The sequence below is a fragment of the Streptomyces sp. NPDC008313 genome, assembly GCF_042956125.1.
Lineage (GTDB): Bacteria > Actinomycetota > Actinomycetes > Streptomycetales > Streptomycetaceae > Streptomyces.
In genome coordinates this window covers 260,600-318,270 of sequence record NZ_JBIBFR010000006.1, presented here as the reverse complement: position 1 = coordinate 318,270, position 57,671 = coordinate 260,600, and the positions used below count along the sequence as shown (strand labels likewise).

45 protein-coding genes and 1 tRNA gene (2 of these 46 running past the window's edge) are annotated in these 57,671 nt (G+C 71.7%); 26 read left to right on the top strand and 20 right to left on the bottom strand.

Annotated elements, in window-relative coordinates; all coding sequences use genetic code 11:
• From ACFY93_RS11215 to ACFY93_RS11195, 5 genes are all read right to left on the bottom strand, one after another.
• Positions 1 to 39: the beginning of a GNAT family N-acetyltransferase gene (locus ACFY93_RS11215; RefSeq protein ID WP_391356184.1), read on the bottom strand. 2,658 nt of this gene lie to the left of the window's left edge; the window shows 39 of its 2,697 coding nt (coding positions 1-39); the start codon lies at positions 37 to 39; the stop codon falls past the left edge of the window.
• A 227-nt stretch (positions 40 to 266) separates the two neighbouring features.
• A complete protein-coding gene (locus ACFY93_RS11210; protein WP_391356181.1) occupies positions 267 to 1,172 on the bottom strand; it encodes a universal stress protein in 906 nt (301 codons plus the stop codon).
• 292 nt (positions 1,173 to 1,464) lie between these two features.
• A complete protein-coding gene (pflA, locus tag ACFY93_RS11205; protein ID WP_391356178.1) occupies positions 1,465 to 2,214 on the bottom strand; it encodes a pyruvate formate-lyase-activating protein in 750 nt (249 codons plus the stop codon).
• The gene (gene pflB, locus ACFY93_RS11200; protein WP_391356175.1) at positions 2,211 to 4,469 is read right to left on the bottom strand and encodes a formate C-acetyltransferase; all 2,259 of its coding nucleotides are present in this window, start codon (positions 4,467 to 4,469) and stop codon (positions 2,211 to 2,213) included. Before pflB ends, pflA begins: the two co-directional genes overlap by 4 nt.
• Before the next feature lie 158 nt (positions 4,470 to 4,627).
• A complete protein-coding gene (locus ACFY93_RS11195; RefSeq protein WP_391356172.1) occupies positions 4,628 to 5,572 on the bottom strand; it encodes a universal stress protein in 945 nt (314 codons plus the stop codon).
• 229 nt (positions 5,573 to 5,801) lie between these two features.
• Here ACFY93_RS11195 and ppdK point away from each other — a divergent pair, with 229 nt between their 5' ends.
• From ppdK to ACFY93_RS11170, 5 genes are all read left to right on the top strand, one after another.
• The gene (gene ppdK / locus ACFY93_RS11190) at positions 5,802 to 8,498 is read left to right on the top strand and encodes a pyruvate, phosphate dikinase (RefSeq protein WP_391356170.1); all 2,697 of its coding nucleotides are present in this window, start codon (positions 5,802 to 5,804) and stop codon (positions 8,496 to 8,498) included.
• A gap of 103 nt (positions 8,499 to 8,601) precedes the next feature.
• A complete protein-coding gene (locus ACFY93_RS11185; RefSeq protein ID WP_391356167.1) occupies positions 8,602 to 8,985 on the top strand; it encodes a hypothetical protein in 384 nt (127 codons plus the stop codon).
• Positions 8,986 to 9,133: 148 nt separating this feature from the next.
• Positions 9,134 to 9,781, top strand: coding sequence for a CBS domain-containing protein (locus tag ACFY93_RS11180; RefSeq protein ID WP_391356165.1), 648 nt, complete (start codon positions 9,134 to 9,136; stop codon positions 9,779 to 9,781).
• Between the two features lie 213 nt (positions 9,782 to 9,994).
• A complete protein-coding gene (adhE, locus tag ACFY93_RS11175; RefSeq protein ID WP_391356162.1) occupies positions 9,995 to 12,649 on the top strand; it encodes a bifunctional acetaldehyde-CoA/alcohol dehydrogenase in 2,655 nt (884 codons plus the stop codon).
• Between the two features lie 139 nt (positions 12,650 to 12,788).
• Complete coding sequence (locus ACFY93_RS11170) at positions 12,789 to 13,166, top strand: hypothetical protein (RefSeq protein ID WP_391356159.1); 378 nt, start codon at positions 12,789 to 12,791, stop codon at positions 13,164 to 13,166.
• 177 nt (positions 13,167 to 13,343) lie between these two features.
• Here the strand turns inward: ACFY93_RS11170 and ACFY93_RS11165 are convergent.
• From ACFY93_RS11165 to ACFY93_RS11155, 3 genes are all read right to left on the bottom strand, one after another.
• A tRNA-Met gene (locus ACFY93_RS11165) sits at positions 13,344 to 13,417 on the bottom strand.
• A gap of 107 nt (positions 13,418 to 13,524) precedes the next feature.
• Positions 13,525 to 14,703 carry a N(5)-(carboxyethyl)ornithine synthase gene (locus ACFY93_RS11160; protein ID WP_391356158.1) on the bottom strand — a complete coding sequence of 393 codons (1,179 nt, stop codon included), beginning with the start codon at positions 14,701 to 14,703 and terminating at the stop codon, positions 13,525 to 13,527.
• 105 nt (positions 14,704 to 14,808) lie between these two features.
• On the bottom strand, positions 14,809 to 15,273 hold the full coding sequence (locus ACFY93_RS11155; RefSeq protein ID WP_391356155.1) for a MarR family transcriptional regulator: 465 nt from the start codon (positions 15,271 to 15,273) through the stop codon (positions 14,809 to 14,811).
• A gap of 539 nt (positions 15,274 to 15,812) precedes the next feature.
• Here ACFY93_RS11155 and ACFY93_RS11150 point away from each other — a divergent pair.
• The 6 genes from ACFY93_RS11150 to ACFY93_RS11125 all read left to right on the top strand — a co-directional run bounded on the left by ACFY93_RS11150 (position 15,813) and on the right by ACFY93_RS11125 (position 27,916).
• The gene (locus ACFY93_RS11150; RefSeq protein WP_391356152.1) at positions 15,813 to 17,660 is read left to right on the top strand and encodes an amino acid adenylation domain-containing protein; all 1,848 of its coding nucleotides are present in this window, start codon (positions 15,813 to 15,815) and stop codon (positions 17,658 to 17,660) included.
• Positions 17,661 to 17,740: 80 nt separating this feature from the next.
• Positions 17,741 to 22,369, top strand: coding sequence for an amino acid adenylation domain-containing protein (locus ACFY93_RS11145; RefSeq protein WP_391356149.1), 4,629 nt, complete (start codon positions 17,741 to 17,743; stop codon positions 22,367 to 22,369).
• Between the two features lie 82 nt (positions 22,370 to 22,451).
• Positions 22,452 to 23,669: a 3-deoxy-7-phosphoheptulonate synthase gene (locus ACFY93_RS11140; RefSeq protein WP_391356146.1), complete on the top strand. Its 1,218-nt coding sequence runs from the start codon at positions 22,452 to 22,454 to the stop codon at positions 23,667 to 23,669.
• A complete protein-coding gene (locus ACFY93_RS11135; RefSeq protein ID WP_391356144.1) occupies positions 23,666 to 25,711 on the top strand; it encodes a chorismate-binding protein in 2,046 nt (681 codons plus the stop codon). Before ACFY93_RS11140 ends, ACFY93_RS11135 begins: the two co-directional genes overlap by 4 nt.
• On the top strand, positions 25,704 to 26,297 hold the full coding sequence (locus tag ACFY93_RS11130) for a flavin reductase (protein WP_391356141.1): 594 nt from the start codon (positions 25,704 to 25,706) through the stop codon (positions 26,295 to 26,297). Before ACFY93_RS11135 ends, ACFY93_RS11130 begins: the two co-directional genes overlap by 8 nt.
• 125 nt (positions 26,298 to 26,422) lie before the next feature.
• The gene (locus tag ACFY93_RS11125) at positions 26,423 to 27,916 is read left to right on the top strand and encodes a 4-hydroxyphenylacetate 3-hydroxylase N-terminal domain-containing protein (RefSeq protein ID WP_391356248.1); all 1,494 of its coding nucleotides are present in this window, start codon (positions 26,423 to 26,425) and stop codon (positions 27,914 to 27,916) included.
• Positions 27,917 to 28,002: 86 nt separating this feature from the next.
• On the opposite strand, the gene ACFY93_RS11120 is transcribed toward ACFY93_RS11125, so the two are convergent.
• Complete coding sequence (locus tag ACFY93_RS11120) at positions 28,003 to 28,707, bottom strand: class I SAM-dependent methyltransferase (protein WP_391356138.1); 705 nt, start codon at positions 28,705 to 28,707, stop codon at positions 28,003 to 28,005.
• Between the two features lie 208 nt (positions 28,708 to 28,915).
• Between ACFY93_RS11120 and ACFY93_RS11115 the strand changes: the two genes are divergently transcribed.
• From ACFY93_RS11115 to ACFY93_RS11085, 7 genes are all read left to right on the top strand, one after another.
• Positions 28,916 to 29,425 (top strand): VOC family protein, encoded by a 510-nt coding sequence (locus ACFY93_RS11115; protein WP_391356135.1) that lies wholly within the window; start codon positions 28,916 to 28,918, stop codon positions 29,423 to 29,425.
• On the top strand, positions 29,422 to 30,375 hold the full coding sequence (locus tag ACFY93_RS11110; protein WP_391356133.1) for a hypothetical protein: 954 nt from the start codon (positions 29,422 to 29,424) through the stop codon (positions 30,373 to 30,375). Before ACFY93_RS11115 ends, ACFY93_RS11110 begins: the two co-directional genes overlap by 4 nt.
• A 36-nt stretch (positions 30,376 to 30,411) precedes the next feature.
• Positions 30,412 to 31,359 (top strand): LLM class flavin-dependent oxidoreductase, encoded by a 948-nt coding sequence (locus ACFY93_RS11105; RefSeq protein WP_391356131.1) that lies wholly within the window; start codon positions 30,412 to 30,414, stop codon positions 31,357 to 31,359.
• Positions 31,356 to 32,219, top strand: a complete 864-nt coding sequence (locus tag ACFY93_RS11100; RefSeq protein WP_391356128.1) for a PhzF family phenazine biosynthesis isomerase — start codon at positions 31,356 to 31,358, stop codon at positions 32,217 to 32,219. The genes ACFY93_RS11105 and ACFY93_RS11100 overlap by 4 nt, the downstream gene beginning before the upstream one ends.
• Before the next feature lie 51 nt (positions 32,220 to 32,270).
• Positions 32,271 to 34,064 carry a gamma-glutamyltransferase gene (locus tag ACFY93_RS11095; protein WP_391356125.1) on the top strand — a complete coding sequence of 598 codons (1,794 nt, stop codon included), beginning with the start codon at positions 32,271 to 32,273 and terminating at the stop codon, positions 34,062 to 34,064.
• A gap of 64 nt (positions 34,065 to 34,128) precedes the next feature.
• Positions 34,129 to 36,432 carry an ATP-binding cassette domain-containing protein gene (locus tag ACFY93_RS11090; RefSeq protein ID WP_391356123.1) on the top strand — a complete coding sequence of 768 codons (2,304 nt, stop codon included), beginning with the start codon at positions 34,129 to 34,131 and terminating at the stop codon, positions 36,430 to 36,432.
• 48 nt (positions 36,433 to 36,480) lie between these two features.
• Positions 36,481 to 36,678 carry a tautomerase family protein gene (locus ACFY93_RS11085; protein WP_391356121.1) on the top strand — a complete coding sequence of 66 codons (198 nt, stop codon included), beginning with the start codon at positions 36,481 to 36,483 and terminating at the stop codon, positions 36,676 to 36,678.
• A gap of 38 nt (positions 36,679 to 36,716) precedes the next feature.
• Here ACFY93_RS11085 and ACFY93_RS11080 read toward each other — a convergent pair whose 3' ends face one another.
• Positions 36,717 to 37,901, bottom strand: coding sequence for an FAD-dependent monooxygenase (locus ACFY93_RS11080; RefSeq protein WP_391356118.1), 1,185 nt, complete (start codon positions 37,899 to 37,901; stop codon positions 36,717 to 36,719).
• Positions 37,902 to 38,068: 167 nt separating this feature from the next.
• Between ACFY93_RS11080 and ACFY93_RS11075 the strand changes: the two genes are divergently transcribed.
• On the top strand, positions 38,069 to 39,937 hold the full coding sequence (locus ACFY93_RS11075) for a chorismate-binding protein (protein ID WP_391356115.1): 1,869 nt from the start codon (positions 38,069 to 38,071) through the stop codon (positions 39,935 to 39,937).
• 27 nt (positions 39,938 to 39,964) lie between these two features.
• On the opposite strand, the gene ACFY93_RS11070 is transcribed toward ACFY93_RS11075, so the two are convergent.
• The 9 genes from ACFY93_RS11070 to ACFY93_RS11030 form a co-directional block, all read right to left on the bottom strand.
• Positions 39,965 to 41,413, bottom strand: coding sequence for an FAD-dependent oxidoreductase (locus ACFY93_RS11070; RefSeq protein ID WP_391356113.1), 1,449 nt, complete (start codon positions 41,411 to 41,413; stop codon positions 39,965 to 39,967).
• Between the two features lie 223 nt (positions 41,414 to 41,636).
• Positions 41,637 to 43,190: an MFS transporter gene (locus tag ACFY93_RS11065; protein WP_391356110.1), complete on the bottom strand. Its 1,554-nt coding sequence runs from the start codon at positions 43,188 to 43,190 to the stop codon at positions 41,637 to 41,639.
• The gene (locus ACFY93_RS11060) at positions 43,187 to 44,506 is read right to left on the bottom strand and encodes an FAD-dependent oxidoreductase (protein WP_391356107.1); all 1,320 of its coding nucleotides are present in this window, start codon (positions 44,504 to 44,506) and stop codon (positions 43,187 to 43,189) included. Before ACFY93_RS11060 ends, ACFY93_RS11065 begins: the two co-directional genes overlap by 4 nt.
• The gene (locus ACFY93_RS11055; protein ID WP_391356105.1) at positions 44,503 to 45,996 is read right to left on the bottom strand and encodes an FAD-dependent oxidoreductase; all 1,494 of its coding nucleotides are present in this window, start codon (positions 45,994 to 45,996) and stop codon (positions 44,503 to 44,505) included. Before ACFY93_RS11055 ends, ACFY93_RS11060 begins: the two co-directional genes overlap by 4 nt.
• The gene (locus tag ACFY93_RS11050; protein ID WP_391356103.1) at positions 45,993 to 47,690 is read right to left on the bottom strand and encodes an ABC transporter transmembrane domain-containing protein; all 1,698 of its coding nucleotides are present in this window, start codon (positions 47,688 to 47,690) and stop codon (positions 45,993 to 45,995) included. The genes ACFY93_RS11055 and ACFY93_RS11050 overlap by 4 nt, the downstream gene beginning before the upstream one ends.
• A 147-nt stretch (positions 47,691 to 47,837) precedes the next feature.
• The gene (locus ACFY93_RS11045) at positions 47,838 to 48,410 is read right to left on the bottom strand and encodes a hypothetical protein (RefSeq protein ID WP_391356100.1); all 573 of its coding nucleotides are present in this window, start codon (positions 48,408 to 48,410) and stop codon (positions 47,838 to 47,840) included.
• Positions 48,407 to 50,239 carry an alpha/beta fold hydrolase gene (locus ACFY93_RS11040; protein ID WP_391356098.1) on the bottom strand — a complete coding sequence of 611 codons (1,833 nt, stop codon included), beginning with the start codon at positions 50,237 to 50,239 and terminating at the stop codon, positions 48,407 to 48,409. Before ACFY93_RS11040 ends, ACFY93_RS11045 begins: the two co-directional genes overlap by 4 nt.
• A 195-nt stretch (positions 50,240 to 50,434) precedes the next feature.
• Positions 50,435 to 50,617 carry a hypothetical protein gene (locus ACFY93_RS11035; RefSeq protein ID WP_391356095.1) on the bottom strand — a complete coding sequence of 61 codons (183 nt, stop codon included), beginning with the start codon at positions 50,615 to 50,617 and terminating at the stop codon, positions 50,435 to 50,437.
• Between the two features lie 71 nt (positions 50,618 to 50,688).
• A complete protein-coding gene (locus ACFY93_RS11030) occupies positions 50,689 to 50,865 on the bottom strand; it encodes a hypothetical protein (RefSeq protein ID WP_391356093.1) in 177 nt (58 codons plus the stop codon).
• 401 nt (positions 50,866 to 51,266) lie between these two features.
• Between ACFY93_RS11030 and ACFY93_RS11025 the strand changes: the two genes are divergently transcribed.
• The 4 genes from ACFY93_RS11025 to ACFY93_RS11010 are packed head-to-tail and all read left to right on the top strand — an operon-like array spanning position 51,267 to position 54,745.
• The gene (locus tag ACFY93_RS11025; protein ID WP_391356090.1) at positions 51,267 to 52,217 is read left to right on the top strand and encodes an ATP-binding cassette domain-containing protein; all 951 of its coding nucleotides are present in this window, start codon (positions 51,267 to 51,269) and stop codon (positions 52,215 to 52,217) included.
• A complete protein-coding gene (locus ACFY93_RS11020) occupies positions 52,214 to 52,978 on the top strand; it encodes an ABC transporter permease (RefSeq protein WP_391356087.1) in 765 nt (254 codons plus the stop codon). The genes ACFY93_RS11025 and ACFY93_RS11020 overlap by 4 nt, the downstream gene beginning before the upstream one ends.
• Positions 52,975 to 54,135 carry a histidine kinase gene (locus tag ACFY93_RS11015; RefSeq protein WP_391356084.1) on the top strand — a complete coding sequence of 387 codons (1,161 nt, stop codon included), beginning with the start codon at positions 52,975 to 52,977 and terminating at the stop codon, positions 54,133 to 54,135. Before ACFY93_RS11020 ends, ACFY93_RS11015 begins: the two co-directional genes overlap by 4 nt.
• Before the next feature lie 7 nt (positions 54,136 to 54,142).
• Positions 54,143 to 54,745 (top strand): response regulator, encoded by a 603-nt coding sequence (locus ACFY93_RS11010; protein ID WP_391356246.1) that lies wholly within the window; start codon positions 54,143 to 54,145, stop codon positions 54,743 to 54,745.
• An 89-nt stretch (positions 54,746 to 54,834) separates the two neighbouring features.
• On the opposite strand, the gene ACFY93_RS11005 is transcribed toward ACFY93_RS11010, so the two are convergent.
• Positions 54,835 to 55,695, bottom strand: coding sequence for a UbiA family prenyltransferase (locus ACFY93_RS11005; protein WP_391356081.1), 861 nt, complete (start codon positions 55,693 to 55,695; stop codon positions 54,835 to 54,837).
• A 46-nt stretch (positions 55,696 to 55,741) separates the two neighbouring features.
• Here ACFY93_RS11005 and ACFY93_RS11000 point away from each other — a divergent pair, with 46 nt between their 5' ends.
• The 3 genes in view from ACFY93_RS11000 to ACFY93_RS10990 are tightly spaced (at most 8 nt apart) and all read left to right on the top strand, a layout consistent with a single transcriptional unit that may run on beyond the window.
• Positions 55,742 to 56,875, top strand: coding sequence for a 3-oxoacyl-[acyl-carrier-protein] synthase III C-terminal domain-containing protein (locus ACFY93_RS11000; RefSeq protein WP_391356078.1), 1,134 nt, complete (start codon positions 55,742 to 55,744; stop codon positions 56,873 to 56,875).
• Between the two features lie 8 nt (positions 56,876 to 56,883).
• Positions 56,884 to 57,399 carry an isoprenylcysteine carboxylmethyltransferase family protein gene (locus ACFY93_RS10995; protein ID WP_391356075.1) on the top strand — a complete coding sequence of 172 codons (516 nt, stop codon included), beginning with the start codon at positions 56,884 to 56,886 and terminating at the stop codon, positions 57,397 to 57,399.
• Positions 57,396 to 57,671, top strand: partial view of an FAD-dependent monooxygenase gene (locus tag ACFY93_RS10990; protein ID WP_391356073.1) — the 5' portion only. 756 nt of this gene lie beyond the right edge of the window; 276 of the gene's 1,032 nt are visible here — the first part of the coding sequence; its start codon is at positions 57,396 to 57,398; its stop codon lies beyond the right edge, outside the window. The genes ACFY93_RS10995 and ACFY93_RS10990 overlap by 4 nt, the downstream gene beginning before the upstream one ends.

Genomic DNA, 57,671 nt, shown 5'->3' with positions numbered 1-57,671 from the left:
CGCGTGAACCGGGGAGCGGTGCGACATGTCGTCCTTCATCACGGTTCTCCTCCGAGCCGTTCGGTCCGTTCCCGTATCTCGAGCATCCACCCCGGTGGCGGCGGCACCCAGGGGCTGACCGGGGGCGGCCGGAGGGCCGGTCGGCCCCCGAATTCCGCCGACCGGCGCGCCTCACCTGACGCGCCGACGCGATGACACGCTTGCGCACCGCGTCGGACATGACGGCGACCGGGCAGTCGGAGGGTGCGGATCGTGTGAGCGACCCGTCAGTCGTGCGCGACGACGGCGACGGGAGCGGTGGAGTGGTGCAGCACCGCGTGTGCGACGGAGCCGGTGTGCACGCCGACAGGGCTGCGGCGCACGCGCCTGCCGACGACGACGAGGGAGGCGTCGCGGGAGGCGTCGATCAGGAGGCTGGCCGGGCTGCCGAGGCGGGACACCTCGACGACCTCGACGTCCGGGTACTTCTGCCGCCAGGGCCGCAGGGCTTCGGTGAGTTGGGCGGCCCGCTCCCGGGTCACATCGTCCTGGAGGTCGACGCCGGCCCCGAGGGTGTACGCGTAGTACGGCGGCAGGTTCCAGCCCTGGACGGCGTACAGAGCGGTCCTGCGGCGCTGCGCCTCCGCGAAGGCGAAGGCGACGACGGTGTCGTCGAGGCTGCCGGCGTACAGACCGAGGACGACGGGCCGGAACGCGGTGGCCGTGGACGGGATGCCGGTGGGGTCCATGACGTGTTCGTCGGCGGCCTGTTCCCCGGCGCGCACGAGGACCACGGGCACCTCGCTCCGGGCGACCACCGCCTGCCCGACGGATCCGACCAGGAAACCGCCGAGCCCGCTCAGCGCGCGGGAGCCGAGGACCAGCAGCTCCGCGTCGCGAGCCGCGTCCACGAGGGCCTCGGCCGGTGTGCCGCTCCTCTGCTCGGTGGCTGCCTCGATGCCGGGGTGCCGCAGCCGCAGCCCCTCGGCGGCCTCCCGGGGGACCCGTTCGGTCCAGTGCTGGTGCGTCTCGGGGCCCAGGAGCGGGGCCTGTGCCATCGGCTCGGGCACCGGCTCCCACACGTGCACCAGCTTGACCGGCAGGTCGCGCAGCGCCGCCTCACGGGCCGCCCATTCGGCGGCGGAGCGGCTCTCGGGCGATCCGTCGAGTCCCACCACGATCATGCCGGGCATGACATCCACCTCCTGTGTCGGATGATCCGGTTCCAGCGTCCCGCCCGGCGGGTTCCGGCGGCAGGGGCCGCTGGTCCTCTCCCCGGGCCGACCGGCCCCGTCGGCCGGCCGCCGCGGTGGGCACGTCGGCGGGTCCACCGCGGCGGCGGGTGTTCGGCGGAGCCGTGCGGTGCCGCGCACGAGGGCCGGGAACGCGGCAGGCGCCGGGCTCACCGGTCCGTGGATCGACCGTCCGTTCGGCCCTGCGGTTTCGGTTTCGGGCGACGGCGAACCGGCCGGCGGGTTCTCCCGGTCAGTGGACGGTCAGACCATGCTCGTGGAACTGGCCGCGCACCCGGTTCACCAGCGCCGCGTCGGGGACCGGTGTGTCCCTCAGCGGGAAGGGCAGGCCCAGGGCGTCGTACTTGGCGGCGCCGAGCTTGTGGAACGGCAGGATGTCGACCCGTTCCACGCTCCCGAGGCCCCCCAGGAACGAGGCGAGGCCGTCCACGGATTCCGGATCGTCGGTCCAGCCGGGGACCAGGACGTACCTGATCCAGATGCGGGTGCGCAGGCGGTCGAGGCGGGTGGCGAAGTTGAGGGTGGGGGTCAGGCTCCCACCGGTCAGTTTCCGGTACGTGGTGACGTCGAAGGACTTGATGTCCAGCAGTACCAGGTCCGTGTCGGCGAGCAGGTCGTCGGTGGCGCGGGCGCCGAGCAGGCCGGAGGTGTCGATCGCGGTGTGCAGGCCGGCTCCCTTGCACCGGCGCAGGACGGCACCGGTGAACGCGGGCTGGAGCAGGGGTTCCCCACCGGTGATGGTGACCCCGCCCCCGGCCGCGCTGATGAACGGCCGGTACTTGTCGATCTCGGCCATCACCTCGTCGACGGTGACCTGTCGGCCGTCTCGCATGTGCCAGGTGTCGGGGTTGGCGCAGTAGAGGCAACGCAGGGGGCAGCCGTTGACGAAGAGGACGAACCGGGTCCCGGGACCGTCCACGCCGGTGGACAGGTCCCAGGAGTGGATCCTGCCGGTGACAGGTCCCGCGGTCACGGTGCTCACAGTGATCCGTGGAAGGTGCGGCTGATCACGTCGAGTTGCTGCTCACGGGTCAGCCGGACGAAGTTGACGGCGTAGCCGGAGACTCTGATCGTCAGTTCCGGGTACTTCTCCGGGTGCTCCATGGCGTCCTCCAGCACGTCCCGGTTCAGGACGTTGACGTTCATGTGGAAGCCACCCACGGATGTATAGGCGTCGAGTATGCCGACCAGGTGACCGGCGCGTTCCTCGGGGACGTGGCCCAGCCCCTCCGGGGTGATGGTGGTGGTCAGGGAGATGCCGTCGCGTGCCGCCTCGTACGGCAGCTTCGCCACCGAGAGGGCGGAGGCGGCGACCCCGTGGCGGTCCCGGCCGTTCATCGGGTTGGCGCCGGGGGCGAAGGGCTGTCCGGCACGGCGGCCGTCGGGGGTGTTGCCGGTGTGCTTGCCGTACACGACGTTGGAGGTGATGGTCAGCACCGACTGGGTGTGTTCGGCATCGCGGTAGGTGGGATGCCTGCGCACCTTCGCCATGAAGGACTTCACCAGATCGACGGCGAGGGCGTCGGCGCGGTCGTCGTTGTTGCCGTATGTCGGGAACCCGCCCTCGGTCGCGAAGTCCACGGCCAGGCCCGTCGCGTCGCGGAACACCCTCACGCGTGCGTGCTTGACGGCCGACAGGCTGTCCACGGCGACGGAGAGTCCGGCGATGCCGCAGGCCATGAAGCGATGCACCGGATAGTCGTGGAGAGCCATCTCGATGCGCTCGTAGGCGTACTTGTCGTGCATGTAGTGGATCACGTTGAGCGCGTCGACGTAGGTCTGCGCCAGCCAGTCCAGGACACGGTCGTAGGCGGCCGACAGCTCGTCGTGATCCAGGTACTCGCCCGTCAGCGGCGGCATCGCGGGAGTGACCTGTTCGCCGGTCATCTCGTCGCGGCCGCCGTTGATGGCGTACAGCAGTGCCTTGGCGAGGTTGACCCGGGCGCCGAAGAACTGCATCTGCCGGCCCACGGCCATGGCCGAGACGCAGCAGGCGATGGCGGTGTCGTCACCGGTGCGCGGGCGCATCAGCTCGTCCGACTCGTACTGCACGGCGCTGGTGTCGATCGACACCTGCGCACAGAACTCCTTGAAGGCCTGCGGCAGTTGCGGCGACCACAGCACCGTCAGGTTGGGTTCGGGGGCGGGACCCAGGTTGTACAGGGTCTGCAGGAAGCGGAAGGAGGTGCGGGTGACCAGCGGCCGGCCGTCGGCGCCGATGCCGCCGATGGACTCCGTCACCCAGGTCGGGTCTCCGGAGAACAGGGCGTCGTACTCGGGGGTACGCAGGAACCGCACGATACGCAGCTTGATGACGAAGTCGTCGATCAGTTCCTGGGCACGAACCTCGTCCAGGAGCCCCGCGTCGAGGTCACGCTGGAGGAAGACGTCCAGGAAGGTGGACGTGCGGCCCAGCGACATCGCCGCGCCGTTCTGCTCCTTCACCGCCGCGAGGTAACCGAGGTACAGCCACTGCACCGCCTCGTGCCCGGTCGCCGCGGGCCGGGAGACGTCACAGCCGTACGTCGCCGCCATGCGGGTCAGCTCGTCCAGCGCGCGGATCTGCTCGGCCAGCTCCTCGCGGTCGCGGATGACGTCCGCGGTGGACGGCCGGGTGTCCAGCAGCGCGCGTTCGGCGCGCTTGGCCTCGACGAGGCGGTCGGTTCCGTACAGCGCGACGCGCCGGTAGTCACCGATGATGCGGCCACGTCCGTAGGCGTCCGGCAGTCCGGTGATGATGCCGACCTTGCGGGCGGTACGCATCGCGGGCGTGTAGGCGTCGAAGACTCCGTCGTTGTGGGTCTTGCGATAGGTGCCGAAGACCTTCGTCACGAACGGGTCGGCCTCGTAGCCGTACGCCTTCAGACTGTTCTCCACCATACGGATGCCGCCGTTGGGCATGATCGCGCGCTTGAGCGGGGCGTCGGTCTGCAGGCCGACGACCAGTTCACGATCGCGGTCGATGTAGCCGGGCGCGTGTGAGGTGATCGTGGACGGGGTGGCGGTGTCCACGTCGAGGACGCCCCGGCTGCGCTCCTCCGGGAACAGCGCGCTGACCTGCTCCCAGACCGCGCGCGTACGGTCCGTGGGCCCGGCGAGGAAGGACGCGTCGCCTTCGTAGGGCGTGTAGTTGGCCTGGATGAAGTCACGCACGTCGATGTGTTCGCGCCACTCGCTTCCTGCGAACCGCCGCCAGGCGTCGGCGGTCCGAGCACCGGCTGTCACCGTCGCGGTCATCACGGGTCCTTTCGTCGGACGGTCTCTCACCGTCGATGTTCGTCGCCCGGGTCGCCGGCGGGCAGTGTCCGACCGGCACGGGGCGGGCCCCGTGGGGCCCGGATCTCCGGGACCTTCGGCCCTGCGGCCGTACCCGCGCGGGCACGACCGCCGGGGGATCAGTCGTGCGGAACGACGGCGACGGGGCATCCGGCGTGGTGCAGGACCGCGTGTGCGACCGGTCCGGTGTGGGCACCGGGCCGACGTCCGTTCGTGCGGCGGCCCACGACGAGGAGCGCGGCATCCCGCGCCTCGTGCACCAGCACGGCCGGGGCCCGGCCCTCGACGACCGTCTCGGTCACGGGGACGGCCGGATACCTCGCCCGCCAGGGACGCAGCACCGCGGTCACGGTGCGCTCCTGGTCGGCCAGTTCCTGCGCCGGAGCCCGCGGATGTGGTGTCGGACCCTCGAAGGCGGCGGACGGGACGGGCGCCGACGGACCTGGCTCGGTCCGGAACGGGATCCGGAAGGCACACACCACCCGCAGACCGGTGCCACGCCGCCGGGCGGCGTCGAAGGCGAACTCGATCAGTTCGTCACAGGGATGTCCGACGTCCAGCCCCACGACGACCTCGCGACAGGGCGTTTTGGGGATCTCCTCCGGGGCGACGCCGTCCGCGGCCGGCAGGTGGTCGTCGGCGGTGGTCCGCCCCGCCCGCACCAGCACCACGGGCCGTGCGGACCGGGCGACGACGCGCTGGGAGACCGACCCCGCCACGAAGCCGCCCAGGGGGCCCAGGCCGAGGGATCCGAGAGCGAGCAGCTCGGCGTCCACCGCGGCGGCGACCAGGGCGGTGACCGTGGCGTCGCACACGAGACGCTCGCTGATCCGCAGACCGGGATGGGCCGCGCGAACGCTGCTCACGGCCTCCCGGAGAATCCGCTCGGCCCATCCGTGCTCGCTGCTGTCCAGTGGCACGTACGGCGCGGGACGGGCGTGGCGGTACCAGGCGTGCACCACACGGAGCCCGGTTCCTCGCCGCTGGGCTTCCGCGGCCGCCCAGTGCGCGGCGGCGAGGCTCGCGGATGAGCCGTCCACCCCGACAGCGATGTCGTGAAGCATGATGCCGTCCCTCCTCGTCCATGAACGTGCGGACGTCGCCGAGCCTCCTCCCGGCGAAGGTGAAGCCCCAGAGGCCGGACAGCCCTGTCCGGACCCGTTCGGCCCTGTGGTGCGACAGGGCGCGCCGGGGCCGGCCGGCCCGCGGGGCGGGACTGCCGGCACCTCGCCGGATGCGCGTCGCACTCCGATGCTGGAACCACCACACCCCACGGTTGAGGAGTGCAGCGTCATGACTCGTTACGTGTACGACTTCACGGAGGGCGACCGTGGCATGGCCGGTCTGCTCGGTGGCAAAGGCGCGAACCTGGCCGAGATGACCCGGCTCGGACTTCCGGTGCCGCCGGGATTCACCATCACCACCGAGGCGTGCCGTGCCTTCCTGGCCTCCGGCGGAGAGCCTGCGGGCATGTCGGAGGAGATCTCCGAGCACCTGTCGGCCGTCGAGGCCGCCGCCGGCCGGCTGCTGGGCCGGCCGGACGACCCGCTGCTGCTGTCCGTCCGGTCCGGAGCGCGGTTCTCCATGCCCGGCATGATGGAGACGATCCTCGACATCGGCCTGAACGACGAGTCCGTATGCGGCCTGGCCGAGGTCTCCGGCAGCCGGCGCTTCGCCTGGGACTCCTACCGCCGCCTCCTCCAGATGTTCGGCAGCACGGTCATGGGCGTCGACCCCTCCCACTTCGAGCGGGCCCTCGCCCGGCTCAAGGACCTGCGCGGTGTCCCTGACGACGTGCACCTGGGGGCGTCCGACCTCGCCGAGCTCGTTCAGACCTACAAGAACGTGATCCGTGTGGAGACCGGGGAGGACTTCCCGCAGTCCCCGGCCGAGCAGCTGCACCGGGCCGTGCTGGCCGTCTTCGAGTCCTGGAACGGTGAACGTGCCCGCCTGTACCGGCGGCGCGAGCACATCCCCGACGATCTCGGCACCGCCGTCAACGTGCAGCGCATGGTCTTCGGCAATCTCGGCGCCGACTCGGGCAGCGGTGTCGCCTTCACCAGGGACCCGGCCACGGGACGTCCCGGCCTGTACGGCGACTACCTCCCCGACGCCCAGGGCGAGGACGTGGTCGCCGGCATCCGCAACACCGTGCCCCTGACCGAGCTGGAGCGCCTCGACCCCGGGTCCTACGCCCGTCTGCTCACGCACATGGAGACCCTGGAGCGGCACTACCGGGACCTGTGCGACATCGAGTTCACCATCGAGCGCGGCACTCTGTGGATGCTGCAGACCCGGGTCGGCAAACGCACCGCCGAGGCGGCCTTCACCATCGCGGCCGAACTGGCCGACGAAGGTCTCATCACCCCCGACGAGAGCCTCGCCCGAGTGAGCGGCGAGGGCCTCGCCCGGCTGATGTTCCCCCGGTTCGACGTCTCGAAGACCCTCGACCCGCTCGCCCACGGCATCCCGGCCTCACCCGGCGCCGCGGTCGGCGCCGCGGTGTTCGACTCCGCCGAGGCGATCCGGCGCGTCGCGGCCGGCCAGAGGGTGGTCCTGGTCCGCCAGGAGACCACGCCCGACGACCTGCCCGGCATGATCGCCGCTCAGGCGGTGCTCACCAGCCGCGGTGGCAAGACGAGTCACGCCGCCGTCGTGGCGCGCGGAATGGGCAAGGTCTGTGTGTGCGGCGCCGAGGAACTCTCCGTCGACATCGAGGCCCGGCGGTTCGCCACACCGGACGGCACCGTCGTCGAGGAGGGCACGGTCCTGTCCGTGGACGGCTCCGCGGGGACCGTGTATGCGGGTTCCGTTGCGCTGATGGACTCGGCGGTCATGCGCTTTCTGGAGGCCGGTGCGGCGGACCAGGGTGCGACCGGTGTGGTCGACGCGGTGGCCCGTGCTCTGGCCAGGGCCGACGACGTGCGCCGGCTGGAGGTGCGGGCCAACGCCGACACCCCTGAGGACGCCGCCCGCGCACGCCGGTTCGGGGCGCAGGGCATCGGCCTGTGCCGCACCGAGCACATGTTCCTCGGCGAGCGCCGCAAGCTGGTGGAGGATATGATCCTGGCCCGCACGGACGCCGGGCGCGATCGGGCGCTCGCGGCCCTTCTCCCCCTCCAGCGGGAGGACTTCACGGGCATTCTGGAGGCGATGGACGGTCTGCCGGTCACCATCCGGCTGCTGGACCCGCCGCTGCACGAGTTCCTGCCCGACCGCACCGAGCTGGCGGTGCGGATGGCCACCGCCGAGGCCCGGGGGGACCTGCCGGACGCACACGAGGCCGAACTGCTGACCGCTGTGAGCCGCATGCACGAGGAGAACCCGATGCTCGGGCTGCGGGGCGTGCGTCTCGGCCTGGTGGTCCCCGGTCTGGTCGCCATGCAGGTCCGGGCGATCGGCGAGGCCGTGGCGGGGCGCCTTCTCGCCGGCGGCGCCCCCCGGGCGGAGATCATGGTCCCGCTCGTCGGCGACGTCCGCGAACTGCGGATCGTCCGGGAAGAGGTACGACGGGTTCTGGCCGAGGTCTCCGAGGAGACGGGCGTGACCGTCTCCTGCCCCGTCGGGACGATGATCGAGCTGCCCAGGGCGGCGCTCACGGCCGGCCGGATCGCCGGGGAGGCTGAGTTCTTCTCCTTCGGCACCAACGACCTGACCCAGACCACCTGGGGTTTCTCCCGCGACGACGTCGAGGCCGAGTTCTTCTCCGCCTACCTCGACAAGGGCGTCTTCCCCGCCTCACCGTTCGAGACGCTCGACCGGGACGGCGTGGGCCGGCTGATCGCGATCGCCGTCGCCGAGGGCCGTGCCACCCGGCCGGAGTTGACGATCGGCGTGTGCGGCGAGCACGGCGGTGACCCCGACTCCGTGCACTTCTTCCACGCGGCCGGCCTCGACTACGTCTCCTGCTCCCCGTTCCGGGTCCCGGTGGCACGGCTGGAGGCCGGGCGGGCCGCGCTGGAGGGGACCGACGTGAGCGACAGCCGATGAGCGGGCCTCTCGGCCCCCGTCCCGGGGCCGAGTGCCCCTGGGACCGGGGCACGGCACGCGGCAGCCTGGAGGCGTACCGGAACAACCACGAGGAGTGGAACACATGACTGCCAAGGACATCGGTTCCCACGATGTCACCGCCACCGTGCGGGTACACACGCAGGGCGCGGAGGACGCGGAGGCTCTCGCGTACATCCGGGAGAAGGTCGGCGCCGTTCTGGACCGCCCCGGGCTCCCGCCCGTCGGCGGCGAGGTACGCGTCGTCAGGGCCGCGGACCACCACGACGGGCTGCCCTGGTCCGCCGGCGCCGAGATCCGGGTCGGACGTCACGCCGTGGTCGTCCACGCCCGCGAGGCCGATGCCCACGCGCTCGCCGAACGGCTGCAGGACCGGCTGCGCAGCAGCACCGAACGCGTCGCACACCGCGCCGACGCCGCCCGCAGAACGGCCACGCCGCCCCCGTGGCGCGGTGGCCCGCGGCAGTAGGGCCTCTCGTTCGGATCAGGCCGGGCTCGCGGGGTCTGGCCCGAATCGGATGGAAGACCCTGGGCGCACCGGCGCCCGCCCGATCCGGCGGGGAGCCCCGGCCGATCCGGCAGCCGCTCCCCGCCATGCCCGTGAAGGAGAAACGGCCATGCCCCCTCGCACCGTCGGTGAAGTAATGACCATGGACGTCGTGCGGACTCGCCGGACGACACCGTTCAAGGAGATCGTCCGGCTGCTCGACCGCCACCGGATCAGCGGGGTACCGGTGACCGACGAGGACGACAAGGTGCTCGGCGTGGTGTCCGGAACCGACCTCGTGCGCACGCAGGCGAACCAGGCCGGCCATCCCCGGGTCCGAGCCGTGACAGCGGCGGATGTGATGTCGAGTCCCGCGATCACCGTGCACCCGGAGCAGTCCGTGCCGGACGCGGCCCGGCTGATGGAGCGCCGCGGCGTCGAGCGACTGCCCGTGGTCGACGAGGAGGACCGCCTCATCGGCATCGCCACCCGCAGGGACCTGCTGCGGGTCTTCCTGCGCACGGACGACGACATCCGCCTCCAGGTGGTCGAGGAGGTCCTGACCGACGCCTTGGAACTGCCGGCCGGTGCCGTCCGCGTCTCCGTCCGCGACGGTGTCGTCACCCTCGACGGCCGTACGGAGCTGCGGAGCCAGATCCCGGAAGCCGTCCACGCGGCGTGGCGGCTGGAGGGTGTCGTCGGGGTGATGAACGGTCTGACGTTCCGTGTCGACGACTGCGCGCCGCTCGTCCCGGCCGAGCACGCCCCGCCCCGGTGATCCGCCCGCGGGCACGCTCGCACTCTCCGACACGCCGGGCCGAAGGTCCCGCCCCCGCGGGACTGACGGGCCCGGAAGGGGACTTTCGGAGTCTGCGACGGTGCCAGGGCGCACAGCACAGTGGAAGACGGAGCGGCGCGGTACCCCACAGCGCGGCTCCTCCCCCCGTGCCGCCGTACGTCCACGGCGGTCCCTGACAGGAGGCACACCACCATGATCCGACAGGACTCGCGGACCGCGGCCACCACGGGCGACGAGACTCCGTCCGACACCGCGCTCGCCGTGGACGGTCTGGTCACGGCCGGGCTCAAGGCGCTCGCCGACTACGAGAGCATCACCCAGGAGGAGATCGACCACATCGTCAAGAAGGCGTCGGTCGCCGCCCTGGACCAGCACACCGCACTCGCCCTCCTGGCCGTGCAGGAGACGGGGCGGGGGGTCTTCGAGGACAAGGCGGCCAAGAACATGTTCGCGTGCGAGCACGTCACGCACAGCATGGGCCGGACGAAGACCGTCGGGGTCATAGCCCGTGACGACATCGAGGACATGGTGGAGATCGCGGAGCCCGTGGGCGTGGTGTGCGCGATCACCCCCGTCACCAACCCGACCTCCACCACGATCTTCAAGGCGCTGCTGGCCCTGAAGACGCGCAATCCGGTCGTCTTCGCCTTTCACCCCGCCGCTCAGCACTGCAGCGCCGAGGCGGCCCGGATCGTACGGGACGCGGCCGTCGCCGCCGGCGCTCCCGAGCACTGCGTCCAGTGGATCGAGCAGCCGTCGGTCGAGGCGACGAATACGCTGATGCGGCACCCGGGCGTCTCACTGATCCTGGCCACCGGCGGCAACGCGATGGTCAAGGCCGCCTACTCGGCCGGCAAGCCCGCCCTGGGGGTCGGCGCCGGCAACGTCCCCGCCTACGTGCACCGCGGTGCGAAGCTGCGCAGAGCCGTCAACGACCTCGTGCTGTCGAAGTCGTTCGACAACGGCATGATCTGTGCCTCCGAGCAGGCGGTCATCCTCGACAACGAGATCTACGACGCGGCGCTCGCCGAGTTCCGTACCCTGCACGCCCATCTCGCCACCCCGCAGGAGAAGGAGCTGCTGGAGTCCTTCCTGTTCCCGGCCTCCGGTGGCTCGGGCGCCGGTTGCGAACCGAAGGTCAACGCGGCGGCCGTCGGTCAGAGCCCGGCGTGGATCGCCGAGCAGGCCGGGTTCCGCGTACCGGAGGGCACCTCGGTCATTCTCGTCGAGGCCGGGCGAGTCGGTCCGGACGAGCCCCTGACCCGGGAGAAGTTGTGCCCCGTTCTGGCCGTGCTCCGGGCCGAGGACGAGCAGCGGGGCTTCGACCTGGCCGCCGACATGGTCGCGTTTCACGGCCAGGGCCACAGCGCCGTCATCCACACCGAGGACCGCGCGCTGGCGGAGGCGTACGGCATGCGCATGAAGACGGTCCGGATCATCGTCAACGCCCCGTCCTCCCAGGGCGCGATCGGCGGCATCTACAACGGCCTTCTGCCGTCGCTGACCCTCGGCTGCGGTTCCTGGGGAAGCACCTCGGTGTCGAACAACGTCTCCGCCGCGCAACTGCTCAACGTCAAGCGGGTCTCCGCCCGCCGCAACAACCTGCAGTGGTTCAAGGTTCCGCCCAAGATCTACTTCGAGCCGCAGGCCATCCGCTACCTCTCCTCCATGCCGGACGTCCACCGCGTCACCGTCGTCACCGACGCGACCATGACCCGCCTCGGCTTCGTCGACCGGATCACCCGCGTCCTCCAGCAGCGCCACGAACCGGTCACCCTGCAGATCATCGACAACGTCGAACCGGAGCCCAGCATCGACTCCGTACGGCGCGGCGCCCGTCTCATGGGCGACTTCCGGCCCGACACGATCATCGCGCTCGGTGGCGGCTCGCCGATGGACGCGGCGAAGGTCATGTGGCTGCTGTACGAACAGCAGGCCGTGGGCGGGGACATCGACTTCGCGGACATGCGGCAGAAGTTCTCCGACATCCGCAAGCGCGCCTTCCGCTTCCCGACCCTGGGCCGGCTCGCCCGCCTGGTGTGCGTGCCCACCACGTCGGGAACCGGTGCGGAGGTCACCCCCTTCGCCGTCATCTCCGACCCGGCCACCGGCAAGAAGTATCCGCTGGCCGACTACGCGCTCACGCCCAGCGTGGCCATCGTCGATCCCCTCCTCACCACGGCGCTGCCCCCGGCGCTGGCCGCCGACAGCGGCTTCGACGCCCTCACGCACGCCATCGAGGCGTACGTCTCCGTCTACGCCAACGACTTCACCGACGGCCTCGCCCTGCACGCCATCCGCCTGGTCTTCGACCACATCGAAGCAGCGGTGAACGACCGCGCCGGCTCACCCGAAGCACGGGAGAGGATGCACAACGCCGGCACCATTGCCGGCATGGCCTTCGGCAACGCCTTCCTCGGCATCGTCCACGCCATGTCCCACACCCTCGGCGCGACCTTCCACATCGCGCACGGCCGCACCAACGCGGTCCTGCTCCCCCACGTCATCCGCTACAACGGCACCGTTCCGACCAAGCTCACCGGATGGCCCAAGTACGAGAACTACCGGGCCCCCGAGCGCTTCCAGGACATCGCCCGCACCCTGGGCCTGCCCGCCGCCACCCCGGCCGAGGGAGTGGAGTCACTCGCCAGGGCGGTCGAGCGTCTGCGCGACGCCGTGGGCATCGAGCCGAGGTTCCAAGCACTCGGGGTCGACGAGCAGACCTTCCTGGACGCCCTGCCCCAGCAGGCTCTCAACGCCTACGAGGACCAGTGCGCACCCGCCAACCCCCGTATGCCGATGCTGAACGACATGCAGGAGATCATGCGCACCGCCTACTACGGCTGAGCGCCGTCGGCCGTAGAACGCGGAATGCGGCCGGGCACGTGCGCTCGCGTCTCCGCGAGAGCTGTCCTCGACCGGGGGCCCAGCGCGGATCCGGAGGCCGGGGGCCCAGCCCGGTGATCGAAAAGGAGGAACCGACGCCATGATCACGCTGTTCTTCTCGGCCGTCCTGTTTCTGCACGGCCTCGTCCACCTGCCCGTCTGGCTGGCACCCGTCGGTGGCAGCGAGCCGTTCGACCCCCGGCACTCCTGGGCATCGGCCGCGGCCGGAGTGCCCGGCCCCCGACTCACGGGCGCGGCCGCCATCGTGCTGGCCTCCGTCACGACCCTGCTCTACGTCATCGCGGGCGCGGCCACCGCGACGCGCAGTGGCGGGTGGCCCACGGCAGCTCTCGTCGCGGCCTGTGCCGGTCTGCTGCTCAAGGCCGTCTGGTTCGATCCGTGGCTGATTCCTGGTGTGCTGCTCGACGCAGGCGTCGTCGCAGCGGCGCTGAGCGGCTGGCCGGCCTCCTCGCACTGAGCACCTCGGCGGCGCCCCCAGCGCCCGGTGGCGTCGACGTCATCGGAGTCGGGGGCCGCCGAGTCACGGCACACGTATCAGTGATCGTGCTCAGGGCCGGCTTCGTCCGGAGGACGTGGGGCACCGGATGGGAACGCGAAAGAGCCCGGATCGAATGGATCCGGGCTTCTTCGGCAGTAGCGGGGACAGGATTTGAACCTGCGACCTCTGGGTTATGAGCCCAGCGAGCTACCGAGCTGCTCCACCCCGCGTCGGTAACCCCACCGTACCCCATCCCCGCCGGCACCGAAGACCACCTTGCGGCGCAGGTGTTCGTTCCGGGTCCGCGCCGGCGGTGTCGGGCCGCTACCCCGCCGCGCTACCGCCGCGACGCCGCCCGGGGCTCCTCGCGGGTGTGCGGGTATTGCGGGGTGCGGTGCTGGAAGGCGAGCACCTTGGGGTTCTGGACGACGCCGCGACGGATCTCGATGGCGCGCCGGATCGTGTCGTCGGCGTCCCAGCCGTCGGGGCCCTGGAGCACGACATCCAGGTAGGGCAGAAGAGCCTCGCTGTTCTCCCAGGTCGCGGAGTTCCACAGATAGGAGGGGCTGTGGTCCACCCCGTAGTACCTGACGTGGTCGCCCACGGTGAACATCGGGTCGTCGAAGGTGGTGGGCCGGGCCCAGTCGAAGCCCATGCCCTCGTCGCAGGAGACGTCGATGACCAGGGTGCCGGGGGCCAGCTTGGGCAGGTCCTCGTCTATCAGGAACATCAAAGGCGCGTCGGTGTCCTGCAGCACGCAATTGACGATGATGTTGTGCCCGGCGAGGAACTCGGCCAGCGGCAGCGGGCCGTCCTCGGTGAGGGCGACACTGCGTCGCGGGTCGAGGGTGTCGTCGGCCTCGTCGTGGTCGAAGTGGACGATCCGCGCGGAGTGGATGGGGGCGCTGACGGCGGTGACGCCACGCGCGGTGAGCACGTCGACGTCATGCACACCCAGGGCGCTGAGCGCGGTCACCGCGCCGCGGGCGGTCGCGCCGAAGCCGATGACGACGGCGCGCTGGCGCCGCCCGTAGTCGCCTGTCACGCCGGTCAGCTGCATGGCGTGCAGGACCGAGGAGTACCCGGCCAGCTCGTTGTTCTTGTGGAAGACGTGCAGGTTGAAGGCGCCACTGCGGGTCCAGTGGTTCATCGCTTCGAAGGCGATCAACGTCAGCCGCCGGTCGATGGCGGTCTGGGTGAGCCTCTCGTCCTGGGCACAGTGCGGCCAGCCCCACAGGACCTGGCCCTCGCGCAGTTCCGCCAGGTCTTCGTGGAGTGGTTTGGCCAGCAGGATGACATCGCAGTCGGCGATGAGTTCCTCACGCGTGCGGAAGCCCGCGACGAGCGGGGCGAGCTGACTGTCGGGGACGCCGAAATGCTCCCCGTAGTTCTCCTGGAGATAGATGCGCTTGCGGAGACCGGAGTCGATGCGGTCGAAATGAGCGGGGTGAACGGGCAGACGGTGCTCGTTCTCCTTGCGGGTCTGCGACATGATTCCGAGCGTGAGCTGCTGCAAAATGCCCCTTTGGTTGGTCCCTGTTTAGCACACCGGGGCAGTCCGGCAGCCGGTCGCGACCGGCTGGACCCCGAGCGGGCACACCGGCGTGGGCCGGGGAGGCCGTCACCGTGCCTGGTCGGACTCCATGGCCGTGGCGACCTTCTCGCAGAGTTCCGCGAACAGGGCGCTCTCGCCCTCGGTCAGGACCGAGGCGGCGAGCCGTCCGATGTCATGGTGCCCCCGGGCGATCCGGGCGAGGAACAGGTGGCCTTCGGGGGTGAGGGAGGTACTCAGTTCGCGCCGGTCCTCCCCTGCGGCCACCTGCGTCACCAGGTTCAGGTCCTTGAGCACGCGCAGGGCCTTCGACGTGGTCTGCCGGGAGACCTCCAGCACATCGCTCAGTTCGGAGGGCCGCATGGAGCCGCGCGCCCGCAGGAGTTCGAGAACGTCGTACTGGTGCCAGTTGACGCCCTCGGGATTGACGCGGGACCTGCGCGCGACCAGGAGGCACTGAAGGTGGGTCAGGGCGGCCTGCAGAAAGGCCGGTTCCGCCTGGCGGGTGGGGGTCGAGTCGTCTCGTGGAGTCATGAGTGCTTCCGGTACGAGGGGGGACCGGTGGGAGAGTTCCCAAGATATCAAGGGGTCACGCCTGGCCGCCCGTGGTCCACGAAAGATGATTTCCCTGAGGACACCATCTGGAGGCGTGACGACGTGACGCGGGGGTACCGGAGTGCGAGGGCCGGTGACGGGCACGTACCGGTCGACCGCGGCGAACGGGTGCAGAGAACGGATCGGACCGACACAGGAGCGAGGAGACGCATGTTGCCCCGTTCCGGCCGTCGGTGCGCGCGTACGACGCACGAGATATCCGCTCAACTGGTGTTCCGGCACCGGCGTTTGACATCGATGCAGAAACGTGATTAGCATCGATTTCCAAAAGGAAACCATATTTTCGCCCTTTGTCTGCTGACAGACCATCAGCCCGACTCAGGCCCTCCATAGAACGCGCGGTGCACGTCAGTGGAACCGTGGAAGTCCTTCCTCTGGACACACACCCGAGGAGATCAGCGATCATGGAAAAGAATACTCCGTCCTTATCGACGCAAGAGTTACGGACCGCATTACGGATGGGAAGTCCACCGGCCTCGCCCCTCCCTCTCGTACTGACCACCCTCTTCGAGCAGACGGTCCGTGAACACCCCGGGGCCATCGCCCTGGCGGACGGCCCGGAACGCGTCACGTACGACCGGCTCAACCGGCGGGCCAACCGCATGGCCCGGCACCTCCTGGATCGCGGAGTCGCGAGAGGCGACCGCGTCGGAGTGCACATGCGCCGGTCCCCCGACCTCTACGCCGTCCTCCTGGCAGTGCTGAAGGCCGGCGGCTGCGTGGTCCCGCTGGACCCCGCCTATCCCATGGACTATCTCGCCCGCATCCTCCGCGAGGCCCGCCCGTCGCCGGTGGTCTGCGACGACCCGGACGACCTGCCCCCCGGCGCCCGCGAGAGCGCGCTCACACGGGACGACCTGGTCCGCGGCTGCGCGGACCTGGCCGACGGCGACCCCGACCCCGGCACCGGTCCGGAGGACACCGCGTTCCTCATGTACACCTCCGGGTCCACCGGCCGCCCCAAGGGCGTACGGATCGCTCACCGCGGGCTGGCGCGGCTCGGACCGCACAGTGGCCCCCTCGACATCACCCCGCGGGACGGCCTGACCCAGTCGGCCGCTTTCTCGTTCGCCGCCTCCACCATCGAGATCTGGCTCGCGTTCCTGCACGGCGCCACCCTGCTGCCGATGCCCCCCGGACTGCCCTCGCTGCCGGTGCTGCGCGCGGCCGTCGAGGAACGCGGCGCGACCGTGCTCAGCCTCCCCTGCGGCCTGTTCAACGCGCTGGTAGACCAGGAACCGCAGTGCCTGCGCTCCGTCCGCATCGTGCTGCTCAGCGGCGACTTCCCCTCCCCCGACCACCTGCGCCGGGCCATGGCGCACACCGACGCGGTCCTCTACAACGGCTACGGCTGCACGGAGAACTCGTCGATCACCGCCCTGCACCCGCTGGCCTCGCCCGACGACGTGGACGGCGCGGGCGTCGTGCCGATCGGCCGGCCGCTGCCGACGGTCACGCTGGAGGTCTACGACCCGGAGATGCGCCCCTGCGACGCCGACGAGGTGGGCGAACTGTGCGTGGGCGGCACCGGGGTGGCCCTCGGATACGCCGACCGGCCGGAGCTGACCGCCGAGAAGTTCACCCCGGCCCCCGACGGCAGCGGCCCGCTCTACCACACGGGCGACCTCGCGCGACGGACCGAGGACGGCGACATCGTGCTGGTCGGGCGGTCCGACAGCATGGTGAAGATCCGCGGGTTCCGGGTGGAGACCAGCGCCGTGACACTGGCGGTGCGCGCCCTCGACGGGATCGCGGACGCCGCGGTGCAGGCGTTCGAGGACGACGACAGCCGCGAGAAGCACCTCGTCGCCTTCTACACCACCCGGGACGGCCGGCCGGCCGACCCCGCGGACCTGGTCCGGCGGCTCTCCGCGCAACTGCCCTCCCACATGGTCCCCTCCTCGTTCCGGCACCTGGAGAAGATGCCGACGAACGTGAACGGGAAAATCGACCGCACCGCGCTCACCGTGAAATCCCGGAAGAACCCGACGAGCACGAGAAATCCGAAGCACTCGAACAACCCGCACGGGAAAGGCGAGAAGACCATGCAGAATCCCCTCGAAGCCGTTGTCCTGCAGTCCTGGATCGAGATCTCCGGAATGGAAGAATTCTCGACGACGGACTCCTTCCTGGGCCACGGCGGCAATTCCCTCCACTTCGTGCAGTTGGCCTCCCGGCTCCAGAAGATATTCGGGATCGAGATCACCACCGAGTCGGTCTTCCGGCACGGCACGGTCGAGCAGCTGGCGCGCTTCATCGAGGAGTCGCGCGACCAGGCGGCCACCACCTCGTCGTCGCACGGCTGACCGAGACCCGACAGCGCCCGGCACGCGCGCCGCGCCGGTCGCCCGACGTCTCCGGAGGGGGCGGAACCGTGAACAACCCCTTGACTTCGGCAATTCTGGACCTGGCTAGAAGAACGCTCGGTTCCCCCGGTCTCGGACCCGACCATGCCTTCTCCGACCACTGCGACGACCCCGCCCTGATCGACGAACTCGGCGCGGTGCTGCGGGCCGTGTTCGCCGTCGGCCCGCCGGCCGGCGAGCGGCTGGGCGAGGCGAGCGCGGCGGCGGTGGCCGAGCACCTCGCGCGGGGCCGGTCCGGCTTCGGCGGACAGGAGTTGACGGCAGGGTCCGCCCCGCGCACCGACGGCACGGCGGAGGCCTCGTTCGGCCAGAGCGGCATCTGGCTCATCGACCAGTACCTCCCGACCCCGCAGGCGTACAACGGGCCGTTCCTGGTCCGGCTCCCGTTCCGGCTCGACGGCGAGCGGCTGCGCCGGGCCGCCGCCGGAGTGGTGCGCCGGCAGGAAGTGCTGCGCACCACCTACGTGTTGCGCGACGCCCGGCTGCTCCAGGTCGTCTCCGACGACGACACGGCGTTCCACTACGGCGTCGAGCACTACGGCGACGACAAGGAACTCGACGCCCTCGCCAAGCGGGTGGCGAACACCCGCCTCGACCTGGCGCACGGGCCGGTGGCCTCGGTGACCTGCGCGCTCGGGCCGGGCGAGGAGAGCGCGATCGTCTGCAACATCCACCACATCGCCTCCGACGCCGCCTCGGCCGGGATCTTCCTGCGCGAACTCCTCGACGCCTACGACCGCACCGGGCGGGGCCTGCCGGTGGAGGCCGTGCCGGGGCGCCCGCACTACGCCGACTTCGCGCACTGGCACCGCGCCCACCTCACGCCCGAGCGGACCACGCGCCTGCTCCACGAGTGGGCCGACCGGCTCGCCGGGGACCTGCCCGTCCTCGCCCTGCCCTCGGACCGCCCCCGGCCCGCCGCGCAGGAACACCGGGGCGGCACCGTCCCGTTACGGATCCCGTCCGGGGTGACCGAGAAGCTGGAGCGGCTGGCGGAGCGCGAGGGCGTGACGCTGTTCATGGCGCTGCTGGCGGTGTACGGCACATTCCTGTCCAAGCTGACCCGTCAGGAACGGGTCCTCGTCGGCTCCCCCGTCTCGCTGCGGGACGACCCGCAGACCGAGGACCTCATCGGCTACTTCGTGAACATGGTCGTCCTGCGCCAGGAGGTGACGGGCGCGATGAGCGTGCGCGAGGTGCTGGGGCGGGCACGCGAGGAGGTGACCGACGCGCTGCGGCTGAAGTGGGCCCCCTTCGACAAGGTCGTCGAGCGGCTGCGGCCCGACCGTACCGGCGGTCATACGCCGGTCGTCCAGACGATGCTCGTGCTGACCGACCCCGGCTCCGCTCAAGTGACCTACCGGGGGACACCGTTGTCCATCCGGCGGGACGTCGGGCACGGCGCGAAGTACGACCTGTCGGTGGTGTTCGCCCGGGAGGCGGACGGGCTGCACGGCATCCTCGAGTACGACGCGCACCTCTTCGAGGAGGCGACGGCGCGGAGCATGGGCGAGCGGCTGGGCCGGCTGCTGGCCCGGTTCGCCGAGGCCGCGCCGGACACCCCGGTCCGCGAGCTCGGTCTGCTCGCCGCCGACGAGGAGCGGGAGGTGCTGGCCCACGACGACCGGGTGGACCGTTCCGCGCGCCCGGTGCCGGTGTCCGAGCTGTTCGAGCGGCAGGCGGCGGCCACCCCCGGCGCGGTGGCCGTGACGGACGCCGGGCGGGCCTGGACGTACCGGGACCTGGACGAGCGGGCCGGACGGCTCGCCCGCGTCCTGCGCGAGGAGGGGGCGGAGGCCGGCCGCCGGGTTGCCATCGGCCTGCCCCGCTCGGTCGACATGGTCGCCGCGCTGCTCGCCGTCGTGAAGTCCGGGGCCTCCTACGTCCCGCTCGACCCGTCCCACCCGCCGGAGCGGATGGCGTACGTCCTCGACGACGCCGAGGCCCTCCTCGTCCTCACGGACAGCGCCACGGGGCCCCGGCTCCCCTCCGGGACAAGGCTGCTGGAGATCGACAAGGAGGCGGAGCGGATCGCCGCGGCCGACCCCGCGCCGCTCGGCCGGACCAGGACCCCCGACGACGAGATCTACCTCATCTACACCTCCGGGTCGACCGGCGCCCCCAAGGGCGTCGTCATCCGGGACCGCACGGTCGGCAACCTGGTCGCCGCCCAGCACCGGATCAGTCCGTGCGGGGCGACGGGCACCACCCTCCAGTACATGACGCTCGCCTTCGACGTCTCCGTGATGGAGATCCTGGGGACGCTCTGCGTCGGCGGGACGCTCGCCCTCATCCCCGAGGAGCTGCAGAAGGACCTGCACCGGCTCGCCGCGTTCGTCGCCGAGCGCGACGTCACCCGCCTGTACCTGCCGTACATCGCGCTTCAGCGGTTCGCGGCGCTGGCCGTCGCGGAGGACCTGCGCTGCGACGCGCTGCGGGAGGTGACCTCGGTGGGCGAGGCGCTGGTCGTCTCCCCGCAGATCCGCGAGTTCTTCGCCCGGCACCCCCGGGCCCGGCTGCTCAACATGTACGGCCCGTCCGAGACGCACCTGGCCACCTGGCACGAGCTGTCCGGCAACCCGGCCGACTGGCCCGAGGCGCCGCCGATCGGGCGAGCGGTCGACGGGGTGCGGCTGCGCGTCCTCGGCCCGGACCGCGAGCTCCTCCCGCCGGGCGTCACGGGCGAGCTGTACATCGGCGGCCCGTCCCTGTCGCCGGGCTACCGGGGGCGCCCGGAGGAGACGGCGCGGCGCTTCGTCGCCGACCCGTACGGCGCCGAGGGCGAACCGGTCTACCGTACGGGCGACCTCGTCCGGTGGAACGCGCGCGGAGACCTGGAGTACCTGGGCCGGGCCGACGACCAGATCAAGATCCGCGGCTACCGCGTCGAGCCCGGCGAGGTCGAGGCCGCGCTCGACGCCCTCGACGGCGTGCGCGACTCGGCGGTGGTGGCGGTGGAGTTCGGGCCCGGCGACCGGCGGCTGGTCGCCGCGGTCACGGGCGACGGCGCCGACGACGGCGTAAGGCTGCGGGCGGAGCTGGCAGCGCGGCTGCCGGAGTACCTGGTGCCCGCGCACCTGGTGCGGCTGGACCGGCTGCCGACAACGCCGAGCGGGAAGATCGACCGGGGCGGGCTGGCCGGACGGCTGGCCCGCGAGGTGCGCGACCGGCGCGCGGACGACCGCTCCGGGGCGGCCGAGCCGCCGCGGACCGCGACCGAGCGCGCGATCGCCGAGGCCTGGGCGGACGTCCTGGGCGGCGGCGCCGCGGGCCGGGACGACGACTTCTTCGGCGTCGGCGGCAACAGCATCATCGCCACCGAACTCGTCTACCGGCTGCGGACGTTGTTCGAGGTGGACATCCCGCTGCGGACCCTGTTCGACAACCCGACCGTCGCCGGCATGGCCGCGCGGATCGACGAGCGGCGGGCGGGCGACACCACCGCGTTCGCGGAGCCCGCGGCCGACCTCCGCGCCGACGTGACCCTGCCGGACACCGTCCGGCCCGGCGACCGCGCACCGGTCCCGCCGGAGGCCGCGACCCGGTTCCTGCTGACCGGCGCGACCGGTTTCCTCGGCAGCTGGCTGCTGCGCGAGCTGGCGGCCGTCCCCGGCCGCACCGTCACCTGCCTGGTGCGCGCCGACGACGCGGAGGCGGCCCTGGCCCGGCTGCACGCCACGGCCTCCCGGTACGGCATCGACGGCGACATCGCCTGGGACCGGGTGCGCGCCGTTCCCGGAGACCTCACCCGCGCCCGCATGGGGCTGTCCGAGGCGGACCACGCCGAACTGGCCGAGTCGGTCGAGGCGGTCCACCACGCGGCGGCGCACATCAACTTCGTGCTGCCGTACGCCTCGGTGAAGCCGACCAACGTCGACGGGGTGCGCTCGGTGCTGGAGTTCGCCGCCACGGGGCGGCTCAAGCACGTGCACCACATGTCGACCATCGCCGTGTTCGCCCCCGGCCGGGAGGGCGGGACGATCACCGAGGAGGCGGTGCCCGACTCGTGTGAGGGGCTCGGCATCGGCTACACGCAGAGCAAATGGGTCGCCGAGGGCATCGTCCGGCTGGCCCGGGAGCGCGGGATGCCGGTGACCGTCTACCGCATCGGCCGGATCTCCGGCGACAGCGTCACCGGCGCCTGCCAGACCGACGACTTCCTGTGGCGGCAGATCAAGAGCTTCATCGAACTCGGTTCGGCGCCGCCTGCCGAGGAGCTGAGCACCGACCTGCTGCCGGTGGACTTCGTCGGCCGGGCCGTCCTCGCCCTCTCCCGCGACCCGTCCGCCGACGGCGCCACCTTCCACCTGTTCCACCCGCGCGGCTGCGACTTCACGCCCGTGCACGCCGCCGTCCGCGACTGCGGCTACCCGCTGGACACGGTGCCCACCGAGGAGTGGCTGACGCGCCTGGAGGAGTCGGCCCGCCGCCCCGGGGGCAACGCCCTCGCCGCGGCCGTGCCCCTCTTCCGGGAAGGCGCGCTGGAACTCGGCGAGAACACCTACGGCAACGAGCGCACGACCCTGCTGCTCGAACGCCTCGGACTGCGCCACCCCGACATCGACCGCGAATCCCTCGCCCGCATGATCCGCTGGTTCGCCGCGGCCGGTGAGCTGGCCGGTCGGCCCTCCGCGCGGCAGAGCGCGTAGACCGGGCCGGCCCGCGGCTCCCCCACCCAGACATCCGCAGGCGGCATCCCCCAGAAGCCGCCTCCGAACGAAGGCCGACAGCATGTCTCGATACCCCAATCCGGGCGCCGGGCACGACCCGTTGATCGCCTCGATGGTGGCCGGACTGCCCGCCCGCCAGCAGCCCCGGTGGCCCGACCGCTCCCTCCTCGCGCCGGTGCACGACCGGCTGGCCCGGGAGTCCCCGCTGGTCTCGTACGCGAGCGTCCGCGATCTGCGCGCGCTGCTCGCGCGGGCCGCCGAGGGCGAGTTCTGCCTCATCCACGCCGGTGACTGCGTGGAACTGACCACCGAGTGCCGACCACGCGATGTGGAGCGCAAGGTGCGGATGCTCGACGTGCTCGGCGACGTCATGCGGACCAGTTCCGGGCTGCCCGTCGTGCGCGTCGGGCGGATGGCCGGGCAGTTCGCCAAGCCCCGTTCCGACGACTGGGAGACGGGGCCGAACGGCCGGCTGCCGGTGTTCCGGGGACCGGTCGTCAACGCCCCGGACGCCTGCGAGGACGCCCGGACCCCCGACCCCTCCCGCGTCGTCGCCGGGCTGGAGGCCGCCCGCTGCGCCGTCACGGCCCTCGACCGGCTCGGGCGCGGCGAGGGCGCGGCACCCGAGGACCGGGTGTGGACCAGCCACGAGGCGCTCCTGCTCGACTACGAACTCCCGCAGGTACGGCGGCACGCCGACGGCGGCAGCTACCTGGCGTCCACGCACTGGCCGTGGATCGGCGAGCGGACCCGGCAGGCCGACTTCGCGCACGTGCGGCTGATGGCCGAGCTGGACAACCCGGTGGCCTGCAAGATCGGGCCGGAGGCGACGGTCGACGAGGTGCTGGACGTGTGCGCGGTGCTCGACCCGCACCGCACCCCGGGCCGGCTCACCCTCATCGCCCGGTTCGGCGCGGACCGGGTCGCCGGGCTGGCCCCGCTGGCGCGGGCCGTCCGACAGGCCGGGCACCCGGTGCTGTGGATGTGCGACCCGATGCACGGCAACACCGTCAAGACACCCGACGGGCTGAAGACGCGCCGGCTCGACGCGATCATGTCCGAGATCCGGCAGTGCGTGGACGTCCTGGCGGAGACCTCGCAGCGCTGCGCAGGCCTCCACCTGGAGGCGTCCCCCGACGACATCTCCGAGTGCGAGGGCGCGGGCTGCGTCCCGGTGCGCGGTCCGGGCTACCGCAGCCTGTGCGACCCGCGGCTGAGTCTGGTCCAGGCCGTCGCCGCCGCCGCGCACTGGCGGCTGCCCGTGGGAGCGGCGGCATGAGGACGCCCACGACCGCCACCGCCGGGGCGGAGGCCGACGGCGCGCTGCTGCCGCCGCCGGGCCGTCCGTTCGCGGTGCTCCACCGCCCCGGCGCCGACCGCGAGGCCCCGGTGGAGATCCTGAGCGGCCCGGTACGGCGCGCCGACGACCTGGACGCCCTCGGCCTGGACCGGCGGGGGGCGGCGGGCCGCACCGCAAACGGCTCGGACGGCACGGAGACCCTCGTCCTCGCCCCCTACCGGCAGATCCGGGAGCGCGGCTTCGCACACCCCGACGACGGCGAGCCGCTGCTCGCCATGGAGGTGCGCGAGCACCGGCGGATTCCGCTCGACCGGCTGCTGGAGTGGCTGCCGGACCGGGCGCCGCGGGTGGAGGAGACCCGCTTCGACATCGACGACGAGGGGTACGCGGCGGCGGTGGACGACATCGTCCACCGCGAGATCCACCGCGGCGAGGGCTCCAACTTCGTGCTGGCCCGCAGTCTGCACGGCAGGATCCGCGCCTTCGACCGGTCGGCGGCGCTCGCCGTGCTGCGCGGGCTGATGACGGCGGAGACCGGCGCGTACTGGACGTTCCTGTTCTTCACCGGGGACCGGTACCTGATCGGTTCCACCCCGGAGCAGCAGGTGCGGGCACGGGGCGACCGGGTGGAGATGAACCCGATCAGCGGGACCTACCGCTACCCGCGCACCGGCGCGGACCTGCCGGGGCTGCTGCGCTTCCTGCGCGACCCCAAGGAGACGGACGAGCTGTACATGGTCGTCGACGAGGAACTCAAGATGATGGCGACCCTGTGCGGCCGGGACGTGAGGGTCAGCGGTCCGTCCCTGAAGTGGATGTCCCGGCTCGCGCACACCGAGTACTACCTCTCCGGCCGCTCGGACCGCCCGCTCACCGAGATCCTGCGCACCACGATGCCCGCACCGACCGTGACGGGGAGCCCGGTGGAGAACGCCTGCCGGGTGATCGAGCGGTACGAGCCGCGCGGCCGGGGCTACTACAGCGGGGTCATCGCCCTGCTGGGCCGCGAGGGCGGGCAGCGGCGGCTGGACGCGGCGCTGATGCTGCGGACGGCGGACCTCGGGGCGGACGGCACGGTACGGCTGACGGCGGGGGCCACCGTCGTACGGGAGTCGGTGCCCGCGCACGAGACGGCGGAGACCACCGCCAAGCTGTCGGGCCTGCTGGACGCGCTGTCCGGGCGGCGGTCGGCGAAGGTGCCCGTCCCGGCACCCGCCGCCGGTCTGGCCGACGCAGGCCCGGTACGCGGCGCGCTGGCCGCCCGCAACGACGGGCTGTCGGCGTTCTGGCTCGGCGGGAGCGGTGCCGCGCCGGCCGCCCGGAGCGCCGCGGGCGCCGAGGTCACGATCGTCGACGCCGAGGACGGGTTCACGTCGATGCTCGCCTGCCAACTGCGGTCGCTGGGCTGCGCGGTGCGTCTGGTTCCGTGGCACCGGGCGGCGGGAGCGGCCGGTGCGGGCGGCGGGGTCGCCGCGGCGCCGGGCGTGGTCCTGCTCGGTCCGGGGCCGGGCGATCCGCGGGACGTGGCGAACCCCCGGGTGCGCGCCCTGCGGGCGACGGCCGCCGAGCGGCTCACGGCCGGTCTGCCGCTGGCGGCGGTCTGCCTGGGGCACCAGGTGGTGTGCACCCTGCTGGGGCTGCGGGTGGCCCGGCTGCCCGACCCGGCGCAGGGGCGGCGGCTGCGGGTCCCGCTGTGGGGCAGGCCGCGCCTGGCCGGTTTCTACAACAGCTTCGCCGCGAAGGCCGACGACGACTGGCTGTACCCGCCGTCCGGCGGCGGGCCCGTCCAGGTTCAGCGCGTCGGCGACGAGGTGATCGCGCTGCGCGGCCCGGCCCTGTCCACGATCCAGTTCCACGCCGAGTCGTTCCTGACCGAGGACGGCCCCGGCATCCTGGCCGACCTGCTGACCGGCGCCCTGGCACCGGCCGCGGCGGACCGGCCGGGCGTCCACGACAGCTGCGGGGCCGGTGTCCACGGAACCGGTCCCCGGGAGTCCAGGGGGACCCATGAACATGCCTGAGCGAGGGGGCGTGGACACCGCGCCCCGCCCCATCGACCCGCGTGCCCTGCGCAGTTGCATGGGCCAGTTCGCCACCGGGGTCACGGTGATCACCTGCCGCCGCGGCGACATCGTCCACGGCACGACGGTCAACGCGTTCACCTCGGTGTCGCTGGACCCGCCGCTGGCCCTGGTGGCGCTGGACCGGCGCAGCCGGGCGGGCGCGCTGCTGCGGGAGGACGGCGACTACGTCGTCAACATCCTCGACGCCGCGCAGCGCGACCTCGCCCTGCACTTCGCGGGGCGCCCGATGGCGGACCCGGTGCCGTGGGTGGACGAGGACGGGCCGCACCCGCGGCTGGCGGGCACGGTGGCCCACCTGGTGTGCCGGCCCTGGCAGGTCCACGACGGGGGCGACCACACGCTGCACATCGGGAGCGTCGAGGAGTTCGAGAGCCGCCCGGGCCGGCCGCTGCTGTTCCACGGCGGCGCCTTCCCGGAGCTGGCGCCGGACGACTTCGCCGTCGCCTGGTCGCTGTGCCTGGACGGCATGGACCCGGTGGCGCACCTCCCGGTACACGACGAGACCGAGAAGACAGGGGACTGACACACATGACGGACACGACGCACACCGCGGGAACGGCGGGCGCCCCCGACCCGGGCACGCCCGACCCCAGCAGCCCCGGTCCCGGCACCCCCGGCGACGCACCACCGCGCCGCACGACCCGCCCGATGACCGGTGACGAGTACCTGGAGAGCATCCGCGACGGCCGGGAGATCTGGGCGTACGGGGAGCGGGTCGACGACGTCACCAAGCACCCGGCGTTCCGCAACACGGCGCGGATGACGGCGCGCCTCTACGACGCGCTGCACGACCCGGAACACCACGACACGCTGACCACGCCCACCGACACCGGCAGCGACGGCTTCACGCACAAGTTCTTCCGGGTGCCGCGCAGTGTGGAGGACCTGGCCGGGGACCGGGACGCGATCGCCCGCTGGGCCCGGATGACCTACGGCTGGATGGGCCGCAGCCCGGACTACAAGGCGAGCTTCCTCGTCACTCTGGGCGCGGACCCGGAGTACTACGGGGAGTTCGCGGACAACGCCCGCCGCTGGTACGCGGAGGCGCAGGAGCGGGTGCTGTTCTGGAACCACGCGGTGATCAACCCGCCCGTGGACCGGAACCGGGCGCCGGACGAGGTCGGCGACGTGTTCGTGCACGTCGAGAAGGAGTGCGACGACGGCCTGGTGGTCAGCGGGGCGAAGGTGGTGGCCACGGGGTCGGCGCTGACCCACTTCAACTTCGTGGCGCACTACGGACTGCCGGTGAAGAAGAAGGAGTTCGCGCTCGTCGCGACTCTGCCGATGGACGCGCCGGGGGTGAAGCTCATCTGCCGCCAGTCCTACGAACTGGCCGCGAGCCGGATGGGCAGCCCGTTCGACTACCCGCTGTCGAGCCGACTCGACGAGAACGACACCGTCTTCATCCTGGACAAGGTGAAGATCCCCTGGGAGAACGTCTTCATCTACGGCGACACCGCGAAGGCCGGGACCTTCCTGAACACCTCAGGGTTCACGCACCGGCTGACCTTCCACGGGGTGACCCGGCTCGCGGTGAAGCTGGACTTCCTGGCCGGTCTCCTGCTCAAGGGGCTGGACGTGACCGGGACGAAGGATTTCCGGGGTATCCAGACCCGGGTGGGCGAGGTGCTCGCCTGGCGGAACATGTTCTGGGGTCTCAGCGACGCGATGGCGCACAATCCGAACGCCTGGCACGACGGCGGCCTGCTGCCGAACCTGGATTACGGCATGGCCTACCGCTGGTTCATGACGATCGGATATCCGCGCGTCCGTGAAATCATTCTCCAGGACCTCAGCAGCGGACTCATCTACTTGAACTCACACGCCAAGGACTTCCAGAACCCCGAACTCCGTCCGCATCTGGACCGGTACATGCGGGGGTCGAACGGATATGACTCGGTGGAGCGGGTCAAGCTGATGAAGCTGATCTGGGACTCGGTGGGCACGGAGTTCGCGGGCCGGCACGAGCTGTACGAGCGCAACTACTCGGGCAACCACGAGAACGTGCGTATCGAACTGCTGATGGCCCAGACGGCGTCCGGCCTGGTCGACGGGTACCGGGGCTTCGCCGAGGAGTGCATGGCCGAGTACGATCTGGACGGCTGGACGGCGCCGGACCTGATCGGGCCCGACCAGGCATGAGCGGCGGGGCGCAACGGCGACGGGGGCGACGGGCGGCCGGTGTCCGGTCCGCCGCCGCCCCCGGGGGGCCGCCCTCCCGCCGGGCGTCAGGGCCGGCCGGGCGCCTCGTGCCGGTCGCCCGGGTCGGGCAGGATCACGGCCAGGGTGAAGCCGTCGTACCCCTTGGCGCCCACCGTCTGGATCGTGGTGGCGCTGACCCGGGGCTCGGCGGCCACCATCTCGTGGAACCGCCGCATCCCGCGGACGCCGCCGTCGGGGTTGCCGGCGTCGGCGACCGCTCCGCCGAGCACGACGTTGTCGACGACGATCACGCCGCCGGGCCGGGAGAGGTCGAGCGCCCACGTGAAGTACTCCGGGGTATCGGCCTTGTTGGCGTCGATGAAGACCAGGTCGAACGGCTTCTCCCCGGCCTTCGCGAGATCCGGCAGGATGTCGAGGGCCCGGCCCACGCGCTGGTCGACGCGGTCGGCGACGCCGGCCCGCGCCAGGTGGCCGGCGGCGGTCTCGGCGAACGAGCGCTCCCACTCGATGGTGACCAGCCGTCCGCCGGGCGGCAGGGCGCGGGCGAGCCAGATGGAGCTGTACCCGCCGAAGGTGCCTATCTCCAGAATGCGCTCGGCACGCTGGACGAGGGCCAGCACATGCAGCAGCTTCCCCTGGGAGCGGGAGACCCCGATATCGGGGAGGTCGAATCCGATGTGTGCCTGGGCGGCGGCGGCCAGTGCCGGGTCCTCGTCACCGAGAACCGTGTCGAAGTAGCCGTCCACCGCGCTCCACTGATTTTGTGTCATGAGCCCAGTGTTCCCCGTGGGGAAGAAATTCGGCACCCGGAGGCAAGAAATCCGAGAAAATCGGCGGATTCACGTCGTCCCCATATCGGCGCCGGTTAGTCGACCGGATTTCCGGGAAATCGCCAGCCTGGACGAGAAGAAGCCCGAACGAGAAAAGAATGCCCTTCGATCCCTCCTGCCATGATCGCAACGAGAGGAGCGCAGTATCTTGCCCCGAACCGGGACCACGACCGAGCGACCGACGGAACTCCCTCTCGATCTCGTACCGGAGCTGCACCACGTCGGAGTGCAGACGGACGACCTCGACAACTGCGCCGCCTGGTACGAGGAGTTCTTCGGCTGCCGGACCAACTGGACGCTGGACACCTTCTCCGACCTCACGCGGAGCCGCCTGCCCGGCATCACCCGGCTGACCGAGGTGATGGTGGCGGGCCTGCGCTTCCACCTCTTCGAGCGCACCGGGCACGACGGCGCCGTCCCCGGCGCCAACACCCGCCAGTTCCAGCACGTCTGCCTGGCCACCGGCTCCCCCGAGGAGCTGCGGGCCTGGCGCGAACGCTGGGTCTCGCTGTACGAGTCCGGCCGCTTCACGTTCGCCGGTGACGAGAAGCCCACCGACATCGTCATCGACGCGGACGGCGTCCAGAGCTGCTACGTCCTGGACGTCAACGGCCTGGAGTTCGAGTTCACCTATGTACCGCCAGGAGGAGACCGATGAGCACCCGCGTCCATCGCACCGTCACCGAACTGCCGGTGCCCGACGGCTGGGACTTCGGGGACTTCCCGTACGGGCTCGAGCCGCTGACCCTGCCCGAGCCGCCGGCGCCGGGGACCGAGACCGGGATATCCGACGTGCTGCCCGCGGACGAGTCCCTCGTCGAGCGCGGCGGCCCGTGCCCGCGGACGGGCCCGGCCCTCGCCGCCGAGGACATCTCCCACCAGCTGTTCTGGTTCCGCTGGATCACCGGCCACCAGGCCACCTTCGCGATCTGGCAGTTGACCGCGCACGCCCTGCACCAGGCCCGCTCGCGCTCCGACCCCGCGCCCTCCCTGCGGGCGATGACACACCTCACCGACGCCTACACCGCGATGCTGCTCTACACGAGCTCCTGCCCCGCCGACGTCTACGGCACGGTCATCCGGCCCAGCATGTACCTCCAGCACCGGAGTTTCAGCGGGACCTGGGCCCCCGACTTCGTCCCCGTGCGCTCGCTGCTGCGGGGGAAGAAGACCGAGTGGGAGAAGACGCCCGAGGCCGAACGGCTGAAGAAGGCGGTGCGGATGTACCACACGGTGCACGCGGGGGTCGCGGCCAAGCTGGTGCCGGGCGGCCGTTCGCTGCTCCAGGAGTCGGCCGCGGAGGTCACACCGACCCGCCCCGAGACCCAGGCGCTGCTCTACGACCACTACTTCCTGACCCTGCGGGCGCCGGTCGACGCGACGGAACTGGTCGGCCAGTTACGCAGCCGGCTGCGCGCCATCTCCCTGGACGTGGCCACCAACGGCCTCTACCCGGGCCTCACCGCGCAGGAGGACGCCGCCTTCCCCGAGGAGCTGCGCGGCGAGGAGGTACGGCGCTGCGAGGAGGACTTCGCCACCGTCCTGAGCCGGATCGACGTCGCCGCCCGGCAGCTCAGGCCGAGGGTGCTGCACCCCAGCGCGCCCTGACCGGACGGCACCCGACGCAACCGAGGAGGAGTACGCGTGCGGCACGGAGTGGTGATCCTGCCCGAGCAGCGCTGGTCGCGGGCGCGCGGCCAGTGGGTCCTGGCCGAGCGCCTCGGCTTCGACCACGCCTGGACCTACGACCAGTTGATGTGGCGGTGGCTGCGGGACGAGCCCTGGTTCGCCTGCGTCCCCGTCCTGGCCGCCGCCGCGTCCGTCACCTCGCGGATCACGCTGGGCACGATGGTCGCCACGCCCACCTACCGCCACCCGGTGACGCTGGCCAAGGAGGTGATGTCGCTGGAGGACGTCGCCGGGGGCCGTTTCGTCTGCGGCCTCGGCGCGGGGGCGGGCGGTCTGGACGACCGGGTGGTGGACCCCACCGAGCGGACCCCGCGGCAACGCGCGGACCGTTTCGCCGAGTTCGTCGAGGCACTGGACCGGCTGCTCACCGAGCGGGCCGCCTCGTACGCGGGCGAGCACTACGCCTTCGACGAGGTCCCGGTGAACCCGGGGTGCCTGACGCGGCCGCGGGTGCCGTTCGCCGTCGCCGCGACCGGGCCGCGCGGGATGCGGCTGGCGGCCCGGCGGGCGGACACCTGGGTGACCGCGGGGCCCCCGGGCCGCTTCGACGCCCTGCCCTACGAGAAGGCGCTACCGGACATCGCACGCCAGCTGGCGGAACTGGACGCCGCCTGCGCCGCGACCGGCCGCGACCCGGCCACGCTGAACCGGCTCCTGCTGACCGGCGCCCTGGTCGGCGGGGTGCTCGACTCCGTCGAGTCCTACCGGGACGCGGTGGGCCGCTTCGGGGAGCTGGGCATCACCGACCTGGTGGTGCACTGGCCGCGCGCCTCCTTCCCCTATCAGGGGGACCCGCGCGTGCTGGAGGCAGTCGCCGAGGAAGTGCTGCTCCCCGGCCGGGAAGCGGCGACGGAGACCGTTCCCGCGACGGCTCGGACGAGCGGAGAAGGGGAGGGACGATGATCGCGTACGAGATCGTCGACATGTTCACGGACACCCCGTACGGCGGCTGCGCGCTCGGCGTGGTCCCGGACGCGACGGGGCTCTCGACCGCCGACATGCTGGCCGTCGCCCGGGAGATCGCCCTCACCGAGACCGCGTTCGTGGTGCCGCCCCGCCTGCCGGGTTCGGCGTACGGGGTGCGGGTGATGACCCCGGCCGGGGAGTCGCCGTTCGGCGGCCACAGCGCGGTGGGCACCGCGAGCGCGCTGGTGCGCGCCGGGCGGCTGGCGGCCGGTGAGGCGGTGCAGGAGTGCGGCGGGCGGCAGCTCGCCGTGACCGCCGGCGCCGACGGATCCGCCCTGTCCGTCGCGAGCGAGCCGCTCCTGCGGCCGGAGTGGGACCCCGGCCCGCTGCTGGCGGCGTGCGGTCTGAGCGCCGCCGATCTGTCGGGGACACCGCGCCTGACCGGCTTCGGACCGGCGTTCCACGTCCTGCCGGTGCGAGCGGAGGCCCTGGCCCGCGCCTCGGCCGACCTCACCGATCCGGTCTGGGCGGACTGCGAGGACGCGGTGCTCGTCGCCCACGACCCCGCGAGCCGGACCGCCCGCGTCCGGGTGTTCGCCCCCGGCTACGGCATGCCCGAGGACCCCGCCTGCGCATCGGCCGCCCTGGGGCTGGGCGCCTGGCTGGCGCAGGAGAAGGCGCTGCCCGGCACCGACGGCCGCCATGCCTACCAGGTCCGCCAGGGCGAGGGCCTCGGCCGTCCGGCCACCCTCTCCTGCACCGTCGACCTGACCGAGGGCCGGGCCACCGCCGCTACGGTCCACGGCCGGGTCACCGCCACCGCCTCCGGCCGGTTGACGCCACCCGGGCGGCCCTGAGCACCCGACCACCTACGCGGTACGACCGTACGACCAGAAAGGGACTTCCAGGTGCTCTTCCGACCGGAACTGCACGGCACCCGCGGTGCCGTCGCCTCCACCCACTGGCTGGCCTCCACGGCAGGCATGTCCATGCTGGACCGCGGCGGCAACGCCTTCGACGCCGCGACCGCCGCCGCCTTCGTCATCCAGGTGGTGGAACCGCATCTCAACGGGCCCGGCGGCGACGTGCCGATCCTCGCCCACCGCTCCGGGACCGGCTCGGTCGACGTCGTCTGCGGGCAGGGCCCGATGCCCGCGGCGGCGACCGTGGAGGCCTTCACCGGGCGGGGCCTGGCCGTGATTCCCGGTTCCGGGCTTCTGCCGGCCGTCGTCCCCGGCGCCTTCGGCGCCTGGCTCCGGCTGCTGAAGGAGTACGGCACGCTGCCCCTGGAGGACGTGCTGGAACCCGCGATCGGGTACGCGGAGCACGGCTACCCGGTGCTGCCCAAGTGCGCCGCCATGATCGGCGCGCTCACGGAGCTGTTCCGCGACACCTGGACGGAGTCGGGCCGCACCTACCTGCGCAACGGCGTCGCCCCGCGCCCCGGGGAGCGGGTCACCAACCCGGCGCTGGCCCGCACCTACCGGCGGCTGCTCGTCGAGGCGAAGGCGTCGGGGCGGGACCGCGAGGGGCAGATCGACGCGGCGACGGAGGCGTTCTACACCGGCTTCGTGGCGGAGGCGATCGACACCTATCTCGCCAAGGCCGAGGAGATGGACTCCACCGGGCGGCGCAACGGCGGCCTGCTCACCGGCGCCGACCTCGCCGCGTGGCGACCGCACCTGGAACGGCCCCTGAGCCTCGTCCACCGGGGCCTCACGGTGCACAAAGCGGGCCCCTGGTCGCAGGGCCCGGTCTTCCTCCAGCAGCTCGCCCTGCTGGCCGACGCCGACCTCGCCTCGACGGGCCCGGAGAGCGCGGCGTACGTCCACACGGTGGTCGAGGCCGCCAAGCTCGCCTTCGCCGACCGCGAGGCCTGGTACGGCGACCCGGACCACGCGGACGTACCGGTCGACGCCCTGCTGGACCCGGCCTACACCGCCACCCGGCGCACGCTGCTGGGCGCCGAGGCCTCGCACGAACTGCGGCCGGGGCGGCCCACCGGGCGGGAACCGCTGCTGCCTCCGCTGCACGACGCGAGTTCCGCGCCGGCGGACCCGGCCTGGCTGGGCGAACTGGAGCAGGGCATCCCGGCGATCATGAAGCTGACCGCCGCGACCGGTGACACCTGCTGCGTCAGCGCCACCGACGCCGTCGGCAACATGGTGGTGGCGACGCCCAGCGGCGGCTGGCTGAAGAGCTCGCCGGTGGTGCCGGGGCTGGGCTTCCCGCTGGGCACCCGGGGACAGATGGCGACCCTCTCCCCCGGCCACCCCAACACGGTGGCGCCGGGCAAGCGCCCGCGCACCACGCTCAGCCCGACCATGGTGCTGCGGGACGGGCAGCCGTACCTGGCGTTCGGGACGCCGGGCGGCGACCAGCAGGACCAGTGGACGCTGAGCTTCTTCCTGCACCAGACGGAGCACGGGATGAGCCCGCAGGCGGCGGTCGAGGCGCGCACCTTCCACACCGACCACGTGCCCACGTCGTTCGCCCCGCGCCGGTTCCGCCCGGGGACCGTGGTGCTGGAGGGCGGCTGGCCCGCGGAGGAGGTGGAACTGCTGCGGCGGCTGGGGCACCGGGTGGAACTGGTGGCCGACTATTCGCTCAGCAAGGTGTGCGCCACCGGTCTGACCGGGGACGGGCTGGTGCTCGGCGCGGCGAGTCCGCGCGGTGCGCAGGCGTACGCGGTCGCGGGGTAGAAGTGGAGGCGTAGGGAATGGTTTCCGGAGGGAAACCACCCGTTCCACTGCGGAAGGTGCTGACATGGCGGCTCACCGGAAGAACCACGCCGAGGACTTCATCGTGCTGGGCGAGGCCCGGCAGAACAATCTCAAGGGCGTCGACCTGCGCATCCCGAAGGGGAAGCTGACCGTCTTCACCGGGGTCTCGGGGTCGGGGAAGTCCTCGGTGGTCTTCGACACCCTGGCGATCGAGTCGCAGCGGCAGCTCAACGAGACCCTGCCGGCCTTCGTCCGCCACCGGATGCCGAAGTACGAACGTCCGGACGCGGAGGTGATGGAGAACCTCTCCACGGCGATCGTCGTCGACCAGCGGCCGGTCGGCGGCAACGCCCGCTCCACGGTCGGCACGATGACCGAGATCCTGCCCATGCTGAGGGTGCTGTTCTCCCGCGCGGGCACGCCCAGCGCCGGTCCCTCGCACATGTACTCGCCGAACGACCCGCGCGGCATGTGCGAGGAGTGCCAGGGCCTCGGCACGACGGTCCGGCTGGATCTGGACAAGCTGCTCGACGAGGACAGGAGCCTCAACGAAGGGGCCATCCGCTTCCCGTCCTTCGCGGTCGGCACCTTCCAGTGGCAGCTCTACGGCGAGTCCGGCCTCTTCGACCCCGACAAGCCGTTACGCGACTTCTCCGCGAAGGACCGCGAACTGCTGCTGCACGGCAAGGGGTTCACCGTCGACCGGGCGGGCCGCAACGGCGTCTACAAGAACGAGTACGAGGGGATCGTCGAGCGCTTCACCCGCCGCTACATCACCCCCGGCCTCGACAACGCGAAGAGCAGGGAGCGCGAGGAGATCGAGCGGGTGGTGACCCAGGGGCCCTGCGCCGTCTGCCACGGCGGACGGCTCAACAGGGCCGCCCTCGCCTCACGCATCGACGGCGACTCCATCGCGGACTTCTCGGCGATGGAGATCAGCGACCTCATCGAGCGGCTGGCGCGGATCGACGCGCCCGCCGTCAAGCCGGTGGTGACGGGGGCGCGGGCCGCGCTGGAACGCATCCGGTCCGTCGGGCTCGGCTACCTGAGTCTCGGGCGGCAGACCAGGACCCTGTCCGGCGGCGAGGCCCAGCGGCTGAAGATGGTGCGGCACCTGGGCAGCAGCCTCACCGGGCTGACGTACATCTTCGACGAGCCCAGCGTCGGTCTCCACCCGCGCGACGTGCGGCGGATGAACGAGATCCTGCTCGCCCTGCGCGACAAGGGGAACACCGTGCTGGTCGTGGAGCACGACCGGGACGTCATCGCGATCGCCGACCACGTCGTCGACATGGGGCCGGGGGCCGGCCGCGACGGCGGCGAGGTCACCTTCGAGGGCACCCCGGCGGGACTGCGCCGGTCGAGCACCGTGACCGGGAAGCAGCTCCGGAGCCTGACCGGGCTGAAGGAGGAGGTCCGCTCCCCCACCGGCAGGCTGACCGTCCGGGCGGCCAGGCTGCACAACCTGCGGGACGTCACGGTCGGCTTCCCCACCGGGGTGCTGACCGCGGTGACCGGCGTGGCCGGTTCCGGCAAGAGCACCCTCGTGTCGAAGGTGTTCACCGCCCGGTACCCCGAGGCGGTGGTGATCGACCAGTCGTCGGTGGGCATCTCCGCGCGGTCCAACCCGGCGACGTACACCGACATCATGGACAGCCTGCGCCAGCGCTTCGCGCGCGCCTCGGGCGAGAAGCCGGGGCTGTTCAGCTTCAACTCGGAGGGCGCCTGCCCGGAGTGCAAGGGCAAGGGCGTCATCGAGACCGACCTCGCCTTCATGGACCCGGTCACCACCGTGTGCGAGCGCTGTGACGGCCGCCGGTTCAACGACGAGGCGCTGCGTCACACCGTGCGCGGCCGGACGGTCGTCGACGTCCTCGCCATGACCGCCGAGGAGGCGTCGGACTTCTTCGACGACGCGCCCGTACGGCGCAAACTGGCCCTCCTCACCGAGGTCGGGCTCGGCTACCTCACGCTGGGCCAGCCGCTGTCCACGCTCTCCGGCGGCGAGCGGCAGCGGCTGAAGCTGGCGCGCCGCCTCAAGGAGACGGGCACCGTCTTCGTCTTCGACGAGCCGACCACCGGTCTGCACATGAGCGACACGCGCCGGCTGCTGGACCTCTTCGACCGGCTCGTGGACGACGACAACACGGTGCTCGTGATCGAGCACGACCTCGACGTGGTCAAGCACGCCGACTGGGTCGTCGACCTCGGTCCGGAGGCCGGCAGCCAGGGCGGCCGGGTGGTGTTCGAGGGCACCCCCGCCGAGCTGGCCCGGTCGAAGGACTCGCACACGGGCCGCAGCCTCGCGGCGGACCTGCGGGCCGCCGCGAAGAGCACCGCGTCCTGAATCGCCCTGAGCCGCGCAGTCCCGGGAACGCAACAGAAGGAGTCCGCCATGCCTCTCATCCGCGTCACCCTGCTGGAGGGCCGGTCGCCGCAGGAGGTGGCCGCCCTCGGCCGAGCGCTCACCGCCGCGGCGCGGGAGACCCTGGGCACCCCGGCCGAGGCCGTCCGGGTGATCGTGGAGGAGGCGCCGCCGGACCGCTGGTTCGTGGGCGGCCGGTCGGTGGCCGAGCGGCGCGCCTCCTCGTGACCCGCCCCGGGCCCGCCGGGGCGGCCGGGCCCGCCGCTTCAGCGGACGGTGGTCCCGCGCGTGCGGCTGTCGGCGCGCGCGAAGCGGTCCCGGACCCGTTCGACGCGCTCCGGGGACCAGGACGCGAGGTCGTCGCGGGTGAGCCGGCCGCTGCGGGTGATCAGGTGGGCGGTGAACGCCTCCGGTTCGAGGTCGGCGTACTGCCCCAGTTCCTCGAACCACTCCTGGCTGGTCCGCGCGGTGCGCTGCATGGCCGCCACCTCGGGCATGCGCGCGGCCTCGTAGGCGGCGAGGGCCTCGGGGACCGACCCGTGGTCGTCCAGGGCCAGGGCGAGGGCCAGGCCGTCCTCCATGGCCAGCCGGGTACCCGAGCCGACGGAGAAGTGGGTGGTGTGCGCGCTGTCCCCGACGAGGACGACGCGGCCATGGCTCCAACGCCGGTTGCGGACGGAGACGAAACGCCCCCGGCGCGACCGGTTGGTCCGCAGCCCGTGGCCGTCCAGGACGTCGGCGAAGAGCTCCGCGAGCCGGTCCGTGTCGGTCCTCCCGGTGCCGTCCGGCGTACCGGCGTCGCCCTCGGTGAACCCGGCCGCCTCCCACACCTCGTCGGCGCCCTCGGCGATGAAGGTGCTGAGCCCGGGTGCGTAGGGGTAGGCGTGGGCGTGCAGCGTGCCGTGCTCGGTCTCGGCGACGGCGAAGGTCAGGGCGGTGAAGGCCCGTTCGGTGCCGAGCCACAGGTAGCGCGAGCCGCGCCGGGTCGTCTCGGTGCCGAACTCCTCCCGACGGGCCTCGCGGGTCGCGGAGTTGACACCGTCGGCGGCCACCACCAGGTCGTGGGTCCGGGCCAGCACGTCCGCCGCCGGGGCGCGGCTGCCGTGGCGGACGGTCACGCCGAGGTCGGCGCAGCGGACGCGCAGCATGGCGAGCAAGGCGCGGCGGCCGATCGCCGAGAAGCGGTAGCCGCCGTTGCTTGTGGTGCGGCCCCGGTGGTGGACGTCGATCCTCGACCAGTGGGCGCACTCGGCGCCGAGCGCGGTGAACAGCGGGGGGTCGGCGGCCTCGATGCCGCCGAGCGCCCCCTCGGAGAAGACCACGCCGAAGCCGAAGGTCTCGTCGGGGGCGTTCACCTCCCAGACGTCGATCTCGCTTCCCGGCCGCAGCCGTTTGACGAGCGCGGCCGTGTAGAGGCCGCCGGGTCCGGCTCCGATGATCGCGATTCGCATGACACCTCACGGGGACTCGGTCGAGTGACGGGGTGGCGTTCGGTGGGCGTCAAGTGGCCACTCCGACGGGCTACTTATTGCCCGTCAGGCCAAAAGTATTATCCGTTTGGAAACCAATTGCCGCACCGGGCCTCCGCCGTGCGGCCGATCGGGAGGGAGAACGGCCGATGACGCCGACGCCGGACGCGCGCGTGCTGGAGCGGCTGTACGGGGCGGACGCGCCGCCTTTCGCGCTTCTGCGCAGGCAGCGCCACGACAGGCGCGAACCCGCCCCGGTGGAGCTGCTGTTCGGGGAGGCGGAGACCGTACGCTCGCTGGACGAGGCCGGTCCGCCCGGCGCCGCCCCGGGGCCGGGCCTGCTGGCCCTGCTGCCCTTCCGGCACCTGGCCGGCCACGGCCTGCCGTGCCACGACGACGGCACCCCGCTGCGCGTCCTGCGGGTCCGCGAGCACCACGTACTGCCGACGGAGGCGTTCACCGCGCGCCCCCTCGGCGGGGCGCGCCCGCCGGTGGCGTGGCAGGACGCGGGGTTCACGACGACCGACGCCCGGTACGAGGAACTGGTGAAGGAGTTCGTCGCGTCGGACGCGGCCCGGGGCGGGCTGAACGTCCTGCTGCGCCGGGACTGGACCGCTCGGCTGCCGGGGTTCGGGCCCGCGGTGGCGGTGGAGCTGTTCCGGCGGCTGCTGACCGCGGAGTCGGGCGCGTACTGGACCTTCGTCGTCCACACCGGCGGCGAACGGCCGGTCACCCTGGTGGGCGCGACCCCGCAGGGACATGTCGGTGTCGAGGGCGGCCGGGTGGTGATGAACCCGCTGTGCGGCACGTACCGGCGTCCGCCGGACGGGCCGCGCGCCGGGGAGCTGCTCCCCTTCCTGGCCGACCGCAAGGAGGCCGAGGAGCTGGCGACCACGGTGGACGCGGAGCTGGCGGTGCTGTGCGGGCTGGCGGGGCCGGGGGTGCGGGTGGAGGGGCCGTTCCTGCGCGGGATGGCCCATCTGCTGCACACCCAGTGCCGGATCAGCGGGCCCGCGGCGTCCGGGGCCCGGGAGACCCTCGCGCGGGCCCTGTTCGCCTCGACGGTGGTGGGCAGCCCGTACGCCGGGGCCTGCCGGGCGATCCGCCGGCACGAGACGACCGGCCGCGGTTACTACGGCGGTCTCCTCGCGCTGATCGGCCGCGACGAGGCGGGCGCGGAGGAGCTGGACTCGGCGGCGGTGATCCGGACCCTGGTCGTTGACCACAGGGGCGGGGCGCGGCTGTCGGTGGGCGCCACCGTCGGCGGCCGGTCCTCCCCCGAGTCCGAGGCGGCCGAGACCCGGGTCAAGGCCCGTGCCGTGCTGACCGCCCTGACGACGCGACCGCCCGCCGAGCAGCCGCGCACCCCCGCCGCACCGGACGCCGACGAGGCCGTACGGGACGCGCTGGCCCGGCGGCACGCGGCGCTGTCGTCGTTCTGGACGGAGGGAGCCGCCGCCCCGCCCGCGGGTGCCTCCCCCGTGCTCGTGCTCGACCCGGGCGGCGACGGCCCCGCCGGTCCGGCGGCCCTCGTCCACCTGGTGACCGCGGTGCACGGCCCCGCCGAGGTGGTCCGCCACGACGCCCCCGGCGCGGCCGACGCCCTGGTCCGGCACCCGGGGCCCGTGCTGCTGGCGTCCGGGCCGGGCCGACCCGACGACCCGGACGGTCCGCGGATGGCGGCGCTGCACCGGGCGGCGGCGTCCCTGGTCAGGGAGCGGCAGCCCGGCGGCCCCCCGGTCGCCGGTGTGGGCCTCGGCTTCCAACTCCTGGCGCTGGCCGCCCTGCCGGACGCCCGGGTCGTGCCCAGGACCGGCGGCGCCGGGCTGGCCCGGCAGGTCGAGGTCTTCGGCCGGCCGCTCACCGCCGCCTTCCCGAACGCCCACGCGATCGTGTCCGGCCCGGACGGCCGGGAGCTGATCGTGCTACGCGAAGGGGCCGTGCGCGGCGTGCAGTTCTGCCTGGAATCGGTCCTGACCACCGACGGGGCGGGGGTGCTGCGCCACCTGCTCGGGTGACCTCCCCCGGCCCGGCCGGCGGCAGGTTCAGGACGCGTCGGCCACCGCACCGAGTTCCACGAGGGTGCGGGCCGCAGACTCCAGGGCGAAGGTCATCGAGCCGCCGTTGGGTTCGAACCCGGCGTGGTCACCGGCGAAGTGGATCCGCCCCTCGGGCCTGCGGATCACCGGCATCAGGGCGCTGTGCCCGCGCTCGGGGAGGATGTACGCGCCCTCGGCGTACGGGCGTTGGTCCCAGCAGACGGACGTGCCGGTCTCGAAGTGGTCGCGGGCGCCCGGCAGCATCCGTTCGACCTCGGCGAGCACGAAGTTCAAGCGCTCCTCCTCGGTCATGACCGACACCGCCCGTGCCCGCCATCCCGTCATGAGGCACTCCAGGATCTTGCGGGGGCCCGGGAGCTGGGGCGTGGCGTCGCGTATCCACCGTATGGGCAGGTCGGTGGAGAAGCTGGCGTTGCGCTGCGGCCAGAACTGGCGGCGCATCTGGAGGTAGACCCGCACGACGGAGGAGTACTTCACCCGGCGCATCACGTCGTGCTTGGCGTCGGTGAGGCCCGCGTCGGTGAAGTCGATGTGCCGGATCGCGCTGAACGGGACGGTGACGACGACCCGTTCGGCCTCGAGGGTCTCCATGCGGCCGTGGGAGAGGAAGACGACCCGGGCCCGCTCCGCGTCCTGTTCGACGCGGACCACGGGACGGCGGTAGTGGATCCGGCTCTTGAGGCGCTCGGCGAAGGCCTGCGGGAAGCGGTCGGTGCCGTCCTTCACCTTGGCCCAGCGGGGGTCGGCGCTGCTCAGCGAGTGCGGACTCGCCTCGTGGCGCAGCCAGGACAGCGCGGACGCCGTCTTGAGGTCGCCGCCGCGCATCTCCAGGAAGAGGGGTTCCATGAGGTCGATGGCCGCCTGCGAGGCGCCCCGGTCGGTGAGGACCTCGTGCACGGACAGGTGGTCGTAGGGGGCGAGGCGCTGGGTGACCGCCCAGTCGGGGGCGTTGAGGTCGGGCTGGAGGCCGTCGCTGACGGCCGAGACGTACCGCTCGATCATGCCCCCGACGCCGAGGTCCTTCTCGTGCGGGTGCAGGTCCAGCCCCGCGCCCGCCACCGACCCCGGGTCGGGGGTGAAGAAGCGGCCCTTCGCGAAGTAGGAGAACGTGGTGTCGAAGAGGTCGGCGGTCTCCGTCTCGACGCCGAGTTCCCGCAGGTAGTGCATGGCGTAGTGGCAGTGCGGGGTGAGCGTCATCGCGCCGGCCTCGGCGTGCAGCCCGTCGGCGAACGGCGCCCGTAACGTGTACGCGCGCCCACCGGGCCGTTCGGACGCTTCCAGGACCGTCACCTCGCAGTCCCGAGCGGCGAGTTCGTGGGCGACGGCCAGCCCGGCGAGTCCGGCGCCGACGACGACGGCGGACCGCGGGGGCCGCAGCCCCGGCAGTCCGCTGTCGAAAGCACGGCGTACTTCCGTCTGGGTGGCTTCCCGCATGGCGTGCTCCGTTTCCGTAGTCCGAGGGTTCGACGGCTCTGTGGTGCGGTGGTGCGATGGCCGAACACGAGTCCCTCCGGTGCTCTTTGCTCGTCTACCACCTGCCGCCGGGGCCATGTTTCGGCCGGCCCACCTTTGCGGAGCCCGGCCGGGCGGAGCGGCCCGCGGCTCACGGCCGTCCGGCCCGCCTCCTCCGCTGCCCTCGGCTACGCCACGGACGAGGTCACCGGACCCCAGCCGTCTCCCGGCGGCCGTCGGTGATGGTGGCGGCGGCCGGTTCGGCGCGGCTCCCGGCAGACGGGTCGCTGCCGCGCACGGCCACTGCCACGGCGGCCACGACCATGGGCAGGGCGGTCAGCAGCGCGGTGGTGCGCAGGCCGCTCGCGGACAGCAGGGCGGCGATCAGCGGCGGCCCGAAGGCGCCGCCCGACTTGCTGACCGCCGCTGCCCAGCCCCCGGCGGTCCCGCGGATGGCGGTCGGATAGATCTCCGCGGTGTACGGGCCGAGGAGGGCGATGACCCCCGAGGTGCCGACGAGCAGTCCCATCACCGCTGCGAGCGTCGCGAAGCGGCCGCCCGACGGGCCCACCACCGCGACCGCCACGAGGGCACCGGCCGTGACGGCCGCGTAGACGACCATGGTGCCCCTGGCGGACCAACGGGCGTACAGCCAGGAGGCGATCACGCAGGTCGGGACGGACAGCAGGGACGACAGGAAGAGCAGTGTGGCCGCGGACATGCCGCCGTGCTGCCCGGAATCGTCGAGGAGCGTGGGGAGGAAGGTGACGAAGCCCCAGTAGACCAGGCCCCAGGCGAGCGCGTACCCGCTGACGATCAGAGTCCGGCCGGTGTGCGGGCGCCGCAGCAGCGCGGACATCGGCGGAGGCTGTGGGCGTCCCCGGGAAAGGGTGTATGCGGCCGACTCCGGTATCCAGTGGTTCAGGCCGATCAGCACCAGCACCAGCGGCAGTTGGGCGAACCACAGCACCCGCCAGCCGGCGAGCGGAATGAGCACGGCGGCAAGGCCGGAGGCGGCCATGTAGCCGCCGGTGGTGGTGAGTCCGGCCTGCATCACCATGACGAAGGCGCGCCGTCCCGGCGGCAGCGTCTCGGTCATCAGCGCGTAGACGACCGGCAGCATGCCGCCGGCCGCCAGGCCCATGAGAAAGCACATGACCAGGGTTCCGCCGAAGGTCGGCATCGCTCCGCACACGGTGGTGCCGAGGAACAGCAGGGACGCGGTGAGGATGGTCGCCCTGCGGCCGACGCGATCCGCCGCGCGCCCCCACACCAGCGATCCGACGACCGTGCCCGTCAGCGCGATGGCCGGCAGCCATGCCACCCGGGACGCCGACAGGCCGTACTCGGCGCGCATCCCGGGCTCGATGAAGGCCAGGGTGGCGGGCTTCATCTGGTCCACCATCAACGCGAAGGACAGGATTGCGATCACCCGCCGCCTGGAGACGGTGGGACCGGTGCGGGGCGCGCCGGCCGCGACGGTCCCGACTCCGTCGACCCGGCCGCCCGGCACCAGTGCCCATCCCGAGGCGAGCACACCGACCGTGATGGCCGCCATGGCGGCCCACATGAACGGGTCCATGGGCATCATCGACACTTTGAAGTGCATGGGCGCGGCGGCTGCGAACATCCACACGTGCTCGCCGACCCCGGCGCAGGTGAGGACCACACCCGCCCAGAAGAGAAAGGGCCTCGGGATGAACGGCCGGGCGGGCCGGGTGGCCGCCGGAGTCTCGCGGCCGACTGCGCCCACGGTCACAGGCCCCCGGGTGCGGCGAGCGCCTCTCCGGCGCTCGGGACGTCGGCCGCGGACACTCCGGCCTCGGACGTCCCGGTCTCGGACGTCCCGGTCTCCTCCATGGTGAAGATCGGTCCCATGCCGGCGATCCCGGATATGAGAGCGACGAATCCCTTACGGGGGGAACGGAAGACCTCGGAGTTGGCGATGGCCGCCGCACGCTCGAAGTAGTCCTCGCGGTCGCGCTGCTGATCGTAGAAGAACAGCACATAGTCGAGAATGGCCTCGGCGAAGTCCCGGCTTCCCGCGGCGTACCGGCTGAAGACGCGCTCCTCCTGGCCGGGGTCCTTGAGGTAGATCCCGATGGCCTGGGCCAGCGGCACCGCGCACAGCATGCCCAGGCAGACGCCGCTGGACAGCAGCGGGTCGATGAAGCAGGAGGCGTCGCCCACCGTCACCCACCCGGGTCCGTAGAACTCGCGGGACATGTACGACCAGTCCCTGCTGGTGCGGAAGTCGCTGCTCGGGGTCCCCGGCGCCAGCAGGTCACGCATGTACGTGGTCTGCGCGAGCTTCTTCTCGAAGAGCTCGGCGTGGTCGAGGCCTTCGAGGCGGATGTCCTCGGTCGGCGCGACATAGCCGACGCTCAGCAGGGACTCGCCGAGCGGAATTCCCCAGAACCAGCCGTCGTCGTTGCCGACCTTCTCCACCATGATGTTGCCGTGTGCGTCGCCCTCCATGCGCTTGCAACCGGTGTAGTACCGCCCGATGGCGAGGTTGCGCAGCTGTCCGTTCCAGTCCACCTCGGTGAAGCGGCGGGCGATGGTCCTGGCCTGTCCGGACGCGTCCACGACGATGCGGGCGGTCGCCTCGCGCAGCTCCCCGTCCTTGGTGTACCGCACGCCGGTCACCCGGCCGTCCACGACGATCGCCTCGCGCACGGTGGCTTCCTGCTCGACCACGCAGCCCAGTTCGGCGGCCCGGTCGAGCAACAGCTCGTCGAACCGGTCACGGTGTACGTGGTACGAGTACTCGTACGCGCCCGCCTCGCGGAAACTGACGCTCCACAGGCCCCGTTCGCGCCCCCACACCAGGCTGATGCCGTATTTGCGCTCGAAGCCCATCGCGTCGAGGCGCTCTGTGAGACCCAGCTGTTCGATGACACTGAGCATGCCGGTGATCATCGACTCCCCGATGTGGAAGCGCGGGAACCTCTCGCGTTCCAGCACCAGCACCCGGTGGCCCGCCTGGGCCAGCAGACCGGCCGTGGTGGCTCCGGTCGGTCCGCCACCGACCACCACTGCGTCGTAGTCCGTCGTCGAGCCGGCGTGAGTCATCGGGACTTCCTCTCGTAGGGGATCTTCTCCGTCAGGGACGGAGAGAGGTCGGGTGCCGTCCGTATGCCGTGTTCGCGGCGGAGCGCGGAGCGGGCGGCGAGATAGCCGCACATGCCGTGCACGCCGGGGCCCGGCGGCGTGGAGGCCGAGCACAGGTACACCCCCGGCAGCGGGGTGCGGTAGGGATCGAGCCGGGGGGCCGGGCGGGCCACGGCCTGGTACAGGTTCATGGCGCCGGACCCGATGTCGCCGCCGACGTAGTTGGGGTTGTACTTCTCGTACTCCGCCGCCGAGACGCCCCGGGCGGCGATGACCGTGTCGGTGAAGCCGGGCGCGTACCGTTCGATGCGGCCTTGGACGAGACGCAGCGGGTCGCGGGTGTCACCGTGGGGGACGTGGGCGTACGCCCAGACCGGCCGCTTGCCCGGGCGGGCGCGGCCAGGGTCGTTGACGGCCGGATCGACGACGAGGACGAACGGTTCGCCGGTGGCGACGCCCTGTTGGGTCAGCGTCTCCTGTCGGAACATGGCCGCCTGGTCACCGCCGATGTGCACGGTCCCGGCCCCGCCGACCTCGGGATTGGCCCACGGGATCGGGCCGGACACGAGGAAGTCGGCCTTCGCCGCGCCCGGCCCGTAGCGGAACCTGGCGAGGCTGCGCGCGTAGCGCACGGGCAGCGCGTCCCCGGCGAGGGTGAGCAGGCCGCGGGCGCTGATGTCGAGGAGCACGATCGGGTAGCCGGCCAGTTCGGTGAGGCGGTGCACCTCGTGCCGGGTGTGAAAGGTGCAGCCATGCGCGAGGAGGTCGGCCGTCAGGGCGTCGGCGATACGCGCGCTGCCGCCGCGGGGCACGCACCAACCGCTGCTGTGCGCGAGGTGGCCCAGCAGCATGGCGACCGCCGCCGCGCTGTGACTGGGCAGCTTTCCGACGGCGTGCGCGGCCACTCCGGTGAGCAGGGACCGGGCCTCCTCGGTGCTGAACGCCAATCGTGTGGTGAGGCGCGTGCCATGGCGCAGTACGCGTCCGGCCAGGGCCAGCGCGGCCGGAACGTCCGACGGGAGGGACCGTTGTCCGGAGAGCATCAGGTCGACGACCCCGCGGCTGTGCTCGACCAGCGGCGCCATGAGCCGGCGCCATCGCGTTCCGTCGACGCCGAGCCGCTCGACGGTGGCGTCGAGATCGTGGTGGACGAGGCCGGCCCGTCCCGCGTCGAGCGGGTGTGCGTAAGGGATCTCGGGTTCGATCAGGTGCACGCCGTGCGCGGCGAGGTCGAATTCGCGGAAGAACCGTGAGGCGGGGGCCATGGGATGGACCGCCGAGCAGATGTCGTGGTCGATGTCCCTGTCGAACAGCGGCTCGCTGCGCAGCCCGCCGCCCACCGTGTCGGCGGACTCGAACAGGTCCACCGTCAGCCCGGCGCGGGCCAGCGTCACGGCGGCGGACAGTCCGTTGGGGCCGGTGCCCACGACAGCCGCGTCGGCGCGGCTCACCCGGCGGCCCGCGCCGGCATCGGTGCGGGTGTGAGCTGCTGGGTGGCCAGCCTGCTGTACAGGCCGTCGGACGCCAGGAGTTCGGGGTGACTCCCCGTGGCGCGGACTCGGCCGTCCTCGATGACGATGATCTGGTCGGCCGCCATGACCGTCGAGATGCGGTGCGCGATGACGACGACGGCGCACTCGCGCGCCATGCCGTCGATGCTCTCGCGGAGCCGGGTCTCCGCGTCGCTGTCCAGATGCGCGGTGGCCTCGTCGAGCAGAACCACGCGTGGACGCTGCAGGAGGGTCCGGGCGATGGACAGACGCTGTCGCTCTCCGCCGGACACACCGGAGCCGAGTTCGCCGAGTTCGGTGTCGAGGCCGCCGGGCAGCCGTTCGATGACATCGCTGAGGGCTGCCAGTTCGACGGCCCTGGCGATGGCGGCGTCGTCGGCGTCCGGACGGGCGTAGGTCAGGTTGTCCCGGACGGTGCCCCGTAGCAGCGCGTTGTGCTGTTCTACGTAGCCGACGGTCGTCCGTATCTGCTCCAGCGGCAGGTGCGCCAGGTCGACCCCGCCCAGCCGGACGGTGCCCTGCCACGGACGGTGGAATCGTTCGATGAGCTGGAAGAGCGTGGTCTTGCCCGCACCTGACAGGCCGACGACCGCGGTCACCCCGCGCTCCGGCACGGAGAACGACACATCGTCGATGACGGGGTCCGCGGCCGCGTCCCCGTAGCCGAACGAGACGTGCTCGAAAGTGACGGCCGGCCCGGGCCGGGTGCGGACGGGCGGTGGGGCGACCGTCTCCTCCTGCTCGATCGAGGCCAGTTCGTCCACGCGGCTGATCGCCGCGCGGCCCTGCTGGAACTGCCCGATGGACATGAAGAGCAGTGCGAGCGGCGAGACCAGGTAGAACAGGTACATCACGAACGCGGTCAGATCCGCCATCGTCATCGCACCGGTCGCCACCCGTGACATGCCCCATCCGACCACGGCGGCGAGCGATATCTGGGTCCCGACGTTGATGCTGGGGGTGAGCATGGCCGACAGGGCACTGACCCGGATTCCGGAACGGCGCGCGAGGTCCGCGACCCCGCTGACGTCATCGGTCTCCCGCTGCTCGGCGCGGGACGCCTTGACCGTGCTCATCGCTCCCATGACCCGCTGCAGCCTGGAGCCGAATACGCCGGTGTCCTCCCGGTTGCGTACCGCGGCCCGCCTGACCTGACGGGCCATGAGCAGGGAGCACACGCTGGCCGCTCCGAGGCAGCAGACCGTCACCACCAGCAACCGCCAGTCGAGCCACCCCATGAGCGTCAGGCCACCCGCCACCATGAACGTCGAGGTGACGATCTGGGCCAGCGACTGGGAGAGCGAGACGCGAGCCAGGGAGGTGTCGGTGACCATCCGCGTGAACACATCGCCGTGGTCGAGCCGCCGGAACGCCGACATGTCGGAGCGCAGCAGCCTGGCCGTGAGCCCGCAGCGCATGTCGTACACGATGTTCTCGCCGGCCCTTCCGATCAGGTACGCGTGCGTCCCGGACAGGGCGGCGTCGGCACAGAAGAGGGCGACTATGAAGATCAACGGCCACACCAGAGAGGCGTGCGTGGCGACTGCCGTGATCAGCCGGCCGATCAGCATGGGCTGCGCCAGCGAGGCGGCGGCCCCGAGCAGCCCCAGAAGGATTCCGGTCACCAGAGTCATCAGGTGCCGTCTCGCTATTTCGCGAACCGTCATATCAAATGCACCCCTAACGACTCTTGAATACCACGTACAGGATGATGAGGATCATCAGAATGGAGATCCCGAAAATGATCTGGCTCGTCGTCATGGTGCCGCCCTTTCCATTTCCTACCTATGCAGCGAGTCCGCATGGTTTTTCAGCCGGGCATACGGTGATATGAAGAGAGCAGCCGGCTCCTCCGCATCGTCGTATCCCGCAGCGCGGACGAGTGTGAACTGGAAGCCCTCGGCGTCACCGAATCCGTCGACGACCATCCGCTGCCTTATGTAGCCGACGAGTACGCGATATGCCGGGAGGTTCACCACGTAGTCGAAGCCCTTGTCGAGCGACCGGAGAATTTCGGCGCAGACGTCGAATACGGCCTTTTCCTGGCGCCGGGTGGCGAACCAGACGACCTGGCTCATCTTCCGTCCGGCGATCACGTCTATGTCCCGCCACACGGACGTCTCGCCGCTCTCGTCGAGCGTGCGGTACAGCAGGTGGTGGTCGTGCATCGCGGGAGTCGGTGCGAAGAACCGCCAGTTCGGCAGGAGGGACAGGGTGTCCTTGCGCTGCAAGCGGTTGAACGCGGGATTGGGGTGCTGGGTGGCCACGGTGCACGCCAGCATCACCGCGCCGAGGATGCGGACGGTGCTGCCCGGTCCGGTGAAGAGGTTCTGGGCGCGTCTTCCGGTCCTCATCGGGTCTGCCCCTCCAACGTGTCGGATGCGCTGACGTCCCCGGTCACGGCGTCGAGGAAGCCGACGATCCGGGAGGCCACGTCGGCCGCGTACTCGGCCTTCACCAGCAGCCCCTCGTGGTTCGCGCCCTCCATCACCACCGTCTCGACGCGGCGGCCGTCACCGCGGTGCGCCTGGGCGAGTTCGTGGTGCATCAGCAGCTGTTCGGGGTCGCGGTCAGTGGTCTGCTGGGCGGAGATCATCAGCGCGGGCGCGTCGATGGGGGTGAGGTCCCCGCTGAAGGCGCGGAAGTCCTTCTCGACCGCGAGCCACTCGCGCCGGGCCGCCACCCAGGTGCGCAGGTCGCTGTACTGGGCGAAGGCCCGCAGCCGGTAGTGCTCCGGCAGGGAGTCCAGCCACTCGGGCCGGCTCATCAGGGCCCCCATGCCCAGACGCAGCGACCACACCATCAACGTCAGTGACTCACGCAGCCGCTTCGCCGCCTCACCCTGCTGTTCCGAGCGGTTCAGCTCGGCCGGGTGCGAGGAGTCCAGGTACACGACGCTGTGCAGGCGGCTGCCGATACGCGTCGCGGCACGCCGGCACAGTTCACCCCCGAGGGAGTGCCCGACGAGGACCACCTTGCGGTCGGAAGCGACCGCGCCGTGAACCAGGTCGACCAGGTCGTCGACGGATTCGTTCAGCCGGTAGGGCTCGGTGCTGCGCCTGCTGCTGCCCGCGTATCCGGCCCGGGCGAAGGTGATGACACCGTAACCGGACTTCCGGGCGAGATGTTCGCTGATCCACGAGAAGTACTCGGACGAGGTACCCAGGCCGTTGCAGAAGACCACCACGGGCCGGCCGGGGCTGCCGGGCGCCATCACCTCGTATTGCAGTTCGTTGCCCTGACGGGTCGTCATGGTGAGGGAGGTGGGCCAGCCCTCCCTGGACCGCAGCCTGCGCTGCACGGCCACCACACCGGCCGCCGAGGCGGCCAGCGCCAGCGCGGCACCCGCGACCGCGAGGGCGCGGTCGTCGCGGTCCGCCACCGCCGGGTGGCTCTTGGGCGCGGCCGTGTAGGCGACGGCCGGGTGCATCGCGGTGAACGCGGTGACGAAACGTCCGAGACCCATCGCGAAGCCGTTGGTGACGTGAAAGGCGGCCGCACTCACGACGACGGGGCGTACCAGCCTGCCGCCGCCCAGGTAGGCCACCGGGAAGAGGCATTCGAGCGCGAGCACCCCATGGGCGACCCAGCGGGCGGCCCTCGGATAGGCGCGGGTGAGTTCGAAGGCGCCCTCGTGGCCGTACGTCCTGGTCCGCATCACTCCGCGCAGGGCGCTCGCGTCACGCCAGGAGGGGCCGATGAGCTTGACCCACCCGGACACCAGGTAGGAGGTGTTCGACTGCAGGGCGATGTACCACAGTGCCGCGTCCTTGACCTGGGGACTTGTGGACAGCCTGGCTACGCCGACGGCCGTCTGCACGAGAACGGACACCTGGTCGGAGCCGTCGGTTCCGTAGCGGTGCCTGGGGTAGAGCAGCGCGGTGCTCGCGCCCAGGAAGAGACTGCCGGCACCACGCCACCGGCTGCGGCCCGGCAGCAGCATGCCCGCACTGACCAGGGCACGAGCGGCGTGCACCGCGGTCGTGGTCCGCTCGTCGCTGACCAGATCGAGGAGTTTGCGGGTCAGCGGTGTCGATTTGCTCTGGACGTCCTTGACGACCCGCCAGTCGTTGAGGCCGCCGCTGCGCAACTGATGCCGCTGGGTGAGGTACTCCAGGGAAGAAGTCAGCGTCGTGGCGGCGGCGAGGCGTTCACCGGCGGCGATCGCTCCGCCGCGGGACACCGGCCAGGGTCTGAAGGCAGCCGCAGCAATCCTTCCGGGCAATCTCATGAGATCTCCACTGTCCTTCCGCAGGGGGCCTTCCGTGCTCTCGGACGCCTGGACCTCCGCGTCCTCGCGTCGCCGTGCTGCCGGGCCGGCACCGGTCCCGGCCCGGCAGCACGTGGGTGACCGGCTGAAGACCAGTCGGAACCGGTGTCAGCCGTTGGCGCCGGCGTCGTAGGCGGCGACCAGGGCGCCGCAGACCGCGACGCCGCCCGCGAAGGCCGCGGCGGTCGCCACGACGGTCATGACGGGGTCCTGGTCGGTCATGACCTGGGCCGGCTGCTCGGCGATGGGACGCACGAGCGTCCAATTGACGAACGACTCCACGTTGTTCACAGCTGCTCCTCCTGGCGAATTCTGCATGGGAGTCCGGAACGAGATGTTCCGAACGGGAAGCGTGACGACCGTCAGCCGACGGCCTTGCCGAGCGCGTAGGCACCGACAACGGCGGCGCCTCCCGCCACGGCCGCGGCACCGAGCGCCACGACCGTCATGACGGGGCTCTGGTCGGTCATGACCTGGGCCGGCTGCTCGGCGATGGGACGCACGAGCGTCGAATTGACGAACGACTCCACGTTGTTCATGACTGTCTCCCTCTCGAATTGCTGACAGATTCTTCCGGCAGCGATGCAGGACGCACTCGGAACATCAATACAACCCAGAATGCATGACATCCGGTCACCTTGCGCATACCCGCGCTTCCATGATTTCCGAAGTGGCTCATGGGTAGTGAATCCAACCGAAGTGATATTGTCCGGAGGCTTTCTCCGTGGGGTGCCGGAACTGTTACGGATAAGCCGCCGGGAACATCCTGCCCGCCGCGTCCCGAATATTAGAACTGCTCTTCGTGCGCCGTCTATGCCGTGGATGCGGACTGAGTATTTCCGCTTGTGACGGCGGCCGGAGCGGCGTCATGACATCCGTCACCTCAGGACATGACACGTCTCACTGGGATCCCACTGCACGCATTGAAAGGATCACTGGTATGGATCAGCAGAGTTCGGAAAATGTGATCGACGTCACGGACCTCTGGCGTAGGTACGGGACCGCGGAGCACGGCTTCGACGCCGTGCGAGGCGTCTCCTTCAGCGTCGGCAGGGGTGAACTGTTCGCGCTCCTGGGCACCAACGGGGCCGGCAAGACCTCCACCATCGAACTGCTCGAAGGGCACGCCCGGCCCTCCCGAGGCGACATCCGGCTGTTCGGTGCCTACGAGCCGCTGCGTGACCGCTCCCGCGTCCGTCCGCGCACCGGGGTCATGCTCCAAGAAGGTGGCTTCGCCGCCGATCTCACCGTCGTGGAGACGGTTCGCATGTGGGCGGCCTGCACCACCGACCCGCGCCCGGTCGGTGAGGCGATAGCCCTGACCGGGCTGACGTCCCGCGGCGGCACGCTGGTCAAGAACCTGTCGGGCGGCGAGAAGCGCCGGCTGAACCTGGCCCTGGCGGTGCTCGGTTCGCCCGAGCTTCTCTTCCTGGACGAACCCACGGCCGGCATGGACCCGGAGGGGCGCCGGGAGACCTGGGACCTCATCCGCGAGCTGCAGAGCCAGGACACCACCATCGTGCTGACGACGCACTACCTGGACGAGGCCGAGCGGCTCGCCGACCATCTGGCGATCATGCATCGCGGGCGGATCACCACGTCGGGGACGACAGCCGACATCGTCTCCACCCACCCCTCGTCCCTGTTCTTCGGCCTCCCGGCCGGTGTCACCGGCGCCGACCTGCCGCCGTTGGGCGCCACGAGCATGGAGGAGAGGGAGGGAACCGTTCATCTGACCACCGATGACCTGCAGTTCACCGCGACCCAAGCCCTGATGTGGGCCCGGGAACGAGGGATCGCGCTGGATGGACTGCACGCCCGTTCCGCGTCTTTGGAAGAGGCGTTCTTGCACATCGCCCAGTCCGACACCACCGAGGATGTGCTGACATGAGCCGTACCGCCACGCACCTGGCCGGGCTCGGCCGGGCGGAACTGACCCTCTTCATGCGCAGCAAGGCGAACCTCGTCAGCGCACTTCTCGTGCCGCTGATGCTGGTCTTCACCATGAAGGTGATCCTGGATCAGTTCGACCTCTCCGGCGCCGGTCTCGCCATGGGGCCGGTCATGATCTCCTCGGCAGCGGGCATCATCCTTCTCATGGGGCTGTACGCACCACTGACCGCCATCTATGTCATGCGGCGGGAACAGCTGATCCTGAAGCGGCTGCGGAGCGGTGAGGCCGAGGACTTCACCATCCTGCTGGGCGCCGCGCTGCCGGTGGTGACCGCCGTGCCCCTCCAGTTCCTCATCATCTCGGCCGGCATCACGGTGGTGGCCGGCACCGGGGTGCCCGCCGCACCGTTCCTCGCGGTCACCGGGATCGTGCTCGGCACCGTGTTGATCGCCGCGCTGGCGGCGCTCACCACCGTACTGGCCAGGACCGCGGAAAACGCCCAGATCGCAGTGCTGCCGGGGATGTTCCTCCTGCCGCTGACCTCCGGCACATATGTACCGCTGGAGATCCTGCCGCACGGAGTCCAGGAGGTCTTCCGGTTCCTCCCGCTGACACCGGTGACCGATCTGGTGCGCTCCGGGTGGACCGGTTCCATGTCGCTCACGGACGCCTGCGTGCGTACGCTCACGCTGCTGGCCTGGATCGCGCTCACCGCCTGGGCGGCGCGCCGGCACTTCCGGTGGGAACCACGGACATGAGACACAGCCGGTCTCTTTCTCCCGTCCAGCAGTTCACCCGGGTTTCCCGGGTGGTGCTGTGCTGTGTGCCCTGGCTGCTGATCTTCGTGCTCGGTCGCCCCATCGTCACTCATCTCAGCGTCCCCCACTCCGCCGTTCCCCTGGTCTGGGGCGCCGGTGTCCTCTATCTCGCGCAGGCCGTCACGGCGACGGTCGCCCTGGCGTCACTGCGCAGGCCGCCCATCGCCGTCACCGCGTCGGTGACCCTCATGTGCGCGGGGCAGCTCGTGGCCATCGCCTACGCGGCGGGGCCGGCCGGCTGGCTGCGGCCCGTCGGAGCCGCCTTCACCGGGGCGGTGGCGGTGATTCCGCTCGCCTCGGTGTGGGCCACCGAGCGCTGGCCGGCCTCGTTGGCCTGCGGCGTCGCCGCCGGGGTCGCGTGCGTGACCATCGAGCCGTCCGTATGGAAGATCTCCGTGGTGGCGACGGTAGCGGTCTGGGGCGCGGCCGGGCTCGGCGTGCATTCGTCGCTGTGGTCCCTGGCGGTCATGCGCCGCCTCGACGCCGCTCGGCAGACGGAGAGCCGCCTCGCGGTCGCCGAGGAGCGCCTGAGGATCGCCCGCGACGTACACGACGTACTCGGCCGGAACCTGGCGATCATTGCCTTCAAGAGCGAACTCGGCGCACGACTGACGGAGAGCAACCCCGGCGCCCACGCGGAGTTGACGGAAATTCAGCACATCACGCGCGAGTCGCAGCGGGAGGTGCGCGATGTCGTCCGCGGCTCCCACACCACGGACCTCGCCACCGAACTCGACGGCGCCGCCGCGGTACTGGAGTCCGCCGGCATCGCCTGCCGTGTCCACCACAACACGGTGGACACACATCTCGGCGTGGACAAACATGTGGCCCTGGGCTGGGTCATCCGTGAGGGGGTCACCAACGTGATCCGGCACTCGCGCGCCCGCTCCTGCACCATCCGCATCACAGCGGCCGGTGGCCGGCTGACGATGGTCATCACCAACGACCGCCCCCTCGAAAAGGTCCCCCGCACAGGAGGAACCGGACTTGCCGGGCTCACACACCGCATCGGCGCCCTCGGCGGCACCGTCACGCACGGTGCGGGGCCGAAGGACACCTACCGTCTCACCGCAGTCATCCCCTACTGCAAGGACTGAGTCATTGATCAGAGTTCTGCTCGCCGAAGACGAACACCTCATCCGTGGAGCCCTCGCAGCCCTGCTCTCCTACGAGGAGGACATCGATGTCGTGGCCCAGGCGGGCGACGGCAGAGAGGCGGTGGACCTGGCCCTCGAACACCACCCTGACGTCGCCGTTCTGGATCTGCTCCTGCCCGGTGCGGACGGGATCGCCATCACCGAGGCCCTGTCGTCGAAGCTGCCGCATTGCCGGTGCATCATCGTCACCAGCCACGGGCTGCCCGGCTATCTCAAGCGCGCGCTGGCCGCCGGCGCCGCCGGGTTCTCGTCCAAGACACTGTCCGCCAGCGACCTGGCGGACATCATCCGCACGCTGTACCGGGGAGTCCGCTACATCGAGCCCTCGCTCGCAGCCGAAGCGATCAGCGTCGGGGAATCCCCGCTGACCCGGCGGGAGACGGACCTGTTGTCCCTGGCGGCCGACGGCGCCCCGATAGCCGATATCGCCGAGCGCGCCGTGCTCACGCCGGGTACGGTGCGCAACTACCTGTCCAGTGCCACCAGCAAGCTCGGACTCAGCAACCGCCACGAGGCCGTTCACGAAGCACAGGCACGCGGATGGATCTGAACAGGCCCGCGAGATGGACACGGCATCAGGGGGACGGACGCGGGCCGCCGGGCCTCCCTCCTCACCTTCGGCTGGGCGAGCCGGGCTGCTCAGGCCATGTCCGAACCCCGCAGGAGCAGTTGAGCCACAGCCATGCCCGCCACCACGATCGCCGCCCGGAACGGCCACCGGTTCGAGACGCCCGACGGCGCGGCCGGGCCCGCGACCGCGACGGTCCCGGCCGCCACCGCCAGTACCCAGCCCCAGCCCCCCACCGCTCCGGTCGGACCCATGACCAGCACACCCACGGCCGCCAGCATCAAGGACGGGGCCAGCCACCGGCAGGCTGTGCGGCCCAGCCGCTGCGGCAGCCCGCGCACACCGGTCGCGAGATCGCCCTCGATGTCGGGAAGGACGTTGGCCACGTGCGCCCCCACGCCCAGCAACGCCCCGGCCACCACAGCCCACCAGGCAGGCCAGGACGGTGACGGAAGGCCGAGGGTGATGAAGGCGGGCAGGGAGCCGAAGGCCACGGCGTAGGGCAGCGGCGAGAACGCCGTGCGCTTGAACACCAGATTGTAGGTCCAGCCCGCGGCCACCATGCCCAGATGCGCCATTCCCGCGGTGACGCCGCTCAACAGCGACAGCGGCACGCACAGCCCCAGAGCCGCCCCCGCCGCGACAGCCGCCGCGCGGGGCGAGAGTTCACCGGTGGCCACCGGCTTGTCCGTGCGCCCGCAGACCGTGTCGCGCCGGGCGTCGGCCGCGTCGTTGCACCAGCCCACCGAGAGCTGGCCGGCCAGCACGGCCGCGAACACCGCCGTCGAACCCGCTCCCCCGCGGCCCGCCGCCACGGCCAGCGCGGTCACGAACACGGTCACCGCGACCGCCGGCTCCAGGTGGCAGGAGCGCATCAGCGCCGGGGCACGGTGTGTCGTGCGTGCGAGGGCATCGGAGAGGTGTAGAGACACAAAGGCAAGATAATCGGGCAGAACAGGCAAGGAAGGCACTATCGGCATGCGTGTCCCCGTGACCGTCGACGACACCGACGTCCTGCCCGCCACACGCCGGACAGCCGAACCCCTCACGGGGACCGTGGTCGCGGCCGTCCGCACCGCGCTGCCGCCGCACCGCTACGCGCAGGAGGATCTCACCGAGCCGATCGGCGATCTGTGCCTGACTCCGGGCGCCGACCGCAGCCCACTGCGCCGGCTGCACGCGTCCGCCGGTGTACGTACCCGCCATCTCGCCCTGCCGATCGCACGGTACGCCGCTCTCGGCGACTTCGGACAGACCAACGACGCCTGGATGGCGGTCGGGCTCGATCTGGGTGAGGAAGCCCTCACCGGCGCGCTGCAGGAGGCGGGGCTCGAACCCTCCGACGTCGATCTGCTGGTGTGCACGTCCATCACCGGTATCGGCGCCCCGTCGCTCGATGCCCGGCTGGCCGGACGCGTGGGACTGCGGCCGGACGTCAAACGACTGCCCGTGTTCGGCCTGGGCTGCGTCGCGGGCGCGGCCGGTCTCGCCCGGCTGCACGACTACCTGCGCGGCCACCCCGGTGAGACCGCCGTACTGCTGGCCGTCGAGCTGTGTTCGCTGACGCTCCAGCAGCGCGACGACTCCCAGGCCAACCTTGTCGCCGGTGCCCTGTTCGGTGACGGTGCGGCAGCGGTCGTCGCCCGTGGTGGCTGCACGGCCGGACCTGACGTCACCGGGCCCGTGGTCGTCGCCACGCGCAGCCACCTCTACCCGGAGACCGAACGGCTTCTCGGCTGGAACATCGGCGCCACCGGGTTCCGCGTGGTGATCGGCGCCGGCATCCCCGGCATCGTACGGAAGCACTTCGGTCGCCACCTGCGCGCGTTCCTGGCCGACCACGGTCTCACCACCGATGACATCGGCACCTGGGTGTGCCACCCGGGAGGCCCCAAGGTGCTCTCCGCCGTCACCGACACCCTCGGTCTGCCGTCGAGTGCGCTGGACACCACACGACGCTCACTCGCGGCCGTGGGAAACATGTCCTCCGTCTCCGTACTGCACATCCTGCAGAGCACCCGGGAATCCGTGCGACCCGAGCCCGGCAGCTGGGGCCTGCTCATGGCGATGGGCCCCGGGTTCTGCTCCGAACTCGTCCTGCTGCGCTGGTAGAAGGCCTCATGACCTGGTACGCACTCCTGCTCCTGGCCGTCGCCGCCGAACGTGTCGCCGAACTCGCCGTCGCCCGACGCAACGCGTCCTGGACCCTCGCCCGTGCCGGTGTGGAGCACGGCCGCGGTCACTACCCGGTCATGGTCGCCCTGCACACAGGCATGCTCATGTGCTGCTTCCTCGAACCCGTGCTCACTCGCCGGCCGTTCCTTCCCGCCCTGGGGTGGCCCATGCTGGGCCTCGCGGTACTGGCCCAGGCCCTGCGCTGGTGGTGCATCACGACGCTCGGCCCCTACTGGAACACCCGCGTCATCGTCGTCCCCGGGGCACGCCTGGTCGGCGCCGGGCCCTACCGGTTCCTGCGCCATCCCAACTATGTGGCCGTCGTCGTCGAGATCGCGGCTCTGCCGCTGGTGCACACCGCATGGCTCACCGCGACGGCGTTCACGGGGGCCAACGCCATCCTGCTGGCCGTCCGTGTCCGGTGCGAGAACACAGCCCTCGCCCAAGCGGCGCCCGCATGAGCGGCGTCCATGACCTGCTGGTCGCCGGAGGCGGTCCCGCCGGCCTGGCGACCGCGCTGTACGGCGTACGCGCCGGTCTCGACGTCGTCGTGGCGGAGCCGCGCCGGGCACCGGTCGACAAGGCGTGCGGCGAGGGCCTGATGCCCGGCGCCGTCCGGGCCCTGGCCGCGCTCGGACTGGCGGTCCCCGGACACCCGATCACGGGCATCCGCTATGTTCAGGGACCCCGCCAGGCGCAGGCGACGTTCCGCGACGGCTCCGGCCTCGGCGCA

Coding starts and splice junctions, on each gene's coding strand:
- ACFY93_RS11210 (WP_391356181.1), bottom strand. CDS start 1,172: ATGCCCGGCATGATCGTGGTGGGACTCGACGGATCGCCCGAGAGCCGC.
- pflB (WP_391356175.1), bottom strand. CDS start 4,469: ATGACCGCGACGGTGACAGCCGGTGCTCGGACCGCCGACGCCTGGCGG.
- ACFY93_RS11195 (WP_391356172.1), bottom strand. CDS start 5,572: ATGCTTCACGACATCGCTGTCGGGGTGGACGGCTCATCCGCGAGCCTC.
- ppdK (WP_391356170.1), top strand. CDS start 5,802: ATGACTCGTTACGTGTACGACTTCACGGAGGGCGACCGTGGCATGGCC.
- ACFY93_RS11185 (WP_391356167.1), top strand. CDS start 8,602: ATGACTGCCAAGGACATCGGTTCCCACGATGTCACCGCCACCGTGCGG.
- ACFY93_RS11180 (WP_391356165.1), top strand. CDS start 9,134: ATGCCCCCTCGCACCGTCGGTGAAGTAATGACCATGGACGTCGTGCGG.
- adhE (WP_391356162.1), top strand. CDS start 9,995: ATGATCCGACAGGACTCGCGGACCGCGGCCACCACGGGCGACGAGACT.
- ACFY93_RS11170 (WP_391356159.1), top strand. CDS start 12,789: ATGATCACGCTGTTCTTCTCGGCCGTCCTGTTTCTGCACGGCCTCGTC.
- ACFY93_RS11155 (WP_391356155.1), bottom strand. CDS start 15,273: ATGACTCCACGAGACGACTCGACCCCCACCCGCCAGGCGGAACCGGCC.
- ACFY93_RS11150 (WP_391356152.1), top strand. CDS start 15,813: ATGGGAAGTCCACCGGCCTCGCCCCTCCCTCTCGTACTGACCACCCTC.
- ACFY93_RS11140 (WP_391356146.1), top strand. CDS start 22,452: ATGTCTCGATACCCCAATCCGGGCGCCGGGCACGACCCGTTGATCGCC.
- ACFY93_RS11135 (WP_391356144.1), top strand. CDS start 23,666: ATGAGGACGCCCACGACCGCCACCGCCGGGGCGGAGGCCGACGGCGCG.
- ACFY93_RS11130 (WP_391356141.1), top strand. CDS start 25,704: ATGCCTGAGCGAGGGGGCGTGGACACCGCGCCCCGCCCCATCGACCCG.
- ACFY93_RS11125 (WP_391356248.1), top strand. CDS start 26,423: ATGACCGGTGACGAGTACCTGGAGAGCATCCGCGACGGCCGGGAGATC.
- ACFY93_RS11120 (WP_391356138.1), bottom strand. CDS start 28,707: ATGACACAAAATCAGTGGAGCGCGGTGGACGGCTACTTCGACACGGTT.
- ACFY93_RS11110 (WP_391356133.1), top strand. CDS start 29,422: ATGAGCACCCGCGTCCATCGCACCGTCACCGAACTGCCGGTGCCCGAC.
- ACFY93_RS11100 (WP_391356128.1), top strand. CDS start 31,356: ATGATCGCGTACGAGATCGTCGACATGTTCACGGACACCCCGTACGGC.
- ACFY93_RS11090 (WP_391356123.1), top strand. CDS start 34,129: ATGGCGGCTCACCGGAAGAACCACGCCGAGGACTTCATCGTGCTGGGC.
- ACFY93_RS11085 (WP_391356121.1), top strand. CDS start 36,481: ATGCCTCTCATCCGCGTCACCCTGCTGGAGGGCCGGTCGCCGCAGGAG.
- ACFY93_RS11080 (WP_391356118.1), bottom strand. CDS start 37,901: ATGCGAATCGCGATCATCGGAGCCGGACCCGGCGGCCTCTACACGGCC.
- ACFY93_RS11075 (WP_391356115.1), top strand. CDS start 38,069: ATGACGCCGACGCCGGACGCGCGCGTGCTGGAGCGGCTGTACGGGGCG.
- ACFY93_RS11070 (WP_391356113.1), bottom strand. CDS start 41,413: ATGCGGGAAGCCACCCAGACGGAAGTACGCCGTGCTTTCGACAGCGGA.
- ACFY93_RS11060 (WP_391356107.1), bottom strand. CDS start 44,506: ATGACTCACGCCGGCTCGACGACGGACTACGACGCAGTGGTGGTCGGT.
- ACFY93_RS11050 (WP_391356103.1), bottom strand. CDS start 47,690: ATGACTCTGGTGACCGGAATCCTTCTGGGGCTGCTCGGGGCCGCCGCC.
- ACFY93_RS11045 (WP_391356100.1), bottom strand. CDS start 48,410: ATGAGGACCGGAAGACGCGCCCAGAACCTCTTCACCGGACCGGGCAGC.
- ACFY93_RS11030 (WP_391356093.1), bottom strand. CDS start 50,865: ATGAACAACGTGGAGTCGTTCGTCAATTCGACGCTCGTGCGTCCCATC.
- ACFY93_RS11025 (WP_391356090.1), top strand. CDS start 51,267: ATGGATCAGCAGAGTTCGGAAAATGTGATCGACGTCACGGACCTCTGG.
- ACFY93_RS11020 (WP_391356087.1), top strand. CDS start 52,214: ATGAGCCGTACCGCCACGCACCTGGCCGGGCTCGGCCGGGCGGAACTG.
- ACFY93_RS11015 (WP_391356084.1), top strand. CDS start 52,975: ATGAGACACAGCCGGTCTCTTTCTCCCGTCCAGCAGTTCACCCGGGTT.
- ACFY93_RS11000 (WP_391356078.1), top strand. CDS start 55,742: ATGCGTGTCCCCGTGACCGTCGACGACACCGACGTCCTGCCCGCCACA.
- ACFY93_RS10995 (WP_391356075.1), top strand. CDS start 56,884: ATGACCTGGTACGCACTCCTGCTCCTGGCCGTCGCCGCCGAACGTGTC.